This is a genomic window from Ruegeria sp. AD11(2025) (genome assembly GCF_056542405.1).
In genome coordinates this window covers 1-55298 of sequence record NZ_JBQFZU010000027.1, presented here as the reverse complement: position 1 = coordinate 55298, position 55298 = coordinate 1, and the positions used below count along the sequence as shown (strand labels likewise).

Here is a 55298-nt window from a genome sequence, read left to right as displayed (position 1 = left end):
CATCGCCGAACCAATGATACCAAACGCGTGTTCAATACCGTGAAGCTGCAGAACCTTAACAAAGGCCTCTTCCGTCGTCATTTTCATCTGTTTCTGTCCTTGTTTGAGACGTCAAAGCGTTGGTGAGTTAGAGAATTTCGTCCCTGAGGTAGTAGCCGACATAAGCCATGCGCTGGCCCAATCGTCGGAAGGGTGTGAGGATGCCGTGGCTTGGCAGCGGGGACGTGAAGATTGGCAGGTCAAATGCCTTATCTTTTTCACCGGCAACCAACTGCGCCATGCGTCGCCCGGCCTGTGCTGAATACATCACGCCATTGCCGCCATACCCCATCGCGTAGAACACGCTTTGATCAGGGTCTGGCTGGAAGATACGGGGCATCATGTCGTGGCTGACATCGACCCACCCCCACCACGAGTAGTCGAGGTTGATATCTTCCAGCGCCGGGAACTTGCGGGCAAGACCTTTTTTCAGCAGTTCCAAGTGCTTGTTGTTTTCGGCATCCCGCCCTGTCACGGCACTGCGGCTGCCGATCTGCATCCGATTGTCCGGCAAAAGGCGATAATAGTGCCGTAACGTGCGGGTATCGGTCAGGGGCGATTTGGTCTGGATGCCACACTCGTCCAGTTCGGACTGGGTCAAGGGCCGTGTGACCATCGAGTTTGACAGGATCGGCATCAAGCGGTGTTTGGTCCGGTTGTTCAAACCGGGCGGCGTGTAACCGGCGGTTGCCAGAGCCACGGTCTTTGCCCGAACGATACCCCCCGGCGTACGCAGATGATGAACGCCGTTTTTGGTCTCCCACCCCATTACCGGGCTGCCGGTGTGGATTTTCACGCTCAACCGGCGGGCCATGTTGACATAACCAAAGGCCAGTTTGCCAGCATGGATGCAGGTGCCATCAGGCTCCCACATGGCACCTGCTGCCTCCATTTCACGCACGTGGCTTTCGTGCAGCTCATCGCGGTAAATAATGCGCGATCCATAACCGAACACATCATTCAGCAGCTTGCTCTCTTTTTTGAGCGACGGCATCACCTTGTCCCGGTGGGCAATATAATAATGTCCCCCCGGCTGCGGATCGCAGTCGATATCGTCCGAAGCGATCAGATCATTGAAGAGCTCAAAGGCTTCGGTCACTTCTGCGTGCATGCCTTTGGCCACGTCTATGCCCCACCGCTCGATCCACTGCGAGCGTTTCAACCGCCCTGAGGAAATCTGGGCCTGCCCACCATTGCGGGTCGAACAGCCCCAAGCCACGGTGTTCGCCTCCAGAACCACGGCCTGAATGCCATGCTCCTTGGCCAGGTGAATGGCGGTCGACAATCCGGTATAGCCCGAGCCGATAACAACGACGTCGGCATCCATGTCACTGGACACCGGGCCATCATCCGCAGGCGGTGTGCCCGCAGTGCCAATCCAGTATGTTGGCGCGTGGTCACGATTGTGACCCGGACCCGCATCTATGATGGGGTCATACTTGGGGTCATAGCTGGCCTTGGGCCAGTGACGCGGGATGTTGTTGTCCACCATTCTTGTTACTCTCCGAAGCTACGCGCAGGGCGGCGGATCAGGCTTTGAACATTGGGCGCGTTTTGCGAAGCGCCTGTTTCACTATGATTTTCCCGTCACGCACGGTGAACAAATCGGCGCCCTCGGCCTCGATGCGCATGCCGTTGGCGTCGGTGCCGGAAAAAGTCCACTCCGATACAGCCCTATCACCGTGCACAAAGTGGCTGTGGTGATCCCAATGCGCGTCTTTCATACCAGCCCATACGCCCGAGAACGCAGCAGCGATGGCCTCTGCGCCTTCGACCTTGTTGCCGTATTTCTTGTCACCGGCGACGGTGTAGAACACGCAGTCATCGGCAAAATGGGTCATCACTCCGTCGATGTCGTGACGGTTGAACGCGTCGAACGTGTCGGCCAGGTCCTGCGCGGTCAGGGTCTTGCTCATATTGTGTTTCCTTTTCAGAGGGGTTGTTAGGTTTCGTTCGGGTTCGGAACGATCAGTGTCGGGATCTTGGACCGCCGCAAAACGCGTTTGGCGACGGTGCCGAGGAAGGTATGGGAAAAGCCGTGGTCGTGCGCGCCGAGCACGATCAGATCACAGCCCAACTCAACCGAACGGCGCAGGATCACTTCGGCGGGGTGACCGTCGGTGACCTCGACCGAGGTTACCTGTTCACGAATCCTGGCATCATCGCCTTCGAAGCGTGCCCAGAACTTTGCCTGCCGTTCTGCCAATACCTGTCGCACCATCTCGTGGCGGCGCGACAGCGCGGTTTTACGGGTTTCCGCGTTTAGGATGAACATTTCCATCGTGATTTTGGCGTCTTCTGAAAGCGGCTCGTTAACGTGCAGCACGTGAATCTGCGCCCCTGTGGCCTGCGCGATGCTGGCAGCATGGCGCAGGGCGTGGGGTGAGTTCGCCGACAGGTCGGTGGCAAACAGGATGTTGGTGATCAATTGTTTCATGTCGTCATCCTTTCCGGGTCAGTAGCCCAGCAGCCGTGGCAACCACAGCGACAGCTCAGGGAAGAAGGCGATGATGAAGATCGCGGCCGTATTAGCGGCTGCAAATGGCAGCGCCCGCAGTGAGATCTGTTCGATCGAGATGTTCGAAATTCCCGAGGCGATGAACAGGTTCTCACCCAGCGGCGGCGTCTGGAAGCCGATGCCCAGCGTACAGACCATCACCACGCCAAAGTGGATCGGGTCGATGCCCACCGAATAAGCCACCGGCAGCATCACCGGAACCAGGATCAGGATGGTGGCCAGCGTCTCCATGAACATGCCGACAAACAGCAGGAAGAAGATGATCAGCGCCCAGATCACATAGAGGTTGTCGGTAAAGCTGAGCATCGAGTCCGCGATGATCGCCGGGATCTGGTTCTCCACCAGCAGACGGCCAAACACAGTGGCGGTGAACAGGATCAACAGAACCCGGCCGGTCAACCATGTGGTGGCTTCCAGCGATTGGAAAAGCGTTTGCCACGTCAGTTCGCGGTAGATCACTACACCCACGACCAGCGTGTAGAAGATCGCAACAATTGCGGCCTCGGTCGGGGTGAAGAAACCGGTGTAAATGCCACCTAGGATCACCAGCGGTGCCATCAATGACCAGAATCCACGGTACATCTCACAGAAAACATTACGGATGGACCAACCTTCGGCCGATCCTTTGTAGCCGCGCTTTTTCGACATGAAAAAGTTCAGAATCAGCAGGCTGGTGGCGATCAGGAAGGCCGGAACGAAGCCTGCGATGAACAGTTTCGAGATTGAGACCGACTGGAAGGTACCGAATTTCTCGACCGCTTCGACCGGAGGTGCCATGCCGAGCGCGGCAATGCCGAAGATCACCATCGGGATGGAGGGAGGAATGATAATCCCGAGGCCGCCAGAGGACGCAGTGATCGCCGAGGCATAGCCGCGCTCATATCCGCGGTTGATCATCGCGGGGATCATCAGCATCCCCACCGCCGCGGTCGTTGCCGGGCCTGAGCCCGAAATGGCGCCAAAAAACAGACAGGCCATGACAGTTGCCGCCGAGATGCCACCGGTAAATGGACCGGCGAGACTTTCAGCGACGTTTATCAGCCGTTTTGAGATACCGGCGGCCTCCATCAAGGCTCCGGCCAGGATAAAGGCTGGCAGCGCCATCAGAGGGAAAGCGCCCACCGAGGTAAAGGCAATCTGCACGAATTTGATGGGATTTTCGCCCAGATACAGGAACGAAAACAGCGAAGCCACACCCAGAGCAACCGTGATCGGTGCGCCGATGAGCAGCAGAAGAAGAAACGATCCAAATAGGATTGTGACGATTTCGGATTCCATGACGTTTCCTCCCTGCCTTAGTCGTTCTTGGCTGCTTCAGTGGCAGCTTTGATTTCGTCGAGGTCGATCTGATCGGGGTCGTGGATTTCTTCACCCTTGACCAGGCGGCGGTAGTTCACCTGAATGACGCGGAAGGTCATCAGCGCAAAGGCGATGGGCAGCACCATGTAGATGTACTTCATCTCGATGCCCAAAGTCTGCGACTTCCAGAATTTGTTCATCTTGTTGAAGACAAAATCCGTTGACAGATACAAGAAGTAGACATTGAAGAAGAGCCAGAAGAGATCGGCAAAAGCCTCAATGTATTTGATCGCGCCGTCGGGCAGAAACTTGAACTGGAATGTCACCCGGTTATGTGCGCCTTTCAAAGCGGCGTAACTGGCGCCGAAATAGACGAACCAGACGAACATGTAGACCGAGAGTTCCTCAATCCAGCTGATCGAAAAGCCGAAGACTTCGCGCGCGACGATCTGTACGAACAAAAGGCAGACGAAACCGGATAATAAAACCCGGCATATGACGCTTTCTATATTGTCCAGAAATTTCCAGAACATGTGGGTTCCCTCCTCCCTGAGATGAGAAGAGCGCCGTAGCGCTCTTCCCTGTATCGCTCTACGGCGATTACTGTTGGACCGGGTCGCGGCCGATGGCTTCGAGAACAGCGTTCAGTTTGTCGACGCCACCGATGGAGTCGTAGAACTGCGGCCATACGGCACCGGTTGCCAGTTCAATGAACTCGGCTTCGTCGTTTTCTGGATCGATGATTTCCATGCCCTTGGCGGTCAGCTCTTCTTTGATGGCCGCTTCTGAATCACGAAGGAACTGAGCTGAGGCCAAAGTTGCCTCTTGTCCTGCTTCCAAGATCATCTGTTGTTCTTCTTCGGACAGATCCTGGAAGACAGCTTCGGAAATGATCAGCGGTTCGATCGAGAAAATATAACGCAGGTTGGTTACGTGGTCCTGTACCTCGTAGAACTTCATTGCGTTGATGGTCAGGTATGGGTTGTCCTGGCCGTCGACAACCTTGGTCTGAAGACCGGTGAAGGTCTCTGACCATGCCATCGGGGTCGGGTTGATGCCCCAGGACTTGTAGGTTTCGATCATGATCTCGTTTTTGGGAACGCGGATGATCAGATCCTGCAGGTCGGCAACCGAGCTGACCGGCTTTTTCGAGTTGGTCAGGCGGCGGAAACCGGTATAGGTCCAGCCGATGATGCGCACGCCCGCATCGCGGATCGTGTTTTCGACCAGTTCCTGACCGATCGGACCCTGAGTCAGCGTCTCAGCGTCTTCGAGGCTCAGGATAACGTAAGGCAGCGTGAATACGCCCACCGAAGGCGAGAAGGGTGTGATGTTGTTGATCGCCAGCAGCGACATGTCCAGCGTGCCGATGGCGGCTTCGTTGACGGTGTCCTGCTCAGAGCCTAACTGACCGTTCAGGAATAGGGTCGCAGTATGCCCGCCGCCCGATTTCTCTTCGAGCGCTTTGACAAATGCTATTCCAAGAGCTTCCTGTGCGCTACCTGCGCTGTCGCCAACCGCAATTTTGAAGTTTTTCGCGTCGGCTGCGCCTGCAGCCATCAGCGCCGCCACGGATACTGCAGCGGTGATGGTGCCAAGCTTTTTGATAAATGACATGGATTTCCTCCCATTTTCAGATTTCGAGGTGCGCGCTGACCTGGGGAGAGTTGGCCAGTCCGATTCTACCTCGGCGCGGAAACACTAGCTTGGACAAAGTGTTTCTTCGTTGCTAAACTTTGCGCGATAGGTTTCACATATATCGAACTTGAAAAATGAAACTCGACACGCTTTCCACTCGCATAGGCGACACCGACATACGGCTGTTGCGGATATTCAAAACCGTTGTTGAAAGCGGTGGGCTTTCGGCTGCCGAAGTTGAGTTGAACATTGGCAAATCGACCATCTCCAAGCATATTTCGGATCTTGAACTGCGCCTGGATTTGAAACTCTGCAACCGTGGGCCTTCTGGTTTCTCGCTGACCGAAGACGGCGAAAAAGTGCTGCGCGCCACCGAAGACCTATTGATATCCGTCTCGCAGTTTCGAACCGAAGTGAACGAAATCAAGGAACAACTGGCGGGTACAATTCGGGTGGCGCTGTTCGATCAATGCACCTCGAATCCAGAGGCGCGGCTGGCCCGCTCAATTCATAAATTCAACGAAGCCGCGCCCACAGTTCAAATCGAACTTTCGATGGAACCACCTAACGTGATCGAAACGATGGTCATTACCGGGCATCTGGATATCGGGATCATCGCGTTGCACCGTCCGTCCGCCAGCCTTGATTATGTTCCACTTTATGGTGAGGACATGTTTCTGTATTGTGGGAACGAACACCCTTTGTTTGACCGTTCAGAAATTGATCTAAGCACGGACGACCTGCGCAAGTACAACTATGCAGGCCTCAGCGTGAATTCCCCAAATCTTATCGTTGGTCAGCAATTGGGCTTAAGGCGCGCAGCAAAGGTTCAAAGCGAACAAGCTCTTGCTATTTTGATCCTTTCCGGCAGGTATCTTGGTTTTTTGCCAGGCCACCTTGCCCAGCAATTCGTTGACCAGAACCTGATGAAGAAGGTTTTGCCGAGCAAAACGCAGTATCGAACGCGTTTTGCGGCTGTAACCCGAAGGCAACCGGCACCAACACGCATCACCAAACTTTTTATGAGTGTTTTGAGCCAACAACACGACAACGGATCTGTTACATAGTTTTGACCATACGGAGTCTCGTCATCGGTCGGATCGGAACTAAACAGCCAGATCACAGAAATGACGCGTAGCATTCAATTCTTCACAACAGATTCCCTTAGAAAAGTTTGCGACAAAGTCGGCAAAACCTCAGATTAATTCCTGCTAGCCCAAATGGTGTCAGGCTATGCACCTTATTACGCAAAGCTTGTTTTTCCCCTTGGTCAGCGTCAAAAGAACAAAAAACTGGCGCCCAGCTCTGACCGGGGCCAGGCTGCGGGCAAGAACACGAGGCACATCAAATGGCATTTAAGTTGGTTTCCTGCGATGGCGGTGGGATACGGGGATACCTGACCTGCCTGATCCTGCAGAGCCTTCACGAAGAAACCGGATTTCTGGATAAGGCGGACGGCTTTGCGGGCACATCGACAGGCGGTCTGATTGCCGTGGCACTGGCGGATGGCCGGACGCAAGGCAAGGATATGAGCGTTCTGGTCGGTGAGTTGGCCGCCCATTACCGCGGCGACGCGGATCAGATTTTTCTGGAGAACGAACGCGGAGTTCTGGACAAAGCGCTCGACAAGGTCATGCGTCGCCTCAGGCTTGGGGGTGGTCCGGGAATTATGGCGTCGCAATACCATGCCTCGGGTCTTGAACGCATTGGAACTTCGCTCGTCGAAGACCGAACCATTGGATCGCTGTCGTCGGATCTGGTTCTGGCCGTCAACACAGTTTGCCTGCATCGCAGCGACAAAATCGGCTGGTCGCCTTTCACGATCACAAACCAGAACCTTGAACACGAGGCCTGGCTGGATATGACAGCGGTCAAACTGCTGGACGTGGCGATGGCAAGTTCTGCCGCACCGTCTTATTTCCCGCCGCATCTGATCGTGGCCGATGGTGTCGACTACGGCTATTTCGCAGATGGCGGGACCTTTGCGAACAACCCGGTGATGAATGGGATCAACGTTGCCATCGCCGCTGATCGGGCCAAGGGGGTTACGGATATCGAAGCGTTGTCCATCGGCACGGGTCAGCAGCCGACGGACATTTCCGAGGAAATGATCAAGAATCCCGATGATTGGGGCCTGTTGAAATGGTTCGGGGTGACATCGGGCGCGCCCAAAGGCGCATTGATCGAGTTGCTTCTGACCACCTCGGCGGAAAACCAGTATTGGATGGCGCGTATGGTTTTGAAAAACCGTCTGGTGCGGATAAATCCACCACTGCCAAAGATCGTTGGTTTGGCGACCCACAAACCTGAGTCCTACAGGTTGATGGACGAAGCTTTCCAGGCCAGCAAGCAGAGCAAATACTGGGCGAATGCCGTCGAAATGCTGCAAAAGTGGTGACTCTGTGTACCATTGGAAAACGTACTGCAGTTTCAATACCGCCATTGCGCTGTTTTTGTTGCCTTTGAAGGCTTAGCATTTATGGTTAACGCGAAATTTTCAGCGGGTTTCAACGACTGAAAAGGGGAGAGGTATGAGCGATCACGGCATTGCCGAAAAGCTGGTTGCGGTATTGCAGCGCCCGGATGGCGATACGGCTCTGCGCCCGGTGCACAGCATTGGAATCAGTGCGACGGGGAGTTTCGAACCCTCACCGATCGCCCGCAATTATTGTATCGCTGACCACTTCCGTGCGGAAAAGACGGATGTGATCGTACGGTTCTCGAACGGATCAGGTTGCGCTGCGGTACATGACGGCTGGTCCGACGTGCGCGGCATGGCGGTCCGGTTTCATCTGGATGATGGCACCGATACCGATCTGATCGCGATGACCCTGCCCGAGTTTTTCGCCCCAACTCCCGAGACCTTTCTGGACTTCGCAGAAGCCGCAAAACCAAGGTTGTATAAGGCGGAGTCTCCTTGGCGAAAGATTAGCAATTACCTGCAACTAATCCTGCCCAAACGCGATCCCTATCCGGGGGAAACCATAAGCCCGGATGATGGTGCCATCGAGTTCGCAGACCAGAACGCCTATTCCCAATTGGGTATCATGCAAGCCGCCCAGATCGGTGCGCCGACCAGCTATGTCAGGGCGGCGTATCATGCCGTGCATACATTCGTCGCCACCGGTTCTGACAACACACGCCGCTGGGTGCGGTTTTCGTGGCAACCGATTGCAGGAGTTCTTAGGACCGACCCCAACAAAGCACCGGTCGATGATTATCTGAGGGCCGAACTGAAAGACCGTCTTGCCAAAGAGCCCGCGCGGTTTTCGCTGATGATGATGATTGGCGAGGTAGGCGACGATTTCAACAACTCGTCCCGTCCCTGGCCACCGCATCGGAAACGGATCATGATGGGCACGCTGACACTGGACGCGGTGCCCGAGGACCAGATCGCCGACTGCGAAAAGCTCAGCTTTAATCCGGGCCTGCTAACCAACGGGATCGAAGCATCGGACGATCCGGTCCTGAAGGTGCGCATAGACTCCTACAGAATATCAAGCAATTGGCGTGGCGGATCGCCCTGCCCATTCTCGGAGAGTTAGGTCATGACAAGCCAGAACAGCTGGTTCAACAGCTACGTCAACAGCCTGCCCGAGCGCGGATGGTTCAAGTTCCTGTCGCGTTACATCGTGGTGCCTTATTGGCACTGGCGTGATCCAAAGCCGAAACTTCCCGGTGGTCCGCGCCCCTCGCCCCAGCCCAGCGAGAACGTACAGCGGATGATGAACCTGATCATGCCGCTGAAAGACCCGTCACCGGTTGGGCGTGCACGGGCGACTCTGGCAGTCGCTCAGAATGTTGATGAGATTTTTGCCGGGCTCGACAATGTCGGCACGGTACACTTCGCGCGATTTCTGCTGATCGACAACAATATCTGTATGATCTCGGTCTATGACGGGGATTTCAGCAATTATATCCGTGATTTCATCACCACCATCGGCAGTGTCTTCAATGACGTCATCTCGCTGGTCGACGGTGCCGAACACCTGATCCCGACCGAGCGCAACGTCGAAGAATTTATCGACTGGGTTCACGCGCATGACCTGTTTCAGGCGAATGACTTCCCGACCAACCTGTTTGGTCTGCAGGATGCGGCCAAGGGGCTGCCGCCGAACGAACCGCCGCACAGGCTGGAAACCCTGCCACGGGAATTTGTTCTACAACTGCACGCCAATCGCAATATCTCACTGGGGGGCGGCTATCGCGCTTATCCCGGAGTTTCTGCCGCGCAGGTGCGCCAAAAATTCGGACAGGGCTGGTGACTACAAAACTCGATCTCGCCGACATTCAGGGCAACATTTTGCGCGGATATCGCCGCGATCTGGTACGCCATCTGATCCTCGAAGTCACAGACCGCGCGGCCGCGCGTCGGTTTCTGGCCACCGCGGTCGATGGTGGCAGCGACACGGTGCCCGAAATCACCCGCGGCCTGTTGTGGGAGGTCAGGCCACCTTTTTGCTTTAACATCGGGATCACCTATGCGGGGCTGCGGGCTTTGGGCACGCCGCCCGAGCATTTGAGGACCTTTCCGACCGAATTCGTTCAAGGCATGACACAGCGGGCGATGAAACTCGGGGATTTTGGGGACAGCGGGCCCGAGAACTGGCCCACCCCTTTCGACCGTCCCGACCGCATACATCTGATAGCATCGGTGCATTCGGATGATCCCGAACACCTCGATACCGTCGAACAACAGGTTGCAGGAGCATTCAGCATTCTGGGCGTACGTAACGGGCGAAACCTACCCGAGGGTAAGGTGTTTTTTGGCTATGTCGACGGGATCTCTCAGCCACGTTTCGAACAGGTCTATGACCCCGACCAAGAAGGCGTGGACGAGCCCATCGACCCGCTCGGCACTGCGCTGCTTGGCTATCCAACGAAACAGGAGGGCGTTCTGTTCCGCGTCCCGTCGCCCCATGCGCTTGGGTTCAACGGATCGTTCAATGCGTTTCGAATTCTGGCGCAGGATGCCGCCGGATTCGAAGCGTATCTCGATCAGGCGGCCGAAGCCCTGATGCTGCACCCCAAACGCGACCAGTTGGCGGACCCCGATAACCTGGATCGCATCGGTGAAGGATTGGACATGCACGGTGCCCTGCGCGAAGTGGTCGCCGCGCAGATGTGTGGGCGCTGGCGCAATGGCGTACCCTACGAGCTGTCGCCAAATGCCCAGTGGCCCAAGAGCGAGGTGTCACTGACCAATTTTGACTACACGCACGGATCGCGCTGCCCGGCAGGCTCGCACCTGCGGCGCGGCAATCCTCGGGGCGGTCCGATCGTTCAGCGTATCGCAAATTATACGCGTCGACTGGTGCGGCGTGGCATGTCCTATGGCCCGGATTTTGACCCTCGAAACCCCGATACAGAAGAACGCGGCTTGCTTGGCAGTTTCATCGGCGCCAATATCGGTGCGCAGTTCGAGGCGGTGATGTGCGACTGGATTAATCTGGGCCTCCAGGACCCACGGATTACTGGTGCGAACGATCCCTTGCTGGGTGCCAACACACCGGAAACCAGCTGGTTCGACATGACAGTGCCGGACGGAGACACAATCCGTCTGAACGGTTTCCCTCGCCTGATCCAAACGCGCGGTGGTGCTTACACGTTCCTGCCCAGCCTGACTGCGATCAGATACCTGTCTGATTTGACGGATTAGGCAAGTTCCGCCAGCGCGGTATCAATCCGCGTCAGCATCGGTGACCGCCCGGCGGATTCGACAACAACACGCGCTTTGGTCAGGTAATCCCTGGCCTGTGGTTTCTTTTTCTTTGCCTTGTAGAGCAGTCCCATGATCATGTCACAGCGCGCGATGTAATGGCCATTTTTGTCGAACTGTGGATTACTGCGCACCTGTTCAATCATAGCAATCAACCGCTTTCTTCCAAACAGCATGACCCAGATGATCGAGCGAAAGTTCCTGATCAGAACACTGATTGAGCCGCCACCCTCACCGGTCAAAATGGCCAGATACATCTCGCACAGGAACAACCGTGCCCAGTCTGCCGAAACCTGAGTGCTCTCATCCGTACGTTTCTGAATGGCCCATTCGACCTGCCGCAGTCCAGCGGCGACCTGGCCGTTCAGCGCATAAGCCACGCCCAGCATTGTTGCAGGCCCGAAGGTGAACAAAGTCCAACCTTTCTCTTCGCAGTCCTTGATATGCTTTTGAACGGTTTCAATCGCACCGGGTTTCTCCAACGGTACCATCGCGGCAACCCGGGCCGCCTCGGCTATTGCATGCTCAAACTCAACCTTCGAGTCCTGTCGTGCCTTCTCGGCCATCGTTAGCGCCAGTTCATGGTCATCCGTGACCATTGCGATCAACGCTTTCATTGCGGTTCCATAACCCAGCGCCCGCGGATCGTTCTTGGATTTTCCAAGTGCAATCATCCGATCCGATGCCGCGTGCGCCTGGGCCACGCGGCCACGGGTCAGTTCGTTCCAGCCAACCGTCGCCAGAAAGAAATTGTGGATATAAGCATCGTCGATTCTTTCCAGAATGGTCTCGATTTCGCGCTTTCTGGTCTCAAACCGCTCATTCGGGATCGGAGAATGGTAGATCGAAACCGACAGTTCGTTGACCATGGCATAGGCACTGGAAGAAGGATCCCTCAGGCGTTGAGCCATTTCAGTCAATTCTTGCTGCACCCAATGTGCTTCGCGATACTTACCATTGCACACCAAACACGACACATAATGGTGCAGGAACAAGGCGTGGTGCTGACTGTCCCCTACCTTTTGCAGTATCGGCCGAACCGCGCCAGCCAGCTCGATAATCGTTTTGACCCGTAACGAGATGTTGGAGCAGAGTGCAAAACTGGCCATGAAGGCGGCAAACTGTTCATCCGATGCACAATCGGGGTCGCTTTGATACAGCTCCAGCGCCGCGACAAAGAACCGGTTGGCTTCGTCCAGAGAATACACCCCCAAGCTTTTGTCTCCGGCCATGGAACTATAGCGGAACGCCTGATCGGTACGGTTGGTTTGCCCATAATGGAAGGCCAGTGTTTCGGCCACCTCTTGCACCCGGTTTGCATTGCGCAAAGCCAGCGCATCGGCGATCGCCAAATGCAACTCGGACCGTCGTGACTGAATAAGACTCTGGTACACAGAGTCCCGCAGCAGAACATGTTTGAAGACATAGTCTGAGGAACTCGTCTCGCGATATAGGACATCCTGCGTTTGCAGTCGTTGCAGAGTTGTACCAACTTCATCGGAGTTCGTGACAACTTGGGCCAGCAGGCCGGGATCAAAGCGGCGCCCGATAACAGCGGCGGCCTGCAAGACTTCGCGATCCTCGGGAGCGAGACGTTCAATTCTGGTCGTCAACAGGCTGCGCATCGTAAGGGGCAACCCGCTGTCATTGATATCCGCATTGAAATAGGCGGTGCCGTCATCGACACGTAATGTGCCCTGATCCAGTAGAAAGCTCAGAATCTCTTCGCCAAACAGCGGGTTGCCGCCGGCGCGCTCGGTCAGCTGTTCCGCCAAACCGTTCGGGAGTTCAGGCACACCAAGACGGCTCTGAACCAGATCCTCAAAGTCCGCGACTGGCAATGGTCTCAGCGCGACGGTTGTCACGCCGCTTGTGCCAAGCCATTTCGGCGTATACTCCGGCCGCCGCGTTTGAATGACCAGCAGGTTCGAAATTTCCGGGTCTTCAAGCAGGATCGTTATCAGATCTTCCGAGGAGCTGTCGATCCAATGGCTATCTTCGATCACAAGAATGACCTGGTCGGTCGCGCATTTTTTCTTGAGCAAGTCTGTCAGCAATTCGCGGATGCGCAAGCCGATCAGAACACCATCGAGACCATCCAAAGACCCTTCGGGTGACTTGAGACCGAGAAGGTTCATCAGCAGGCCCAGATTTTGCCAGGAAAACAGCCCGTACTTAGCTAGACCGGTCTCTAGTTTCGCCTGAACGCGCAGCGGATTGTTTCTGTCGCTGATCTGAAAGGACTTTCGGACGATTTCCAAAATTGGCAGGAACGGAGTCTGTTGACCGTCTGCGTAGCAATTCCCCATCAGAGCGGTGACTTCGCCGGTCGGCATCTGGTGAACAAATTCGTAGATTAGGCGGGTTTTCCCCAAACCCGGTTCTGCCACCAAATCAACAACCGAACACTCGGATTTCGACCTTAGCAAAGCTGTGGACATTGCATCCAGTTCACCCATCCGACCGACATAACTGCTCAACCCTTGCGCGACTGACGCGTCAAAGCGCGTCGCGCCTTCGCGGACAGCTTTCAGTTGCCAGATTTTTTGCGGCGCGGACAGGCCCTTGATCGTGTGTTCACCGAAATAGCTGAGATCGGAGACCCATTCGACCAAATCGCGAGTGGTGTCGCACAGCAGGCTTCCCCCGGGTGGCGCAAGGTTTTCAAGTCGTGCGGCCAGATTCACCGTGCTGCCTACCGCCGTCGTCGGCCCGGTTTCCCCTTGAACCGTAGCCATCAGGACATTGCCTGAGCTGACACCAACGCGCATTTCCGGGCGCACTCCAAAGCGTTTGTCAAAGTCTGTTGCGGCAGAAGCGAAGGCAGCATGGATCGACAATGCGGCGCGGCAGGCTCGCAAGGCCGGGTCTTCAAGCGCGTCGGGGATACCAAACAATGCCATTATGCTGTCGCCGGCAAAATCGCGGACCGCGCCACCGTTTTCTTCGACTGCGCGGGACAGCGTGTCATAGACTTTGCGCACGAATTCGAGCGCTTTTTCTTCATCCAGACGGGCGACTATGGCGGTATAGCCGACCATATCTGCAAACAGGACAGACACCTGGCGTCGTTGTCCAGGATCCGTCGGTATTCGCGATGGTATTTCCGTCATATCCCCCATGTGAGCAAAGGGTTTACAACACCCGATCCCTCCCCGCCAGAGTTTGTGGGCGAAAAAGTATTTTAGTATACTCAAAAGGCAAGGAAAGTGTCATGCCAGACACAGGCCTATGTGTCTTTTCCTAAATCATTAGCGTGTCACGCGGTGAATGCCAGTTTCAGGCCAGGGCGGGGCCATCGGGCCTTGTATATTTTTCCGGTGCTCGACGCCGTAATCCACAAATCACGCATGTCTTTACCACCGAAGCACATATTTGTGGTGAACATATCGGGTATTTCCACATGCTCGGTGGTGCCATTCAGGTTGAACACCGTGATCCCGCCATTGAACAAGGTTCCGACGCAGACGCGGCCATCCTGCTCAACCTTGAGACTGTCCAGCCATTGATATCCCGGCAGCGTCTGTACAACATTGCCCGGCATGCCTGGGATGGGACCCGGTTCGACCTCACCGAGACCTGTGATTTTCATCGCCCAAAGCCGCCCGAAAACTGTGTCCGAGACATAAACGGTTTTGCCATCCGGTGACAAGCCGACTCCGTTGGGCATGGGAATCGTTGCGGCTTTGATCAGTGTCGTGCCATCTATCGAGGCATAATAAAGACCACCATAACGTGTGGAATCCTCATCTTCTATCCCCGTGTCAGTGAACCAGAAGCCGCCGGACTTATCGAACACCAAATCATCGGGCGCGATCAGCCGCTTGCCGTCATACGAGTCAAACAGTTGCGTCACGGCTCCGGTCTTCAGATCCACCCTGTGCACGGACCCGCCCTTGTAATTGGGCCGGATCGGGGCGGGTACGGTGATCTGTTCGGGACCAAACGGCACAAAACTGTAGACACCGCCGTTGTTGCAGACATAGGCTGCTCCGTCCGGGCCTATCGCTACCCCGTTAGGACCGCCGGGAATCTCCGCCACAACGCGGACATCACCATCGGGTGAAAGGCGTGCCAGGGTCTGATCCTTGATGTCGACGAAAAGAACCGACCCGTCGTTCATAGCAACCGGACCTTCGGGAAAACCCAAACCGTTGCACATCTCTTGCAGTTCTAAGGCCATTCCAAAGCTCCCTGGATGCGCTGAAGCTGTGAGTGCTTCGGCGTCTGCCGATGAAAACCCACTTGCCCGAGGCAAGACAAATTCGGCAAAGTCTCTGGCAATTTTTGGATGTACTGCCAGAGTTTTACAAGCCTCCGACGGCAGGTTTTGTGGCAAGGTTTCTTGCTCACCGAAAAGACCACTCTGTACCTGCGGGGCTAGCATCCAGTTCGGCAACAGTTTGAAAGGACAAGCTCCGGACGCGAGTTGCCCCTTGCGGATCATTGGTGCCACTTCGATGCCTTCTGATGTCGAAGCTGCAAAGGTGAGGGATTTGAAACCGAGGACTGGTCGAATCCTCTTCTTTATGGTGAAACGATGGTCCTGCTCAATCACCTTGTTATCCGGCATGAATGATCGCGAGGCACGGTCGGTAGATTATGGCACAGTCCAAAAATCTGGTCATGAGCTTTCGAGCACTTCACTAGCTTGCGATACCCCCTGCCGCCTGGCGATTGACCTCGATCATTACATTTACACGCTCGCCTTGCGCGTTCAGAAGCATGGCGACGAAGCCATAGTCGAACTGGCTTGCACAACCAGTGCGAAACCCGCTCAATTGTATGTCGTTCCTTACGTCGACTGCAACATGCACAACGCTTGCCTATAACATATGGTAGGAAACGGTATTGGGACGCTCATTGCCCTGTCGCGCGCGTACCCGCAAGAAGCTGCGTACCTTTGGGCCCGGCCAGAACTCGGCTTATCCAGCGCTGCGGCAGAGGCCGCTTGCGAGATGGAACAGGCATAAGTACCGCTCTAGCCCGTGCAGCGCTCATTGCCGCGATTGGAATCCCAGGCCCGGCACCCTATCCGGTCCGCCATCCGTTCATGGCGAATAATTGTGAGACGCCATTGACCAGCGACATTCTGGTTTTCAGGTCGGGGGCGACAATTAGAATCGAGACAAGGCGGTGACCGTCGAACCTCAGATGCTCGTGAATGTCTTCACATAAAAGCCAAACATGCGGATGCCTGCGCAACACATCGGGAAGGGCCGCGAGCGGCGCTTTAAAATAGGCTCCCCCTGTTGGGTCGTCCGGCAAATTCAACGTAAGCCATTTCATGCGGGACGAAATCGCCTTCTCGAGCCGCTCAGACATGAGCAGAAATCTATCTTCCTAAGGGCAAGAGTGCCATGCGCTATGGCGGGCGTGACGACCAATAGGGGGCTGAAAGGACACTTCATCGCCTTTCGAGAACAAGGCCATGAAGGCGTTGTAGATGACCTGCGTCACGCCGAAGGAGACGGTGATGCTTTCCGGCGCATTCCCAAGAGTGTTTTTCCGGCTGAGCTTAACACAAGCCGAAAACCTCAACGCTGGCGTGCCTGCATCGACCGTATGCCTCGCACTGTCCTTGTGAATTGCATTGATCGCGGTCGTCTTCACATGGCTTGGCGTTTAGAAGTCCGGCTCCCCGATCCCGAAATCGATGATCGGGTTCCCTTGAGCCTTCAGGGCAAGGGCTTTTTCCACCTGCCCCATGTTTGTTAAGGGGCCACCGCGGCCAGGCGTTTTGCACGCATTTCAGATCCGTCCATCATACGCCCCCCGATCAATCACGGCGGCGATGACCGTGAAACTGTCGGCGGCCTGTGCGGCAGCAAGAGCGGCCTTCAGCTCTACGGCAGAACCCACGGTGCGCCCGATACCACCTAAAGCTTCCGCCAAGCGTGCAAAGTCGTGCCTGCCAAAATCCACGCCCGCGTTCTTAAGCTGCCGCCCGCGCTGTTTGATCTCAATGAGGGCAAGGCTGGCGTCCACGAAAACCACGAAAATCGTTTTCAGACCGAGTTCCGCCGCCGTCGACAGTTCACCTGCCACCATAAGCATTCCGGCATCGCCAGAGAATGACACAACCGTACGGCCCGGTTCGATCAGCGAAGCGCCCATGGCAAGCGGGACGGCACAGCCCATAGTGCAGAGCGCCGACGATTGCAGCAGGCCCTTCGGGGCGTAGCAGTTCCACTTCTGCGACAGAAGAATGCGGTGCGCACCGGAATCGACCGTGGCGACGGTGTCCTTTGGCAACACTTCGCGGCAGATATCGATGACCGTTCCCGGTCCCCAATCCTCCGTCTCGGCAAAAGCCGAGGTCACGCTTTCCCGCACCGTGTTGATCTTGCCGTCCGACCAGCGGGATGTAGCCGCGACCACTTCCGAGATGGCATCCAACGTGCGCCCGACATGCGAGACGAACTGAAGACTCGACTGGTGCATATAATGGGTGTTGGGCTCGGCCGAGATATCAATCACTTTGACTATCTCCGCGTCCCAAGCATCGCGCCAGCCGACCCGCATTTCAATCGGGTCGTAGCCTGCGCAGATGATCAGATCAGCCTCGTGTATGAACGGCAGCAGGATACTATCGTTCTTAGGAGACAAACCGGCGCTGCCCATGCAAAGGGGATGGTCTTCAGGGATGATCCCTTTCGCCTTGTAGGTCGTGATGACCGGAACTTTCTGCGTTTCGCAAAAACGCAGAACGGCTGCGCTCGCATCGTCTTTGAGCGCATCCAGACCCACGATCAAGACAGGTCTCTTGGAAGTCGCCAACCAAGATCGGGCCAGCGTGAGATCATCTTCCGCAGGAACGACAGCACTCACCTTTGAGCGACGGCGCATCTCAACGGGGCCGGGACGCGCATCGGCTACAGAAATCGGTATATCGATATGGACGGGGCCGTCGCGGCCATCAGTTGCGATAGTAACCGCTTTGTCCGCAATCGTATCTGCTCCCTCAGCGGTCAGCATAAAGCTCACCTTGGTGATCGGGCGGAACACGGCCTGATGGTCCAGAACCTGATGTGTGTAGGTCAGAGCCTCGGTTGCATCGACACAACCGGTCAGGACGATGAGCGGCACACGATCTTGCTGTGCGTTGGCGACGACATTCACGCAGTTCAAAGCGCCCGGGCCAACTGTTGCCACGAGAATGCCTGGTGCGCCGGTCATGTGATGCGCCCCTTCGGCCATGAAGCCTGCGCTGTTTTCATGTTTGCACAGAACGAATGTGATCCCGGCCTTTTCAAACGCGTCGACAAGCGTCAACACTTCCCCGCCTGGCATGCCAAAAGCGTGCCGGCAGCCAGCCTCGTAGAGCCGCCGCGCGAGGAGGTCGGCGGCCCGAAGGTCTTTGTCAGTTTTCATGGGGTCTCCTATTCAGCCGCGTAGCGCGTGGTTTCCGTCAGGTGTGCATAACCGTCACGCGTCTGTGGTGTTTTGATGCCAAGAATGTTCCCGGCGACTTGGGTTCGAAGGATCTGTGCGGTCCCGCCACCGATGGTGAACATGCGCACATCGCGATACATCCGTTCCAGAGGTTCGCGATCGCAGTAGCCCCGTGCGCCGAACATTTGGAGCGCGTCGCTGACCACCTTTATGGCCATCTCAGACGCAAAGAGCTTGGCGCGGGCGGCCATCGTCATGTCAGGATACAGACTGCCGTTCGGACCACGCGAGCGCGCCGCTTCATGGAGAAGCAGCCGGGCTGCATGTACTTGCGTGTCCATATCGGCGAGCATCCATTGAAGCCCCTGGAATTCCGCGAGCAAGCGTCCGAATTGTTCGCGTTTGAGGAGATAGCGTTTGGCATGTCCGAGCGCCCCTGCCGCGACACCCATGGCAATGGTGCCCGCGCCTACGCGTTGCGTATTGTAGGCGTTCATAAGGTCGGCAAAACCGCGCTTGAGACCTGAAGGCGGTTCGACCAGCCATTTCTCGTCGATCTCGACATTCTCGAACCGCAATTCTGCTTCGGGCATACCGCAAAGGCCCATCGTATATTCGCGGCCCTCTACAGTGAAGCCCTTTGGCATGTTACCCGAGATCGGATCGGCAAACAGAATGAAGCCGCCAATCCCCTGTTCCACGCCTGCCTCATCGAGAACGCGGGCAAAAACCAGGTAGAGCTTCGAAACCCCACCGCCTGTAATCCAGTGCTTGGTCCCATTGACGACATATGTGTTGCCCCGTTTCCTCGCGGTGGTCCGCATTTCAGTCGCGGCACTACCCGCGTCAGGTTCCGTTATGCAGATCGCGGGTTTGTCTCCTGCCAAGACATGCGAAGCGCAAAAAGCCTTCTGCTCGTCATTGCCGTACCCCATGACCGCACTGATGCCGCCCATGTTGCCTTCGACAACGATGCGGGCCGTCAGGGTGCAGGCTTTCGCGATCTCTTCGACCACCATGGCCACATCCAGAAAGCTCGCGCCCTGCCCGCCATATTCCTTTGGAATGGACATACCCATTATGCCAGCATCGGCCAGCTCACCAACGTTTTGCCAGCAATAGACGCGCGATTTGTCCCACTCCGCGGCGCGTTTCTCAAATGCTGGGGCCAGTTCTCTTGCGACGTTCACAAGTGGATGTGTCATGGCGTATCCCTCACTTCCGTTTTAACCAGAATACGCTTGCTAAAATACTACACAATTAAATAAGATTGGTTATCTAATACAATATTGTTTAAGTTATGCAGACACGCTCTCTCAGAACCCTCGTGCGGATCTCGACGGTTGGCTCCTTTGCGAAGGCGGCCGAGCAACAGAACATGACATTGTCCGCCCTATCCATGCAGATGAAGGCGCTCGAGACGGAGCTTGGCGTCGACCTCTTTGACCGCTCCGTACGACCACCGCGACTTACGCCAATCGGTCGAACCATCGTCGAGGCAGCGATCCCGCTCCTGCAGCACGAAGATAACCTTCTCGAAATCTGTCGCCCGACGGACACGCTGGTCGGGCATTTCCGAATTGGATTTGTCACAACTGCTGCCGTTCGCCTGCTGCCGGGATTCCTGAAAAACGCAAAGCATCATGCGCCGCAAGCGACCTTCGCGTTTGAAACCGGTCTGTCCAAGACACTGCAGGAGAAGGTCGTGAACGGACAGCTTGATGCCGCCCTTGTCACGGATGCCGATGGTGTTCCCGACGCGCTTGCGGAATTGGTGCTACGAGAGGAACCCTTTGTCTTTGCGGCCCACAAGAGTTTGCTGAAAGACGGCCTCGCAGGTTTATTGAGTGCCCAGCCCTTCTTTCATTTCATGCCCGACACCGGAATTGGGAAACTCATTGCTGGCGAGATGCTGAAGCACAAAAGACCAAAGAGTTCCGAGACAATCGTCCTCGATAACCTTGAAGCGATCATGGGGTGTGTCTCGGCGGGTTTGGGTTTTACGCTTCTGCCCACCCCCGATGTTGCTCGGTATCGGTCTGCCGACGTCAATACCGTCCGTCATCCGCAGGCGTCGGTCAGAAAACTTGTTCTTGCCACCGTCCGCGAGGGAGCACTGGCTGGAAGGGAAGCTGCACTCGCAGCGTTGTTTTCGGCCGATGAGACTCAGCGAATAAGATAGGCCTTTTTTACGCTAGCTGCCTCAGTTGAACAGATGAGAATATAAAAGCAGCTTCGAAAGAAACCATGGATCAGCCTTCAACTGGATAACGCCCCTCGTCAGACAGGCCCCAAAGCTAAGAAAGTCCATGGTCTAAAGCTCTTCAAAAAATCTCATCCTTGGCTTGGCTCCTGAGATTTGGTGTGCCCAGAATTTGCCGGGCACACCTCGGGCAATTGGGGAAGCGTTCCTTTTAGACGCGTCCGGTGCCGTTGAAATCACAAGCGCCAGCCTGCATCACGTCCATAACGCAAGTCCCTGTGGTAGAGTTCCGGGTCCAGACCAATGTCATTCAGCATACGTTTATCAAGCTGAGACACATGCCGGAGATCCCGCTTCAAGCGGTATTTACGAATTGTAGAGCTGCGCAAACGCGAAAACAGGCTGGCGAATACCTCAAAAAGGGAATCGCCTCGCTTTCCTCTTCCAATTGGTGCACTAGCATCAATCGGTTGAAATAAGAGGCCGCGTCGGCAGGAAAATAAATTACGTTCCATCGTCATTTTAACTCCTATGTTCGGTGCGATAGCGCCGGATCTGCCGGGACCGTCAGGCCGCAAAATTCTGTGGAATCTTCGTCCAACCGCGATGACTGCGTGATTCTATGATCCGGCCTATTTGAACAAAAAAACCTGGTCAGACGGTTACGGCGGTTGGTTGCTGTGCTGCCTTGCAAACATGCTCGACATGGCGATGGTCAGTACCGCAACACCCGCCAATGACGGTCAAATTGGGAAGAAGTTGTGCAAGCTCCAGATGCAACTCGCCGAACTCTTGCGGGTTCCCGTCATCCAACTCCTCTGCTTCGTCCAGCTCAGCATGTGACAGGCGCGACGCGTTGGCCCGCACACCCATAATCCGCTTCGTCCAATCGCCGCCTTGTTCCAGAACGGAGCGGAAATGATCGGGATGCGCACAGTTGATCATGAAGTACGCCGCAGTGCTTCCCGTGGCTCTGTCGACCTGCTCAATGGCAGAGCGCAGGCCCAGACCTGAAGGCAGTCGGCCGTCGGTTTCGACGGTGAACGAGATCACTACCGGAATATTAGCAGATTGCGCGGCGCGCACGATGCCGATCGCCTCGTCGGCATAGGTCATCGTGATCGCTGAAACCATGTCTGCACCCATTACGGCGAACCAATTAACCTGAGTCTGATGATAGGCTTCAGCTTCAGGTACGCTCATTATTTCCGTCGGGGCGTAACCGTCGCTGTGCGGCCCGATCACTCCGTTGATTACAAAAGGAGAGTCCTGAGTTTCATGGTCCGCCCGCATCCTCACCAGCGTTGCGATAACCTCCCGGTGAACCTCTTTCAGCTGATCACGGTCCACTCCCAGTTCAGCCGCCCAGCGGGGACTGGCACGCCAGGTTGGGGTGTCCATTATGAACCCACGACGATGGTTGACGGCCAGCCGAGCGAACCCGCGCATATACCTGTCTATGGCGTCGATACCCTCCTGGCTTTCCAGCGCTTTGAAGGCTGCAAACAGCGGTAGATCGATCCCGTCGTGAAAGACCAGGGTGGTTTCAAGGCCACCATCAGCCACCATCCGAGTGCCGTTCAACTGCGGCAGCGCATTGCGATACTTCATTGCTATTCTCCTGTTTCGAGGCCCCTCACTGGGGCCGTTACGTATGAAACGGGAATAGCAACGGCCCGGGCTCGAACCTTGAACCGCATCTGAGCTTTTCCTGAGAAAGTATGAGGGGTAGGCTGTTTCAAACGAGAATTGTTTCAAACATGATCGGTTCCGGGGCATGAAATACGCGTTCAATGATTGTACGATTGATACCGATCTCTTTCAGATATCGCGTGGTGAGGTCTGTAAAAGTCTGACCCCTCAGACCCTGCAAATTCTGGAGTACCTCATTACGAACCGGGATCGGGTAGTGCTGAAGGACGAGCTGGTCGACCAGGTGTGGCAAGGCCGGTTTATCACTGACGCTACTTTGTCGACCGCTATGAAAGAATCCCGCCAGGCGGTTGGTGACACGGGGCGGGATCAGCACACAATCCGGACAGTGCATGGGAAAGGTTTCCGCTTTGTCGCTGAAATCGACACCGCCGCGACCAGCGCACAAGACACGCCGGCGCCGGACGGAATTGTTCTTGCGGTTCTTCCGTTCAGAAGTTTGGGCAGGAGTTTTAACGACGAGTTTCTGGCCGAAGGGTTGACCGAAGATGCGATCACCAACCTGTCGCGGTTTCGCGAACTCACACTGTTGTCACATCGCACAACCGCCCAATTGGCCACGGATAAGGTTTCAAACGCTGAGATGTCGGACAGATATGGGGTCACCCATGTCGTCGAAGGCAGCATCCGAAGGTCTCAAAGCCAGCTGCGGGTGACCGTGCAGGTGACCGAGGCCCGTAACGGCAGGCTGGTCGCCACCGAGCAATTCGATCGCGGTGGCGGACCCGAAGACCTGTTTGACATTCAGGAAGACATTGCCGCATTGATTGCAGGGCGCCTCGGTAGCCGCCACGGCCTCGTTGCGAAACAAGTCGCTCGATCCCTACCGGACGGACGTACGCATTCCTGGGACACGTATTTTCTCGTTGCGCAGTTTTATGAGTATTACCGGTCCTACGATCATTCCATACATGCAGACATTCGGGACAGGTTAAAGGACGCGCTCGAAACTGATCCCCAATCATCAGATGGGTGGGCGGCCTATGCCATGCTGTTACTGGAAGAGTACCGCTATCACGTCAACCAGCGCCCTGATGTAGATGCCTTGGCGCTATCAGCAGAAGCTGCGCGCAAGGCGGTGGAATGCGATGGGCTAAATGCCTTTGCGCAAATGACACTGGCGCTGACTATCTACTATCAGATGGACATTGCCGGATTCAGGGTCGCCGCCGAACGAGCGCTGGAACTGAATTCCGGCCACTGCGATGTTTTGGCCGAGATCGGGTCCTGCCATCTGTTTTTAGGTGAATATGATCGCGCCGTCGAATTGCTGGATAGGGCTATTGAACTAAGTCCGGTCCATCCCGGATGGTACCATTACGCACGATGCTGGCTCTATGCATCTCAAGGTTTTATCGAGGCGGCGCTGGTAGAGATCGAAAAAGTTCCCATGCCCGACTTCTTTTGGTATCAGGCGCACCTTGCTTGGCTTCATGGCGAATTGGGCAACACTGAAAAAGCACAAGCGTCAGTCGAAGTCATGCGAGAGATGTTTCCGATCTTCGAGGACGTCGTCTATGAAGAACTCGCTTTGACCGGAATAACTCCGGAACGCGGAGAGATGGCTGTGCGAGGATGGCGAAAGGCCGGGCTCAGAATTCCGGAATACCCGAATTAGACCGCAGACGCCTCATTGCGGGCACGGCGATCAAACCTGAGACCGCAACGGCGGCGGCCAAAGCCGGATAGCCCCCCACTGCGATTGCGAGGCTCCCGGTTACGCCACCCAATGCAAACCCCAGAAGGTAACGTGCCATACCCGCCGCCGGGGCGTCTGTCCGATCCAGGTACAGCGGAAAAAACAGGAACAAGCCGAATGCGTTGATCAGGATAGTGGCGCCAATCAGCAACTCGGTTTTAGATAAATAGGTAAGCCCGCCGGCAAAGGCGGCGAGTAACAGACCAATTATCCCAGCCTGCAGTCTCAGCCGGTTCGGCATGAGACCAGCAAGGTAAGAACCCAAACCGGACAGCAACAGGCTTCCGGCTAGCCAGGCGCTGAGGCTGCCAAGGTTTAGCTCAACCGAAAACACTTCGAGAAAGGCCCAATAAGCGCCCATACATGCAAAGAACGGCAGCAAGCTAACGTCCTTTTTCCAGTTTAAGTGCCTGATACTGCGCTTGCTTGGTACAGGCATTTTCCAAAACAGCAGGGCCACCTGCATCGCCGCTAGAAGGGCCAAAAAAGGCAGCAATGATAACTCGAATACATGGATACCAACCAGCAGAACAAAGGAAGCGGTACAGCCGATCGCCATTCCATTGCCTATCATTCGCAGAACCTTTGTCTCCGCGAAACTGCGCGACAGGGGCAGAGCTAAAACAATGCCTAACGACAGACCTGTACTGCTTGCCCCGGCAAACAAAATCGTCTTCGGAATAGCCTGTACCATCGCAGCACCAGCAATTCCGCAGAACGCAACAATCCCCGCGGCACGAGGCAATGCTCTATGTCGTGTGTCGGCTCCAATCGCGCATCCCGCCGCAGATGATAATAGGACGATGCTTGCCAACAAGCCTACCGTTATGTCGGAAATACCGCATTTATCAGCCAGTTCAGCCAGCCAAATTGGCATAGTGTTCAGAACGGTAACAGCCAAGGCGATTATGAATAAACTCGTCAATTTCCCATCCTCGCCAAGTCAGGTTGCTACTCTAGTTCGATGTTTGATCACACTAAGTTACTGGTCAACGTTTCCGAAAACGAACTTTTTGGCTAGCTTGGGTCCTTCAAAATAATCAGAAAACAACCTCTGGTGGCTTTGTCGCAGATTTTTAACCCTGTCTGTCCGAGGGGGGCACCTTTGTTAAATGCGTCTCGGATTTCGAACAAGGCGGGTAGTGGCAATCTCATTCAATGGCACACATTCTTCCACAGGACGCGGTATTTCCGTCGATCATGCATCTTTGAACCGCCGGGTGCTAGGTATTCACCGCTGGTCGCTGACCGAGCACGTCGCCAGAGACGTAGTCGCAATCAATCCTGGCGAATGGATAAGGCTCATGCTCTGACGCAACTTTTTTGTATCTGCATCCGCCACACTGAACTGCATCGAAGTTGCACAGATAATCCGTAAAGGCCGTTCGGGCTCGGAATATGCCCGTTCAAACAGTTTGCGAAGCTGGCCATCTGAACACAGCTTTTTCCGTCTTAAGCATATTTTCCGTCTTAATAGTTCTGCAAAGTATGCGTCACAGCTGCCCGACTGAAGTCCGGAACAAAATCAAGGGCATCACCAACCTCTACTCACAGGTTGCCTGAAAGAGGCATGCTACCCAATCCAGCAACTGATCCAGGCAATGCAACAGTGGCGAGCGAAGAGGTGCTGGTTTTAGGAGTTCAACAGCTTTGCGGAGTATCCTGATCGGCTTGCTAGCATCACCACGGTCGCCGAAAAATTCGTGAGATTATCAAATTTTTCCAGATGGAGCTGTTGTTCCCTTACGACTGGTCCAACCCCTTCAACCGAAGCATATGTTGACGGACACGGTTATTCGTCAGGAGCATACATGAACAACAAATACTTCGCGCCACATGGCGGGCATCCCGGACAAGACCAGTTGTTGACAGATCGCGCCGTTTTTACAGACGCCTATGCTGTGATTCCGAAAGGGACAATGCGGGACATTGTGACCAGTTTTCTTCCGTTTTGGGACCAGACCCGTTTGTGGGTTATTTCACGACCGCTAAGCGGCTTTGCCGAAACCTTTTCGCAATACATCATGGAGGTGCAGCCCGGTGGCGGTTCTAACCGGCCCGAGACCGACCCCGGGGCCGAAGGTGTGCTATTTGTCGTCGAAGGAACCGCGACGCTAAGTGTAGGAGGCCAGACGCACGAGCTAACACAAGGTGGCTATGCCTATTTGCCGCCCGCTATTGAATGGACCTTGCACAATCGGGCAGATGAGACACTGCGGTTTCACTGGATTCGAAAGGCTTACGAAGCTGTAGACGGGTTGGAAAAACCCGATGTTCTGATACTCAACGAAAACGACATAGCGCCGACACCAATGCCCGGGACCGATCGCAAATGGGCCACGACGCGATTTGTCGACCCAAGTGACCTGCGTCACGACATGCATGTCACGGTGGTGACCTTCGAGCCCGGCGCCGTCATCCCCTTCCTTGAAACCCATGTTATGGAACATGGCCTATATGTTCTGGAAGGAAAGGCTGTCTACCGGTTGAACAGTGACTGGGTCGAAGTCGAAGCCGGCGATTACATGTGGTTGCGCGCATTCTGCCCTCAGGCCTGTTATGCAGGTGGTCCGGGCAAGTTTCGCTACCTGCTCTACAAGGATGTGAACCGGCACATGGCGCTGCGACCGGCTTCGGTCGCCTGTCGGTAGCACCAACGGCTCAGGACGGCGGTGGAATAGCAGCCCCACCGATTGCATGGGTCAATTGATGTGCCGCCTCAATTACGGGGCGGCTCAGCTGTTCAATCTCGGCTTCGCCGATCCGGCTTGTCGGCCCAGAAACCGAGATCCCGGCAACCGCCTCGCGATTGATGTCGAAAACCGGGGCTGCAATACATCGCATGCCCGAGTTTTTTTCCTCGTTGTCCACCGAAAAGCCTTGCGCTCTGACAACTGCAAGGTCGGCTTTCAACGCCTCTGGATCGGTAATTGATCTGTCCGTGAAAGATTGCAAGTCCACGGTGCTCAACAGCCTGTTCAGCCGATCTTCATCCATGTGAGCCAGCAACGCTTTGCCAATCCCCGATGCGTGCATTGGCGAAAGTGTACCCGGCGGAAAGAATGCTCGAATGCTGGCATGCGTCTCAACCTGGCTCAGAAAAAGGACAGAGCCTTCCTTCTCGACACCAAGATTGGCGGTCTCACCCGTTACTTCCATCAGCTTGCGCATGATCGGTCTGGCCCGGTCGACAAGACTAGTGCGGCGCAGAAAGCGTGAACCAATGACAAACGCACGCGGGCCGATATGCCAGACCTGTTCGTCGTGATCGAATTCGACAAGCCCCCTGCCCTCCAACGTCACGAGGATACGGTACACTGTCGCCGGGGATTGGCGCATTTCGTCGGACAGCGTGGTCAACGCCTTGCCTTGCGCCTTGCTCAGGTATTCGAAAACCTCCATCGCACGATCCAGAGATTTGATCGTGTTCTGAGCGGTTTTGTCATCCCATCCCCGTGGTCTTCCCCGGGATTTGCGGCGGGATTTTGGGTCATTATCTTGAGAATTCATAAAAACCCTCTGATCATATGTGAAAGACGAATTCAACATATGAAAAATATAAGGCACTGACAACTATAAGTTAAATTTCTTAAACTGCATTTTGAAATGCGTTTTCAAAAAAATTTCGAACTGAATGGCTTGGCTCTATTGTGTCAGCAACGACCGAAGGAGACCATCCATGAGCTTTCAAAACCCCGTTTTCATCCCGGGCCCGACCAATATTCCTGAAAGCCTGCGCAAGGCCTGCGATATGCCGACGATCGACCATCGCTCGCCGCTGTTCGGGCAGATTCTGCATCCTGCGCGCACGGGCGTTCGTAAAATTCTGAAAAGCGAAAGCGCCGAAGTCTTTATTTTCCCCTCAACCGGGACCGGTGGTTGGGAGACGGCTTTGACCAATACCCTGTCAGCGGGTGACAAGGTTCTGGCTGCCCGTAACGGCATGTTCAGCCACCGCTGGATCGACATGTGCCAACGCCATGGGCTGAATGTCGAGATCGTCGAGACCCCTTGGGGCGACGGGCTGCCCGCCGACCGCTACGAAGAGATTCTGACCGCCGACACCAACCACGAAATCAAGGTCGTTCTCGCCACGCATAACGAAACGGCAACCGGCGTAAAGTCGGACATTGCCGCCGTACGCAAGGCACTGAATGCCGCCGGGCACCCTGCCATGCTGTTTGTCGATGGTGTCTCATCGATCGCTTCCATGGACTTCCGTTTTGACGAATGGGGCGTCGACGTCGCCGTCACGGGTTCGCAAAAAGGTTTCATGCTGACTGCGGGCCTTGCCATCGTTGGCTTTAGTCAGAAGGCGATGGAAGCGACCAAGACCGGTACCTTGCCCCGTACCTTCTTTGATGTGCATGACATGGCCAAAGGTTACGCCAATAATGCCTATCCCTACACGCCCGCTGTTGGCTTGATGAATGGCCTCAACCAGGCCTGCGACATGCTGCTGAGTGAAGGTCTGGAAAACGTTTTTGCCCGACATACCCGTATCGCCGAAGGTGTCCGCGCCGCCGTGGGTGCCTGGGGGCTGGAGCTGTGTGCAGCAAACCCGTCAGTGTATTCTGACACCGTAAGCGCGATCCGAACACCGAACGGGTTCAACGCGACGGATATCGTTACCCATGCCGCAGACAAATATGGCGTCGCCTTTGGCGTTGGCCTTGGCGAAGTTGCCGGCAAGGTGTTCCGCATCGGACACCTGGGCAGCCTGACGGATGTCATGGCTCTGTCCGGCATCGCCACCGCTGAAATGTGCATGGCTGATCTGGGCCTGAACATTGAGCTTGGCTCGGGCGTGGCGGCCGCACAGGAATACTACCGTGGTCATCCCGCTGCCGTTCAGAAGGACGCTGCATGATGAAGGATTGCAACATGTACATCCCAACTTATGAGGACATGCTGGCGGCGCATGATCGGATAGAACCTTTCATCCGCCGCACTCCGGTCCGCACTTCGGACCACCTGAACGAACTGACCGGGGCGCAGCTGTTCTTCAAATGTGAGAACTTTCAGGAACCGGGTGCGTTCAAGGTACGAGGCGCCACAAATGCGGTGTTCGGGCTGGATGAGGAGCAGGCGAAAAAGGGCGTTGCGACTCATTCCTCGGGCAACCACGCCTCATGCCTGTCCTATGCGGCGATGAAACGGGGTATTCCCTGTAACGTGGTAATGCCGCGTACGGCACCGCAGGCCAAGAAGGACACGGTTCGTCGCTATGGCGGGAAGATCACCGAATGTGAGCCATCCACCTCATCTCGAGAAGCGACATTTGCCGAGGTGCAGGCGGCCACGGGTGGGGATTTTGTTCATCCCTACAACGATCCGCGCGTAATCGCCGGGCAAGGTACCTGTTCACGTGAGTTTATTGAGCAGACCGACGGGCTGGACGCAGTCGTCGCCCCCATTGGTGGCGGTGGCATGGTGTCCGGCACGTGTCTGACTCTGTCCACTCTAGCCCCGGAAACAGCGATCATAGCGGCAGAGCCCGAACAGGCCGACGATGCTTATCGCAGCTTCAAGGCTGGCCACATCATCGCGGACGACGCGCCAAAGACGATTGCCGACGGGCTGCTGGTTCCGCTTAAAGACCTCACCTGGCATTTCGTGTCAAACCACGTCACCGAAATCTACACCGCATCTGAACAAGAGATTATCGATGCGATGAAGTTGACGTGGAAACACCTGCGGATCGTGATGGAGCCATCCTCGGCCGTACCGCTGGCCACGATCCTGAAAAACCCGGACGCTTTCAAGGGTAAGCGTGTCGGTCTGATCATCACCGGGGGCAATGTCGATCTGGACAAGCTGCCTTGGCTGAATGCCTGACCGCAATCCAACAGACATCAATCCCGACATAGGAAGACGGAAATGAAAGATATGACCAATCTCGACCAATTCGAAGTAGGCTATGACATTCCGGCCAAGCCCGGAATGGATGAAGCAGATATCCAGACCCCCAGCCTGATATTGGATCTCGACGCGCTTGAGCGCAACATCAAGAAAATGGGCGATTACGCCAAGGCCCATGGCATGCGTCACCGCGTGCACGGGAAAATGCACAAGTCGGTCGATGTGGCCAAGCTGCAAGAGAAAATCGGCGGTGCGGTCGGTGTTTGCTGTCAGAAAGTCTCGGAGGCTGAGGTGTTCGCTCGCGGCGGCATAAAAGACGTCTTGGTGTCGAACCAGGTGCGAGACCCAGCCAAGATCGACCGTCTTGCCAGCCTGCCAAAACTGGGCAGCCGCATCATCGTATGTGTTGATGATCTGGACAATGTCGCGGATCTTTCGGGCGCGGCGGTGGATCACGGGACACAGCTTGAGGTCTTCGTCGAAATCGACTGCGGCGCCGGGCGCTGCGGCGTAACCACGACGCCCGAAGTAATCGAGATCGCCAAAGCGGTAGAAGCCGCCGACAACCTGAAATTCACCGGTATTCAGGCCTATCAGGGAGCCATGCAGCACCTCGACAGCTACGAGGCGCGCAAGGAAAAGCTCGACACCGCCATCGCGATGGTAAAAGACGCCGTTGAGGGACTTAAGGCCGAAGGCATCGAATGTGAGCTGGTCTCGGGTGGTGGCACCGGTTCCTACTACTTCGAGTCCAATTCGGGCGTGTACAACGAACTGCAGTGCGGGTCCTACGCATTCATGGATGCAGACTATGGCCGCATCCTCGACAAGGACGGCAACCGCATCGACCGAGGCGAATGGGAAAACGCGTTCTTCATCCTGACCAGCGTCATGAGCCACGCCAAGGTCGACAAGGCCATCGTCGATGCAGGTCTTAAGGCCCAGTCGGTTGACAGCGGTCTGCCGGTTGTCTTCGGGCGCGACGATGTCGAATACATCAAATGCTCGGACGAGCATGGGGTTGTGATGGATCCGAACGGGGTGCTGAACGTCAACGATAAGCTCAAGCTGGTTCCCGGTCACTGCGACCCGACCGCAAACGTGCACGATTGGTATGTTGGCGTCCGGAACGGCAAGGTTGAATGCGTTTGGCCCGTCTCCGCCCGTGGTCACGCTTATTGAGCCAGAGCCTATTTAAAACAGGAAAGTCCGGCTCGGACGTAGCCGGATAGCCGCCCGTGTGCACTCCCTCCCTTCGGGAAAAGCACGCGGGCGCACGAATTCTGAACGGAGAAAGACATGTTGATCGTACCCGAGCGTGAAATCGCTGACCTCATGACCCGTGACGCGGCCTTTGATGCCGTGGAAAAGGTCTTTGCTGCCATGGCGTCGGGTGACGCCTATAACTTTCCGGTCGTGCGCGAAGCCATCGGACATGAAGATGCACTTTATGGGTTCAAGGGCGGGTTTGACCGCGCGGGGCTAACACTTGGTCTTAAGGCGGGAGGCTACTGGCCGAACAATCTGGAAAAGCGCGGGTTGATCAACCACCAGTCCACCGTGTTTCTGTTCGACCCCGACACTGGCAAACCCTCGGCAATGGTCGGCGGCAATCTACTGACAGCTCTGCGCACTGCGGCGGCATCTTCCGTGTCAATCAAACACCTTGCCCGCCCAAACGCCAAGGTCATCGGCATGATTGGCGCCGGTCACCAAGCCGCATTTCAGCTTCGCGCGGCGCTGGAACAGCGCGCATTTGAAAAGGTTATTGGCTGGAATTACCATCCCGAGATGCTGCCGAATATCGAAAAAGTCGCCAACGAAGCCGGCATTCCCTTTGAAGCCGTCGAACTGAACGGCATGACAGAGGCGGATGTGATCATCTCAATCACCTCGGCATTTGCTCCGTCGCTGATGGCGGATCATGTCAGCCCCGGAACTCACGTTGCATGCATGGGGACGGACACCAAGGGAAAGCAAGAGGTGGAAGCGGCGCTGTTGGCCAAAGCAAAAGTCTTCACGGACGAGGTCGCGCAATCCGTCACCATCGGCGAAGCACAGCACGCCGTTGCCCAAGGCCTGATCGAAGAAAGCGACGTTGCCCAGCTTGGTGCGGTCATCAACGGCACAAATCCCGGTCGGACATCCGATGATCAGATCACACTGTTCGATGGTACCGGGGTGGGTCTTCAGGATCTAGCCGTTGCGGCGTCAGTGGTCGATCTCGCTGTTCAGAAAGGGATCGCGATCCAAGTAGAATTCTAAAGAAAACCGGGTGCGGCCCGTCTTTGCTGACAGGCTACACCCGCTTTGTGATTTCCTGTCTGGCGAACACTTGAAGCCGCCAGCCACCTTGTCATTTCCGCCATTCGACATTGGTGGAATGATACGGCTTGAGCGCCTTGAAGCTGTATTTCGTGATGGCCGGCCCGGCGCATCCGCGAAACAGTTTTTACCAGGTGGATACTGCCTCGGCTTTGGGCGTGTCAAAAAAGGGTATCGGACGAAACCCGCAACCTCTTGAAAAGCGAGGCAGAGTGTCTTGATGTTGGACTAATCCTACTGGGGGGAAAAAAATCTCGCCCACATTGTGACGCTGCGCGTGACACTGCGTGGATTGTTCAAAACTGAAGCGTTTTTTGGCACTGACGTGCCGACCTTCGGTTAAGAAATAGCCAGGCCAATTTCGAATTCATCGGTCAGGCTGGTAGCCTTGCCTCGGCGGTTGGGTATCTCGAAAAAAAGCGGCGAGCCCAGGCACGCCGCTTTTTTGTTGCAGTGACGCTCAGAGATTCACCTTCACCTCATCAGACGTGATCGTCATGGCCAATAGACCCCAGACCGTGGCCAGCCATACCGCCTGAAACTTCTTCTGTCGCTTCGTCCGATAGCTCCTCGGGAAGAACCAAGTTCAGTATAATTGCGATGACCGCAGCAGGCAGGATACCCGAAGTGGCCAGAACCTTGAGTGTGCCGGGCAGGTACTGAAGCGCGCCGGGCTCCAATTGCAATCCCAAACCAAGGCTTAGGGAAATCGCAAAGATCACCATATTGCGCCGGTTCCAGTTCACATCCGACAGCATCGAAACACCCGCCGCGACCACCATGCCGAACATCACGATCACACCGCCGCCCAGAACTTCGATCGGGATCGACGAGATGATCGCACCGATTTTCGGAATAAGCCCGCATACAATCAGGAAAAGAGCCCCGATGGTAACCACCATGCGGCTCATGACGCCGGTCATGGCAATCAAACCGACATTCTGACTGAACGAGGTGTTCGGCAATGCGCCGAAGAGACCGGAGATCGCGGTGCCGATACCATCGGCGTAGGTTGCGCCCTGAATCTCCTTGTCGGTTGCCTCACGTCCGGCGCCGCCTTTGGTGATGCCGGACACGTCCCCTACCGTTTCAACGGCCGAAACAAAGGACATCGCACAGAAACCGATGATGGCTGCGACCGAGAATTCGAGACCGAAATGCAGCGGGTTTGGCAGAGCGAACGGTGCTGCACTACCGACACTACCCAAATTTACTTGGCCAAGTACAAATGCCAATGCGTAACCGACCAACAAGCCGATCAATACCGCTGACACGGACAGCATGCCTCGCGCAAAGAACTTCAGGCCGAGCGTCACCACAATTACGCTTCCAGCCATGAACCAGTTAAGGCCCGAACCATACTCCTCGGTACCAATGGCAGGCACACCGCCGGCAGCATACTGAACCCCAACCTTTACAAGCGCCAAACCGATCATGGTCACCACGAGGCCTGTGACCAAGGGTGGAAGTGCAAATCGAAGACGGCCTATGAACAGCCCAAGGAAGGCATGGAACAGACCGCCGACGACCACGCCGCCCATCAAGACGGCAATGGCATCGACACCCTTTCCGACCACCAGTGGGATCATGATTGGGATGAAGGCAAACGACGTTCCCTGAACAATTGGTAACCGGGCGCCAACCGGGCCAACACCAATGGATTGGAACAAAGTCGCGATGCCTGCAAAGAACATCGACATCTGGATCATGTAGATCATTTGAGGAAAGTCGGGGCTGTTCGAACCAAATCCGAACCCGGCCGCGCCGCACACGATAATGGCTGGCGTGACGTTGGAAACGAACATCGCCAGCACGTGCTGAATTCCCAGTGGTACCGCTTTCAGAAGCGGCGGCGAGTAATTCGGATCGCGGAGCTGTTCCGGCGTTCCGATGGATGCATCTGACATTGTGTCTTTCCTCCCTTGAGGAACATTGTCCGGCTCCTCTTCCGGCAAGGTCCCTCATTCCGTGATTGTAAAGGCCTCCTCGAACCAATGCTCTTCGAGGTTGGGCCCGGTTCCTATTCGATCCACCACCGCAAAAAGGCCAGGCGCATAAAGTGGGGTCAGCACCCCGTGCCAAGTATTGCGGAAGTAGTTCACGCCCTGCCCCGGAGCTGTTTTGAATGCGATCGGTTGACCCGGTGCCCCGCCTTCGTCGGGGGCTACAACCACAACGAAGGGTTTGTCTGACATGGGCAGGAACGCTTGGCTGCCATCCGGGTGACGTTCAACCATCTCCAGTTTGATAGGAAAGCTGAAAGTTTCGGATTTAAAAACGCTGATCCCCGGACGTCCATCGTGAAAATCGAGCACGGCACGGTCATGATATCGTGCGCATCTTCCTTGGTTGATGTATTTGTCAACGTCGCCTGACACTTCGATGATATCGCCAAACGACGCAAAAGCCTCCGCAGTCAGAGGTTGAGTTTTCAAGACCGTCGTCATGCCCCGAACTTCTCAATCAGGCGCAATTCGGCGATCCGTTCAACCTGGCGGCAGGCCTCAGCAAATTCGGTGTCGCGGTCGCTGTCGATCCGGCGTTTGAAAGCTTCCAGGATGCTGGCCTTTGTGTTGTCTTTAACCGCAATGATGAAAGGAAAGCCGAACTTGGTTGTGTAGGCCTCGTTCAGCGCTGTGAATGTTGCGCGTTCTTCATCGGTCAGCATATCCAGACCGGCTCCGGCCTGTTCAGCGGTGCTTTCCTTTGTCAGGCGACCAGCCGCGGCAAGCTTACCCGCCAAGTCCGGGTGGGCGGTCAGGACACCGAGGCGTTGGTCCCCAGTTGCAGACCGGAACACCCTCGCCAACGCGTTGTGAACACCGGCGGCATTATCGTGCGTCGGCCCAAGCTCCAGATCATACGCGCCTTCAGCAATCCACGGGCTGTGTTCGAATACACCACCGAACTCAGTAACAAAGGTTGACTGATCCATTTCGGACGGGGTCAGACGTTGCATTGGTGGGTGCTCCATTGTCCAGTGATCAGCAATCTGTTCGCGCGTAGCGAACCAGACACCGTCGTGTTTTTTGAAGTGTTCCAGCACGCGCTTCAGCGCCATCGCGCGACCCGGGCGACCAATCAACCTGCAGTGCAGGCCAATCGACATCATTTTGGGCGCACCGGCCTCACCCTCGGCGTACAGCATGTCGAAACTGTCTTTCAGGTAACTCTCGAACTGATCGCCATTGGTGTAGCCCGCCTGAATCGCAAAGCGCATGTCGTTACAGTCCAGCGTGTACGGCACAATCAACTGATCCTTGCCGCCAGCCTTTACCCAATAGGGCAAATCGTCGGCATAGCTGTCCGCGATGTAGGCGAAGTCACCTTCCCCAGCCGCAAGGTCGATGGTGTTCATCGAACAGCGCCCCGTGTACCAGCCACGTGGTGGCTGCCCCGTGACTTCGGTGTGCAGTCGGATGGCTTCACGGATCTGAGCACGCTCTTCTTCGGCGCCCATGTCCTTGTGCTCAATCCATTTCAGGCCATGGCTTGCGATTTCCCATCCGGCGCGTTTCATCGCGGCCACCTGTTGTGGCGCGCGCGCCAGGGCGGTAGCGACGCCGTAAACGGTGACAGGCACGTCCTGCAAAAGGTGGAGCACCCGCCAGAATCCGGCCCGGCTGCCGTATTCGTAGATGGATTCCATGTTCCAATGCCGTTGCCCCGGCCATGGGGCAGCACCCGTGATTTCGGACAAGAACGCCTCAGAAGCGGCATCGCCGTGCAAGATATTGTTTTCGCCACCTTCTTCGTAGTTCAGCACGATCTGAACCGCGATCTTCGCCCCGTTTGGCCAGTTCGCCACTGGCATTTGACAACCATAGCCAGTCATGTCTCTTGGATAACGCGTCACATCACTTTCCTTCTTCTTGAGGTGATGAATAACCCGAATAATCGGAGATGTTTTTCAAAAAGAATGCGAAGGAGCCTTCGGGCAGACTACCTTTGCTTCTCGCGAAGTAATCGGAATATTAAAACCCAAATTTGAGGAGAGGTGCAAATGACCGGTTATCTTACAACGCACGTACTGGATACGGCTCGAGGGTGCCCTGCCGAGGGTTTAAAAATCGAGTTGTTCCGCATTGACGGCGCGGATCGCACATTGCTGAAAACTCTGGTCACAAATGATGATGGCCGCACCGATGAGCAGATTTTGCCAACGGCAGAGTTTTCTACAGGCGAATACGAATTGGTTTTTTATGCCGGAGAATACCTCGATGCCTCGGGCACGCCTCCCGAGACTCCGCGTTTCTTGGATGTGATCCCAATCCGTTTCGGGATGTCAGAACACTCGCATTACCATGTCCCTTTGCTTCTGTCGCCTTTCGGCTTTTCGACATATCGAGGTAGCTGAGCGACCTAAGAGGACGTGTTAGTCGCCGCAATCGTTGACCCTATGCGCTCGATTATGAACTCCATAAAGAGGCGCGTTTTGGGGTCCTGCATTCGGCGGTGCGTAAATAAACATGCCATCTGAATCGGTTCAGGTGGCGTTTCCTTTGCCACCGGAACCAAAGTTCCGGCTTTCAGATGCTGAGCAATCTCAAATATTGGCTTCATCGCAATACCATGGCCAGCAAGCGCCCAGTCCGTCAGGACGTCGCCATCGTCCGACTCATAACGCCCGGAAACGCGAAATCGCTTGGGTCCCAGTTGGGTTTTTAGAAGCCACTGAAACTCGGTGGCGCCTGGAAAGCGCAGACTTAAACACTCATGCGCATCGGCGATAATATCGTCTCCGCTTTCAGGCATCCCACGTTTTTTTATATATTTGGGGGATGCACAAAGAACCCTCTCGACATCGGCAATCTTGCGAATTCGCAAGTTACTGTCTTCCGGTTGGCCTAAGAAAAACGCGAGATCGAGACCTTCGGTCGTCAGGTCGACCTTTCGATCAGTCAGCCTCAATCTAACGTTCACTTCAGGGTACTCTGCAAGGAACTTTGGCACCTGCGGTGCTATCAAACGTCTGCCAACTCCTAAAGGCGCTGCAACATATAGTGAGCCCTTCAGGTTCTCAGTGATATTGGCGATTTGGGCTTCAGCATTCTGGACAGCTTCCAGAATATCTGTCGCTCCGCGATAGAAGGATTTCCCCTGTTCTGTCGGGGCGAGACTGCGCGTGGTGCGCTGAAACAATCGTACGCCAAGGTGTTCTTCCAGTTGGGAAATTCTTGCAGACGTGACCGCTGGCGAGACGCGCAGATCGCGGCCTGCTGCGGACATGCTTCCCAATTCGTAGACACGGACAAAAGTGCGGATGTTATCTAAGTAGGACATTTTTTTGCATTTTTTGATACTGCTTGGTCTTTCGTAGCAATACCAGAGGAAAACTCTATCGCATAGAGTGCCCGGGAACTTAGATTCTTAGGAGCAATGCCATGTACGACTTGGCCGTAATGTGGGAGTGGATCGCCTTTTCTATCCGCTGGCTGCATGTGATCACCGCGATGGCGTGGATTGGTGCGTCATTCTACTTTATCGCACTCGATCTTATGCTGAAGCCGAACCCTGCCCTGCCAGAAGGGGCCTACGGCGAAGAATGGGAGGTGCATGGGGGCGGATTCTATCACACCGTCAAATACCTGGTGGCGCCTGCACGGATGCCTGAACACCTGACCTGGCATAAATGGCAAAGCTACACGACGTGGCTTTCGGGTGCGGCTTTGTTGATGATCATCTACTGGGTCGGCGGCGAGCTGTTCCTGCTCGACCCAACCAAAGTGGACCTCTCGCTGTGGCAGGGTATCCTGATCTCTGGCGGATCACTGACCATCGGCTGGCTGCTTTACGATCAGATGTGCAAATCGAAGCTGAGCGATCACCCGACCGTACTGATGCTGCTGCTGTTCGTGATCCTTGTGATCATGTCCTGGGGCTACAACCAGATATTCACCGGTCGAGCCGCGCTTTTGCATCTTGGTGCGTTTACCGCGACGATCATGACCGCCAACGTTTTCTTCCAGATCATGCCAAACCAGCGGATCGTGGTCGAAGACCTCAAGGCCGGTCGAACACCCGACGCCAAATATGGAAAAATCGCCAAGGTGCGTTCCACGCATAACAATTATCTGACCCTGCCGGTCGTGTTCCTGATGCTGTCGAACCACTACCCGCTAGCCTTCGGAACAGAGTACTCGTGGATCATCGCCAGCCTGATCTTTCTGACAGGCGTGACCATCCGGCACTATTTCAACACGATGCACGCAACCGGAAAAGGTCCGCACTGGACCTGGGGGGTCACCGTTATTCTCATGGTTGTTATCGCCTGGCTGTCTTCGGTCAGAACCGGTGAGACATGGGAAGACGCAGAAGCACGGGAGCTGACGCCATACGAGCAAAAATATGCGTCGGCTGCCGGATTCGAGGAAGCGTATGACACGGTCCTTGGCAATTGTTCCATGTGCCACGCGCGTGAGCCGGTTTATGGCACAATGAAGTGGGCCCCCAAGGAGGTGTATCTTGAAACACCCGGTGATGTAGCCCGTCAGGCCGACCAGATATATCTGCAGGCCGGGATCAGCCACGCAATGCCGCCACCATCGGCGGTTCAAATGGATGAAGAATCGCGCCAGACAATCATTGCGTGGGTACGTGAAGTCAGGGATCAATAGACGCGAGACGCTCGTTTAATTGGCGGGATAGGTAAACTGGGCTAGTACGCCCAGTTTTTTTGCCCTTTTTCACTAAGCAAAAAAGCGTTTGCTGTGCTGCGCAACATGCTCGACGAACAGACGCACCTTGGGGTCCTGCAGCTTTTTGTGCGGGTAAAGACAGCCGAAAATCGTCGGCACAGGGGGCGTCTCAGGTAGAACTTCGATCAGTCGGCCATTCTCGAGATACTCGCGCACGTCGAAACGCGGTTTGTTTACGATACCCGTGCCCGCCAAGGCCCAGTCGGTCAACACATCACCATCATCAGCGTCGTATTTACCACGCACTTCAAGTTTCCGCGGTCCCATGTCGGTCCGGAGAGTCCAGAAGTATTCGGGAGATCTGGGATAGCGCAGCAACAGACAATTGTGTGGCGTGTGCAGCAAGTCATCCGGTGTTTTGGGCACCCCAGATTTCGACAAGTATTCCGGCGATGCGCACAGCACACGATCACAATCGGCGAACTTCCGTAGCTTCATGGTTGAATCACCGGGCTCGCCGACGAAAAACGCGATGTCCAAGCCGTCGGCCAGAATATCCACCTTGCGATCGGACAGACGCATGCGAATCTCTGTTTCCGGGTAGCGATCCGAAAACTCAGGGACCAACGGAGCAACGATTCGCCGCCCAACACCCAGCGGCGCGGTGATACGGATTGCACCTCTGGGGGCGTCGGAAAAGCTGGCGACACGCGCTTCGGCATGATCGAGCGCCAACAGAACAGCCTTGGCCTCATCGTAAAAAACCGATCCGACTTCGGTTGGTGTCATCGACCTAGTTGTTCTGTTGAACAACCGCACGCCCAAATGGTTCTCAAGCTCTTTCAACCGTTTGCTGGCCACCGCCGGGGTTAACCGAAGGTCGCGCCCGCCGGATGTAATGCTGCCCAACTCCATTACTCTGACAAAAACACGCAGGCTTTCGATGTATGACATTCGATCCTCTCCTTGCGGAAAGACTGCGCCACGGCATTTTCTTTTTCAACGCTGTGTTGAAAGTATTTGCCGTTTCCGACGATTTTAAGACTCAATCGTTGCGCCTATGGTCCCCCCGATCACCCACCTGAAAGGCAGGGGCATAGGGAGAATACCATGACGCATCGCACCGACATCCAATTTGTCCTGAATGGCAAGGATGTGTCCGTTCCAAACGTATCAGCAGACCAGACGCTTCTGGACTTCCTGCGGTTGGAACGTCGGCTGACAGGCACAAAAGAAGGTTGCGCCGAAGGTGACTGCGGCGCGTGCACCGTGCTTGTCGGTCGGCTTGGCAATGCGGGGCTGGCCTATGTTCCCGTGAACGCCTGCATCCGGTTTCTCGCCTCGGTCGATGGCTGTCATGTCGTAACGGTCGAACACCTGTCCGGCCCTGACGGTCGCCTCCACCCGGTTCAACAGGCGATGATCGATCATCACGGCAGCCAGTGCGGGTTCTGCACGCCGGGCTTCGTCATGGCGCTTTATGCGCTGTGGATGCAAACACCCGAACCAACCGAAACACAGGTTGAAACAGCACTGCAGGGCAATCTATGCCGCTGCACCGGATATGAGCCGATCATCCGCGCCGCCGTTGCCGTCAGCCGCTATGGCACTCCAGCGTCGGATTATCTGAATACCGAGCGTGAAACCATGACCGCGCGTTTGGCCGCCCTCAAAGACGGACGGCGCGTTGTGTCCGGGCCCGAAGACAACTTGAGCATTCTTCCATCCAGCGTTGATGATCTTGCTGCGTGTCTGCATACCTACCCCAGCGCCACAATCGTGGCGGGGGCGACAGATGTGGGTCTTTGGGTCACCAAATTCCTGCGCAACATCGGGCCTGCCATCTTCACCGGTCATCTCGAAGACCTGAAAACAGTCGAAAGACAGGGTTCCCTCCTCCTGATCGGTGCTGGCGCCAGCTACACCGATTGCCAGGAACTTCTGTCTGAACACCTGCCACACCTGTCCTCCTACTGGGATCGCATCGCAGGGTGGCAGGTGCGGAATATGGGAACCGTCGGCGGCAACATCGCCAATGGCTCGCCCATCGGGGACACACCGCCGGTTCTGATCGCGCTTGGCGCAGAAATCACGCTGCGGCGCGGTTCCGAGAGCCGGACGCTGCTTCTGGAAGACTTCTTCATCGACTATGGCAAACAGGATCGCCAGCCCGACGAATTCGTCGAAAGCATCCGCGTCCCCTTGCCCGGTGCCAACGATCTGAACGCGGCCTACAAGATTTCCAAGCGCCGCGACGAGGATATCTCTTCCGTCGCCGCCGGCATCCATATGACAGTCGCAGACGGGGTCATCAGCAATACACGCATCGCGTTCGGCGGCATGGCCGCCACGCCCAAACGTGCCGCTGCTGCCGAGGCCGCGTTAAACGGTCAACCCTGGACGCGCGAAAGCTTTGAAGCCGCCGCCATAGCGCTGGCAGAGGATTTCAGCCCTCTCACCGATTGGCGTGCATCGTCCGACTACCGAATGCTGTCCGCCCAGAACCTTCTGCGTCGGTTCTTCCTTGAAATGGACGCCCAAACCGACACTCCCGTTCAACTGGCTTGTGCTTAAAAAGGAGACGAGACAATGAAAGATAACGTTTCCATCACCGGGGCGGCCCACACCAACGTCAAACATGACAGTGCGATCAAGCATGTCACCGGGCGGGCCGATTATACCGACGATATAGCCCAGCCCGAAGGCACGCTGCACGCGTATCTCGGCGTCTCTGACGTCGCGCACGCCAAGCTATTGGGCGTCGACTTCACCGACGTTCTGGCCGCGCCCGGCGTTGTCGGCGTGTTGACCGCGGATGATGTGCCGGGGGTCAATGATATCAGCCCGACACATCTGAACGACGAACCGGTTTTCCCGACCGATGCCATTCAGTTTCATGGGCAGCCTTTGTTTGCTGTTGTTGCCGAAACCCGCGACATCGCGCGCCGGGCCGCCGAACTGGCAAAGATCGACTACGAAACCCTGCCCCACGCGCTGGACCCGATTGCGGCGCAGGAAGCTGGATATCCCCATGTCACGGCACCGCTCAAGCTGGAGCGCGGCGATGTCGCCCAAGCTCAGGCCGCTGCACCAAACCGAATTAAAGGCCGTATGAACGTTGGCGGACAGGATCACATGTATCTTGAAGGTCACATCGCGTTTGCCGTTCCAGGTGAAGACGATGATGTGGTCGTGCATTGTTCGACGCAGCACCCGTCCGAGGCGCAGCATATGGTGGCGCATGTCCTAGGCGTGCCGTCCAACGCAGTCGTGGTCAATGTGCGCCGCATGGGTGGTGGATTTGGCGGCAAGGAAAGCCAGATGAACCTGTTCTGCGCGGTCGCAGCCATAGCCGCCAAAAAGTGGAACCGCGCTGTCAAAATCCGCCCCGACCGGGATCAGGACATGACAGCGACCGGCAAACGCCATGACTTCGTGATCGACTATGACGTCGCCTTTGACAACGATGGCCGCATTCAGGCGGTGGAAGGCAGCTTTGCCGCGCGGTGTGGGTTCTCGGCAGACCTGTCGGGCCCAGTGACCGACCGGGCGCTTTTCCACGCGGACAACGCCTATTTCTATCCGAATGTGCGCCTGAACAGCCATCCGATGAAAACCAACACGGTGTCCAACACCGCGTTCCGTGGGTTTGGCGGCCCGCAAGGTGTAATCGCCGCTGAGCGGATGATCGAAGAGATTGCCTATGCTACCGGGCAGGATCCACTGGATGTGCGCAAGGTCAATTTCTACGGCACTGAGGAGCGCAACATAACCCCGTATCATCAGGAGGTGGAAGACAGCATCCTCGACCGGTTGATCGGCGAGCTGGAAGAGACATCGGAATACCGCCAGCGCCGTCAGGCCATCACCGAGTTCAATAAGACATCACCGATCCTGAAAAAGGGCATCGCGCTGACACCGGTTAAGTTCGGTATTTCTTTCACCGCGACTTGGTACAATCAGGCTGGCGCTTTGGTGCATGTCTACAATGACGGCTCGATCCATCTGAACCATGGCGGCACCGAAATGGGGCAGGGCCTCAACACCAAGGTCGCGCAGGTTGTGGCCGAAGCGTTTCAGGTCGATTTCAGCCGGATCAAGATTACCAAGACAACGACGGAGAAGGTTCCAAATACCTCGGCCACCGCAGCCTCCAGCGGAACAGATTTGAACGGCATGGCGGCGTTGAACGCGGTTGAGCAGATCAAAGCGCGTCTGGTGAAATTCGCCGCTGAAAAATGGGATGTCACACCTGAGGATGTGGCCTTCCACGCCAATCAGGTACATATCGGGCAAGAGGTTCTGCCCTTCGATGCGTTCATCAAGCAAGCCTATCTGGCGCGTGTGCAACTGTCGGCAGCCGGGTTCTACAAAACGCCGAAAATCCACTGGGACCGGACCAAGGGACAAGGTCGCCCGTTCTACTATTACGCCTATGGTGCGTCCTGTTCGGAAGTGACGATTGACACTCTGACCGGCGAGTACCGCGTAGAGCGCACGGACATTTTGCATGATGTTGGGCGCTCGCTGAACCCGGTTCTCGACAAAGGTCAGGTTGAAGGCGCGTTTATTCAGGGCATGGGGTGGCTGACCACCGAAGAGCTCTGGTGGGATGATGCCGGTCGTCTGCGCACGCATGCGCCGTCGACATACAAGATCCCGCTCGCGTCGGACAGACCGCGCACCTTCAACGTCAACCTTGCCGATTGGTCGGAAAACCGCGAGTTGACGATCAAACGTTCCAAGGCTGTTGGCGAACCGCCATTCATGCTGGGGATTTCGGTGTTCGAGGCGCTGTCGATGGCCGTGGCCTCTGTTGCTGACTACCGCAAATGCCCACGTCTGGACGCCCCAGCGACGCCCGAGCGCGTCCTGATGGCTGTAGCGCGTTTACAAGCGGGTTCTTGATCGATGGCACGGTCCCCGCATTCTCTGACCGAATTTCTTGCCGCACAGCGTTGCGTGATCCGCGTTTCGCTAACCCGCGTGCGCGGATCCTCTCCACGCGATGAGGGGACAGAGATGTTCGTGGCTCCAAAGGCACTTTGGGGAACCATCGGCGGTGGTCAGTTGGAATTCTTGGCCATCAACGCCGCGCGGGACATGCTGCATGATGGCACGTTGCAACAGGTTTTGGATGTACCGCTTGGCCCTGAAATCGGTCAATGCTGCGGTGGACGCGTCGAGATGAACCTGACTCGCATGCGGGTGTCAGACAAATGGGCCGCAACAGAACGCGCAACCAAACGCGAAGAGGCTTTGCCCCATGTCTATGTCATGGGCGCGGGCCACGTGGGGCGCGCTCTGGCCAATCAGTTTCAGCACTTGCCGGTACGTTGCATCCTCGTCGACACACGGGCAGACGAAGTCGATCTGTGCACGGCAAATGTCGAAACCCGGGTAAGCGCTATCCCGGAAGCCGATATCTGGGGTGCTCCAGCTGGCAGCGCATTTATTGTTCTGACCCATGATCACGGGCTGGATTTCCTCCTGACGTCTGCAGCATTGGAACGTCAGGACGCTGTTTATGTGGGGATGATCGGATCTGCCACCAAGCGCGCAAAACTTAAAAACTGGGCACACAAAAACTGTGATGGACAGTCTATCGAACATTTGAATTGCCCCATTGGGGCAAGCGGTAGCCGCGACAAGCGGCCCAGCGTCATCGCCGCCTTCGTGGTGGCCGAGGTGATGGCTGAATTGACCTCTGAAACTGCCGCGACAGCCCTGACCGGGGCAACCCAAGCGCCCCAAGGGGGCCACCATCACGACCGGAAAGGGAGAACGGCCTGACATCAGTCTGGCAAATCCGGTCACATCAGAGGAGGAGACCGTCATGGACGGGAGGACCTACGAATACAAGCTGTTTACCCGCAGCGATTTCAGCGCTTTCTGGGCGCTGTTTACCGACAACCTGGTGAACCTGCTGATCCTTTCCGGGGTCTGCCAGTTCGTGTTTCAGATGCCCGCGGAAATCGTCTTTGGCCGCATCGTTCCCGGTGCCGCTATCGCGATTTTGGCAGGTGTAGCTGTTTACACATACCTCGCCAAATGGGCGGCAACCACTCAGGGTAAAGATGTAACCGCCCTGCCCTACGGCATCTCGACGCCGGTCATGTTCGTCTACCTGTTCGGCGTGATCGGACCCATCTATTGGGCGACCAATGATCCTATGCTCGCGTGGCAAGTAGGTATTGGTGCAGGCTTCATGGGCGGCATAGTGGCCGCTCTGGGCGCGGTGGTCGGACCGTACCTCAAGCGGATAACCCCACGCGCCGGGATGCTTGGCACGCTTTGCGGTATAGCTTTGGTTTTCATTGGCTCCGTACCGCTGGCCGAAGTATTCGAGAATCCAATCATCGGCTTTACGTCGCTGCTGTTTATCCTCTGGGGCCTGATCGGTCGTTTCCGCCTTCCGGGCAACATCCCCGCCGGTCTTGTAGCGATTGCGGCCGGTACTGTAATTGCCCTTGTCCTTGGTGAATCCAAAATCGACGTGAGCGGTATCGGTTTCTACCCCCCGATCCCCTATTTCGGCGACCTGATCGCCGGCGTGCAGTACCTGTTCGCGAACCCCGAACTGTTCTTGGTGCTGATCCCGGTACAGATATACAACTTCATCGAAACGATGAACAACGTGGAGTCGGCTGAAGCGGCAGGTGATCATTACCCGGTTGGATTGTGCCAGGTGACAGATGGCGCTGGCACCATGCTGGGTGCGCTGTTTGGATCACCCTTCCCAACCACGGTTTACATCGGTCATCCGGCCTACAAGCGGCTTGATGCGCATGCAGGATACATTGTTGGTGTGGCCGTTGTGATCGCTGCAGCTGCCTTTCTCGGATTCTTGTCCTTCCTTGCGGGCCTGATCCCGATTGCCGCCGCGGCACCGGTGCTGGTCTTTGTCTCGGTAAGCCTGATCACCAATACCGCATGGGCTGTGAAGCCGATGCACATGGCTGCGGTTTCATTTGCGATCCTGCCCCATATCTCGGCCTTCCTGATGGTCAAATGGGGTTCGCTTATGAATGCGTTGCGCAGCACCGGAGTCGAAGGTTTGCCGTCTCTCGGTGACGAAGGCCTGACTGCGGCTCTTCTGATGGAGGGTGCGCATTACGAAGGTCACCTTGCGCTGAGTCAGGGCGCGATCCTCACGGGTCTGATCTGGGGTGCCATTGTGGCAGATGTGATCGATGGCCGTTTCCGGATGGCAGGGGCGTTTGCGGTGGCTGGCGGGTTGATGTCTTCCTTCGGGATCATTCACTCTTACACGCTGCAGATGCCTCAGTTCGACGGGATCACAATCGGTTATCTGATTGTCGGCGCATTCCTCTATATCTACCCGATGCTCGCGCCCAAAGAGGATCTGGAGCATCGTGTGATCGTACCGGATGAGCCGGATCTCATCGACGACGACTCACCTGCACAACAGGCTTGATCCACAGTGGGGCAGTCACAAGGCTGCCCCACCATTTCCCTACCGTAAAAACGAGATCTTTCATGACTCAGAGATTGCTCCGCGGTCGTCTGCTGACCTTTCACCGCGAACCGCAGAACGGCGAAGATTCCGGCGCCTACACCTATCTCGAAGACGGCGCACTGCTGATCCGGGACGGGATCATCCAGGATACCGGACCTTTCGCAGAGGTGAGCGCAAAAGCCGGGAGCACGCCGGTGACAGACCATCGTCCCAATCTGATGATGGCTGGGTTTATCGACACGCATATTCACTTCCCGCAAGTACAGGTGATCGCCTCGTGGGGCGCGCAGCTTTTGGACTGGCTTAACAATTATACCTTCCCGGAAGAAACCCGTTTTGCCTCGGACGAGCACAGCGCGCTCATGGCGCGGGCGTTCTTTGATCAGCTCGTCACCCATGGCACGACAACTGCAGTTGCCTATTGCTCGGTCCATAAGACATCGGCTGACGCGTTCTTCACAGAGGCAACCAGACGAAACATGCGAATGCTCGGTGGCAAGGTTCTGATGGACCGCAACGCGCCCGAAGGTCTGCGGGACACGCCCCAAACCGGATACGACGACACCAAGGCGTTGATCTCGGACTGGCATGGCAAAGGCCGGAACGGCTATGTCATCACACCTCGTTTTGCCATCACGTCCACGCCCGAACAAATGGCGATGGCGCAAGCCTTGGCGCAGGAACACCCGGACTGTCACATCCAGACCCACCTGTCCGAGAACAAGGATGAGATCGCCTATACCAAGCAACTATATCCGCAGGCGCGCGACTATCTGGACGTCTACCAGTCTTATGGCCTTCTCGACCAAAAGACGCTGCTGGGTCACTCTATCCACCTTGAAGCGCGCGAGATCGACGCCCTTGCGGAAACCGGAGCGCATCCGGTGTTCTGCCCGACCTCGAACCTGTTTCTCGGCAGTGGCCTCTTTGACCACGCCGGTCTGAGCGCACGCGGTATTTCCAGCGGCATCGCGACGGATGTCGGTGCGGGCACCAGCTATTCGATGCTCCAGACCCTCAACGAGGGCTACAAGATCCTGCAATTGCAGGGGGCCGCACTGCATCCGCTACAAGCATTCCATTGGGCGACACGCGGCAATGCCTGTGTTCTTGGACTGGAAGACAAGATCGGAAATCTCGACCCCGGTACTGAAGCAGACGTTGTCGTTCTGAATGCACGCAGCACACCGGCCATGGCTCTGCGTATGGATCGCGTGGGCAGCCTTGCAGATGAACTGTTCGTCCTGCAGATGATGGGGGATGATCGCGCTATTGAGGAGGTTTATGTTTCAGGAGCGCCGTGTAAATCAACGGCTTCTTCGCGGTCTGACGTAAGCCGGTTTTGTCGGGAGTTTTCCGATAGACCGGAAACACCCGCTCGCTAGACCCAGTTATCCCGCGATTTCGGCAAATTGGCGAGAACCCAGAGGTTCTGAGCGAATCAAATTGCTGCTTTCGGATCTTGGTGACAACTGCGATACCAACCAGGATAGCGGACACAGATACGAAGGATTTTGACCCAGACCCCTGATCCGGGCCATTTGGATGGAGAACCCGTTCCTGTTTCATTCTTGTGATTTGGTTGCGGTCAAGGCCTGCTGAGCGGCGCCCTTGCGTTGCTCAAGCAAGGCAGACCGGGCGGCACGCTTGAAGTTGGCGTAAACGAAAAAACTGCTTTTTGCGAAGTGTTATCCAAGGAAGACACAGTTTTTGGTTCTTTCTAAACCGCTAAAGGGCTGACGCGGAGAAATGGGTTTGATCGACGGTGAAACGCCGCATCTGAACTGGACCACTGTTGTGTTTAGGAAACAGGGAACAGAGAATGGCAAACAAACGACACAAGCCAGAGGAGATAGTTCAGAAGCTTGAGCAGGTTTAGCTCTCCGAAAGGAGCGGCGACGCCTTGGTAACTGCCGACCGTGGAGGAGACATAGCAGGACACCTGACCACAGCCACGGCGGTCGTCGCACAGCTTTTCCCATCTCGCTTCCGTCATCCGTCTCGCCCTGGGTCGCTCGGATTGCTGGAAAACAATGCTATCTTGTTGCCTTCAGGATCGCGAAGGTATCCAACGAAAAAGCTCGGCCCATAGGCCTGTCGAAATCCTGGCTGGCCCTCGTCGGACCCGCCCGCTGCGAGTGCGGCGGCGTGAAGGTCACGGACCTGTTGTTGACTGCGTGCCTCAAATGCAACCATTGTTCCGTTCCCGGCCGAGGCAGACTGACCGTCAAAAGGGGATTTGACATAGAACTCGGGCAAGTTCGGTGATCGCCCGGGTTTAGAAGGCAACGCGTAGCTCAAATCACCGTGATACTTTTCCAAGTGGTAGCCAAGGTCTGGTAGGAATGCGGAGTAAAATCGCTCTGCACGCTTTATATCATCAGCGCCGAATGTGACGTATGCAATCAATGTTTGGGCTCCTTTCCGGTTTACTGGTTACTCTAGCCCGAGACTCATCATGCCTTGTTTGGCGGCCCCCAGGCACCCGCCTAGTGCAGTCAGTACCGATACGCGTGTTCAGCAGCCGTGGCTGCTTCGATCGTCATTCCTCTGCCTACGGTAAGAAACATTGTTTCTTGGTCCATTCCTTTCCAGCTCTTTCTCTTGCCTTTAATTGGGTAGCTTAGCAGTGGGTTCGTTGCCGTTTCGCGGTGACTTGCAGGGGCATCTGACACTTAGAATCGCGGCACTACCTGCGAGTGCGGCGGCCATGCCAAACATGGCACTCCAAGAAATGGCCGCAGCCATCCCGGCCAGAACCGCTCCAAACGCACCGACACCATCCAAAAGGGTAAACGCAAAGCCCAACGTGGTGCTTTCGCGGTGCCCGGAGTGATCGACAGCCGCTGCAAGCATTGCCGCACGGATCGCGTCCAGCGCCGCAACCCCAAGCGCCATCATGGCAATCATGATCCAAAACGGCGGGTCGAATACCAGTGTCGCGATTGCCAAGGCAGCAATCCCGTTTCCGGCTGCGACTACCGGCCTGCGACCGAGCGTGTCGGAAATCAATCCAACCCATGGCTGAGCAAGCGCGCCGGTTATGAGAATGGCCGCGAAAACGATCCCAATGGTTAAGGGGGCAAGGTTGTGAGCCGTTGCCAGATAGAGTGGGATCATGCTCAGCAACGCGATCAGAGACATGTTGTACAGGGAAATCGTTGCGACGATGCGCAACCCGTTTCGACCGCACCACGCGCGCACCAGATCCATCAGCTTACTTCGATCAACAAGCGGTTTTTCGAAGGCAGGGACCGCCGGCAACACCCGTAAGAAACAAAGCCCCATCAAAACCGCGGGAAACACCGAGACCACCAGCACCCCACGCCAGTCAAGGACCGAAAGAAGCAGTCCGACCGACAGCGGGGCTAGAACCTCGGCGAACGAGCCACCCACGGCATGAACACCCAAGGCATGGGCACGAGTGTTCTTGTTGGCGCACGCAAGTACTCCCGTCGCAATCGGATGCCAAGCCGCGTTTCCCATCCCCGCAATTGCCAAAAGACATGCCAGGCTCCAAAACCCCGGAGCTGAAGCAGCCAGCGCGTAGCCGAGAGCAACCCAGAAAAACGTGCCGACGAGAAGGCGGCCTGGGTTCGAGACACGATCCGCCAAGAGCCCAGCCGGAACATATGCGAGCGCACCTCCAACAGTAAACAGCGTGACTAGCAGCCCAACCTCGGCAGGCGAGAGGTTCATTGCAAGACCCGCCGCAGGCACGATCAGCCACAGGGCGGCAATCGGCCAGTCATTGGCGAAGTGGCCCAAAGCGAACCAGGCCATTAAACTTCGGTCGGTCATGGTGGTATCACCGTCAGATGCAACAATACGGACCCAATGCCCGTTTGACTGGAAAAACCTACTCAGCGCCGATATGTCTGTCTGTCGAAAGAAAGGCAATTATCATCGAGGATTCGTCATTGAAGGGCACGCAACCAAACCAGGCAGATCGCCCTCGATATCTTGGAGAGACGATCAAGCCGGAGCTGGGAGAAAGCTACGATTGGCATACGCACGATTTTGGTCAACTCATCTCAGCGGCCTCAGGCTCGATGTATGTAGGAACTCCCGACCGCGTCCTGCTTCTCAGCCCGGCGATGGCGATCTGGATTCCACCAGATACCCAGCACTGGATGCGATACGGGGCCAACAATGTCATGCTCTACGTAGACGTAAACCGTGCCGAGGCTGAAAAACTTGGCAGTGACTGCCGGGTCATGAAGATGACGCCACTGCTTGGGGCATTATTTGATGCAACAATGCCGGCACGTAGGAATGCGCGCAGGAAGAAGCATAATATGGCGCTGCACACATTGCTTCGACATGAGCTGATCTCGGCAAAGGATGTGCCGCTGATCCTGATCCTGCCTAAGGACGCCCGCCTCCGCGGGGCCGCTCAAGCTGCGCTGGATGATCCCGGCAACGCGCGTTCTGTGGAGGCTTGGCTTTCAGATGTGCCAGCGAGCCGAAAAACGATTGAACGGCATTTCGTTGCAGAAACGGGCCTGCCGCCGTCCAGGTGGTTACGGCATGTGCGGGTCATGCACGCCGTCTCGCTCCTTGCTTCTGGCCAGAGCGTGACATCGGTCGCGTTTGATATGGGGTACGAATCTTCCAGCGCATTCAGCTACATGTTCCGACAAACCCTCGGTGTCAGCCCGAGTGAGTTTCTGAAGAACTGATCGGTTGCCCCAAGATGACAGTGAGATCGAGCAGCGGCATGCTGACTTTGAACGCATTCAATCGCTCAGAGGTGTATTCTCGAAGACGGGCCTTCATGCTTCTTGCAGCCCTTAAATCTCTCGCTGGGCAGGTCAAGCTGTCGCGAGGAAATCACAGGCGGGTTTGCTTTAACGCCTTGGTTCACACTATTGCTTGTGTATCATGCAAAAAGCTGTGCTGCCGCGCAGAGTTATTCAACTCTTGACGGCACTTTTGCGGAGTGTTGCCAATGCCCGCCATAGATGACCTTTCTTGGCCTGAAGCGTATATCGAGTTTCTGCCGCTAATAACTGACAAGTGGTCAGTAAAAGATGAAGTCTACTTTCACCGTCAGCTAAGTGCCGGCAAGTCCGGTGCCCTTGTCTATATTGTCGACATTACTTGCGACGATTTCAGCGGTCAGGCCATTCTCAAATTTGACGCCCTTCCCGATCCGGATTGGAAGGAAAAGACCGAAAACCAAAGACATCTGGAGGCGTTTGAGGCGGTTCCCGCATTTGGATCAAAGCATCTGGCACGCATAGTTCACTCTTTGGAACACGACGGCAAGATCGCGATCCTTTCAACAGTTGTGGCGCAAGGGCTGGAATACTCTCTTCCTTGGAACGACTGCGGCTACGAGTTGGCCTTGAATGTTCTTCAGCGGCTGTCGAGAAGCCTTCTTGATGATTGGAACGTCGATTATGAAATGGCGCCCGGATTGCACTCGCCCAGGGAACTGCTTTCCGGATGGCTTGGCTACAGACTAAATCCTGAGTCAGGTCGGCTCCACCATTTCCTTTCGGATGTTTGCGGTCATGACCCCAGCGAACGTTGCCTAATGTTTGAAGGGCATTGGTACCCGAACCCGCTGGCCTTTGCCTACGACGAGAACCTGCCAAGCCGATTGAGCATAAGAGCGGCAAAAGGACGGGTGCATGGGGATCTCCATGGGTACAATGTATTGGTTCGATCGCACCAAAGCCGTGATCCCGATTACTATCTAATTGATCTGGCGCTGTACGAAGACAAGCAGTTCTTGTTTTACGACCACGCGTATTTTGAGTTGGCATACCTTCTGGCGCGGCGCGGAAACTGCATACCTGCGCAATGGGATGCCATCCTTGATGATCTTGGCCTCTTTCATTCAAAACACCACACATTGGGGCTTTGGCAGGATGATGTAGGGATCGTCGAGTTTGTCAGAACTCTGCGGCGTGGGGCGATGAGTTGGGTTGAACGTCACGAAAGTCATCGGCTCAGCTTTATGGAAAGCCAATACTTGCTGGCCCGGGTCGCAGTGGGCCTAAATTTCGCAAATAAGCAACTCAACGTCGGCGCTCGCAGCCACGCATTCTTGTATGCAGCTCACAATCTCAAAGACTACATGACGCTCAACAATGTTGACTGGCCCAGACATGGGCCGGTGTTCCAAATACCGACAACACATGAACCTTTGCCCGACTCTCAACCTGAAACCGTAACACTTGCACCAAAAACAGAGCCACCAGCCGAAAAAGACCGTCTGTTTGATAGGATAGTGACCCAGCTTCCAACGCCACAAAAGCCAGTAATCGCAGTGCTGCCTTTTGACTGTCTCAGCGGACAAAACGACAACAATGGGTTTGTGGCTGGCATCAACCATGAACTTGTGACTGAACTTGCAAAAGTGGATTGGCTGTCGGTGGTCTCACCTACTTCCACCAAGCTCCTCAAGGATGCTTCTTTAGCCGGCGAGGAGATCGCACAACGTCTCGGCGCCCACTATTTGGTAGAGGGCAGTGTGCGTTATGACGATCAGCGTGTTCGCGTAACCGCCCATCTTGTAGACACATCAAATGGGCATGATCTTTGGGCTGATCGCCTGGACCACAAAACAGAAGATGTTTTTTCCTTGCAGGAGGAAATCGCGTCAGCCGTAGTCGGACACATAGACTGGGAATTGCGGTTCGATGTGCGCGAACAAGCCCGACTAAAACGAGGTGAGGTCAACGTTTGGGACAGAGTTCAAAAAGCACTGTGGCATCTATATAAGTTCACCGATGATGACACACAAAAGGCCAAAGATATTCTAATCAGAACCATTGAGATTACGCCAGACTATGCACTTGCGCACGCAGTGATGGCAAACGCTGAGCTTAGGAAACTGTTCTTTGTCCAGGTTAAGGATCGGGAAGAGGCCAAACGACGCGCACTCTACCACGCAGAGCGCGCCGTGGCCCTGGATGAGCAAAGCAGTTTCGCGCATGCCAGTCTCGCCCGTGCCTACACCCAGTTCAACAAGCACGATGCCGCGATTGCAGAGGCACAACTTGCAGTCAGTCTCAACCCAAGTGCGGCAAACGCTCATTTGGTTCTTGGATATGCGCATCTCGCAAATGGGCAGGCCAAGCTTGCGCTACCGCATTTTGACACCGCAACTCGGTTTGGGCCATCAGGTCCATATTTCAAGGTGAAATTGTTGGCCAAAGCCTTTTGCCTTTATGTTCTCGACAAGCATGAACAGGCCGAAACCTGCGCAAGAACAGCATTGGAGGGAAAATCGGTTGATCCATTCGGTCGCTTTGTGTTGGCGGTCATTCTGATACGGCAGAAAGCCACAAACGAGGCGATACAAGTAATCCGTCAGAGCAAAGAAAAACGGCCCGACATGACATGTTCGCGCGTCCGTCTGGCATTCGAAAACCTGCAACAACTCGATCTTGACAGATTTGTCGGAGATCTTCGGAAAGCTGGTTTGCCGGATTGAACTTCGTCTCATACGGATTGGTCAGTGCGGCAAAGGGGCTCTATTCTGTTTGTTTGCGAACCCACAATGGCACGTTGAGGCCAACGGGGCGTCTACACCTTCATACCCATCTCCACTGATCTGCTCCATTCCGCGAGAGATACCATAGTACTTTGGTGCTTAGCTTGAATTCACCGCTAAACATGAAGTGTTCGGCCCCACCCAAGTGGTCCAGCTTGAATGCCAGTGCATGACTGGCCTTTGGTCCGTTGGTGCGACGGTTTCCGGCGCAAGTGGGCGATAGCGCAGAACATTATGCGGTCGTTTCCCTCACATCGAAACGCAGAAAATGACGGCGATAGCTGCGAGATATCGTCCTTTGCTTCAGGGTGGGACGCCAGGAATTCGTGGCTGCAGATGGGAAACACCTCGAGTTTGATCAGAGGAATGAACGGCCGGTCCGGCAATCCGTCAGTGTCCCAGACCATGGCCGCATCCAACCGGCTTAAATCAATATCGCTCAAATGGTCAGTGGTCACCACTCGGACTTTTGACTCATCAAGATGCTCACGAAGGCTCGAAAAGCGCGGCATCAACCGTTGGTCGGCGAAACCGAATGAGCGAGCCAGCGGCACTTCCTGCCGATCAGGCCGCCCCGAAATCTTGGTCCAAACCTGATCCAGATGACCGACACCCAGAGCCACTACATCGGACAGCCGCACAGCAGCGGGTGAAGAAACGATCTGGTTGTTGTTGCGTTCAAACAGCGCCTGTCACAGCCGGTTTTCCAGCGTTGAGATACACCTGGAAACAGCGGGTTGGCTCAGCCCCGTTTCCTCGGCGGCGCGGGACAAGCAGGCATGGCGCACCGCGACCTCAAGAACCAGCAAGGCGTTCAGAGAACCAAAGATGAGGCGTGTCACTCTGACCAAAACAATTTGCTATACGGTGCATCATATTTTGGCCGGTGTACCTTTATCTAGTTTGCCGTTCCTCTGTGTTGGAGCTTCAAGCCCCTAACGAATAGTCTGTGTAAAGTTCTCATGACCTATCGTCCCCTGTCTCATATTCGTGTCCTTGATTTCGGGCAATACCTGGCCGCACCTCTTGTCGGCATGATGCTTGCCGACATGGGGGCCGAGGTCATCCGGATCGATCAGCCAAATGGCCCCACCTTTGACGATCCGGCCTTTCGGATGATCTCACGCGGAAAGAAAGCTCTGACGCTGAATCTGAAAACGGATCAGGGGGACCGCGTTGCACGAATAGCGCTTGAGCCGCATTTTCCCCTTTCCCCGGTTCGCTATGCGACACGTTCATAGGCCGCACGACCGAGATGGG

The 55298-nt window shown here is 55.8% G+C and carries 47 protein-coding genes and 1 pseudogene; 23 read left to right on the top strand and 25 right to left on the bottom strand.

Features of this window, described 5'->3' with window-relative positions; genetic code table 11:
* Positions 1-127 precede the first annotated feature (127 nt).
* The 6 genes from ACR1XY_RS19780 to ACR1XY_RS19755 all read right to left on the bottom strand — a co-directional run bounded on the left by ACR1XY_RS19780 (position 128) and on the right by ACR1XY_RS19755 (position 5473).
* The gene (locus tag ACR1XY_RS19780; RefSeq protein WP_480595689.1) at positions 128-1531 is read right to left on the bottom strand and encodes an NAD(P)/FAD-dependent oxidoreductase; all 1404 of its coding nucleotides are present in this window, start codon (positions 1529-1531) and stop codon (positions 128-130) included.
* Positions 1532-1568: 37 nt separating this feature from the next.
* Positions 1569-1955: a nuclear transport factor 2 family protein gene (locus ACR1XY_RS19775; RefSeq protein WP_480595686.1), complete on the bottom strand. Its 387-nt coding sequence runs from the start codon at positions 1953-1955 to the stop codon at positions 1569-1571.
* 26 nt (positions 1956-1981) lie between these two features.
* Positions 1982-2476 (bottom strand): universal stress protein, encoded by a 495-nt coding sequence (locus ACR1XY_RS19770; RefSeq protein ID WP_480595684.1) that lies wholly within the window; start codon positions 2474-2476, stop codon positions 1982-1984.
* Positions 2477-2494: 18 nt separating this feature from the next.
* The gene (locus ACR1XY_RS19765; RefSeq protein WP_480595682.1) at positions 2495-3835 is read right to left on the bottom strand and encodes a TRAP transporter large permease; all 1341 of its coding nucleotides are present in this window, start codon (positions 3833-3835) and stop codon (positions 2495-2497) included.
* Positions 3836-3852: 17 nt separating this feature from the next.
* Positions 3853-4389 carry a TRAP transporter small permease gene (locus ACR1XY_RS19760; protein WP_480595680.1) on the bottom strand — a complete coding sequence of 179 codons (537 nt, stop codon included), beginning with the start codon at positions 4387-4389 and terminating at the stop codon, positions 3853-3855.
* 67 nt (positions 4390-4456) lie between these two features.
* Entirely contained in the window at positions 4457-5473 is a 1017-nt protein-coding gene (locus ACR1XY_RS19755; RefSeq protein WP_480595678.1) for a TRAP transporter substrate-binding protein, read from the bottom strand.
* A gap of 155 nt (positions 5474-5628) precedes the next feature.
* On the opposite strand from ACR1XY_RS19755, the gene ACR1XY_RS19750 reads away from it, so the two are divergent.
* From ACR1XY_RS19750 to ACR1XY_RS19730, 5 genes are all read left to right on the top strand, one after another.
* Positions 5629-6561 carry a LysR family transcriptional regulator gene (locus ACR1XY_RS19750; protein ID WP_480595676.1) on the top strand — a complete coding sequence of 311 codons (933 nt, stop codon included), beginning with the start codon at positions 5629-5631 and terminating at the stop codon, positions 6559-6561.
* Between the two features lie 281 nt (positions 6562-6842).
* The gene (locus ACR1XY_RS19745; protein WP_480595674.1) at positions 6843-7892 is read left to right on the top strand and encodes a patatin-like phospholipase family protein; all 1050 of its coding nucleotides are present in this window, start codon (positions 6843-6845) and stop codon (positions 7890-7892) included.
* A 133-nt stretch (positions 7893-8025) separates the two neighbouring features.
* Positions 8026-9039 carry a catalase gene (locus ACR1XY_RS19740; RefSeq protein WP_480595672.1) on the top strand — a complete coding sequence of 338 codons (1014 nt, stop codon included), beginning with the start codon at positions 8026-8028 and terminating at the stop codon, positions 9037-9039.
* Positions 9040-9042: 3 nt separating this feature from the next.
* Positions 9043-9759, top strand: a complete 717-nt coding sequence (locus ACR1XY_RS19735) for a hypothetical protein (protein WP_480595670.1) — start codon at positions 9043-9045, stop codon at positions 9757-9759.
* Complete coding sequence (locus tag ACR1XY_RS19730) at positions 9756-11153, top strand: Dyp-type peroxidase (RefSeq protein WP_480595668.1); 1398 nt, start codon at positions 9756-9758, stop codon at positions 11151-11153. Before ACR1XY_RS19735 ends, ACR1XY_RS19730 begins: the two co-directional genes overlap by 4 nt.
* Here ACR1XY_RS19730 and ACR1XY_RS19725 read toward each other — a convergent pair.
* The 5 genes and pseudogenes from ACR1XY_RS19725 to ACR1XY_RS19705 all read right to left on the bottom strand — a co-directional run bounded on the left by ACR1XY_RS19725 (position 11150) and on the right by ACR1XY_RS19705 (position 16538).
* Positions 11150-14275 (bottom strand): ATP-binding protein, encoded by a 3126-nt coding sequence (locus tag ACR1XY_RS19725; RefSeq protein ID WP_480595666.1) that lies wholly within the window; start codon positions 14273-14275, stop codon positions 11150-11152. The two genes, ACR1XY_RS19730 and ACR1XY_RS19725, sit on opposite strands and share 4 nt — an antisense overlap.
* Before the next feature lie 197 nt (positions 14276-14472).
* Positions 14473-15396 carry an SMP-30/gluconolactonase/LRE family protein gene (locus ACR1XY_RS19720; RefSeq protein ID WP_480595695.1) on the bottom strand — a complete coding sequence of 308 codons (924 nt, stop codon included), beginning with the start codon at positions 15394-15396 and terminating at the stop codon, positions 14473-14475.
* A gap of 219 nt (positions 15397-15615) precedes the next feature.
* Positions 15616-15777: pseudogene (locus ACR1XY_RS19715) on the bottom strand (IS6 family transposase); the annotation flags it as partial.
* Between the two features lie 82 nt (positions 15778-15859).
* Positions 15860-15994 carry a hypothetical protein gene (locus tag ACR1XY_RS19710; protein ID WP_480595664.1) on the bottom strand — a complete coding sequence of 45 codons (135 nt, stop codon included), beginning with the start codon at positions 15992-15994 and terminating at the stop codon, positions 15860-15862.
* 250 nt (positions 15995-16244) lie between these two features.
* The gene (locus ACR1XY_RS19705) at positions 16245-16538 is read right to left on the bottom strand and encodes an aminotransferase class I/II-fold pyridoxal phosphate-dependent enzyme (RefSeq protein ID WP_480595662.1); all 294 of its coding nucleotides are present in this window, start codon (positions 16536-16538) and stop codon (positions 16245-16247) included.
* Positions 16539-16580: 42 nt separating this feature from the next.
* On the opposite strand from ACR1XY_RS19705, the gene ACR1XY_RS19700 reads away from it, so the two are divergent.
* Positions 16581-16931 (top strand): hypothetical protein, encoded by a 351-nt coding sequence (locus tag ACR1XY_RS19700; protein WP_480595660.1) that lies wholly within the window; start codon positions 16581-16583, stop codon positions 16929-16931.
* Positions 16932-16964: 33 nt separating this feature from the next.
* On the opposite strand, the gene ACR1XY_RS19695 is transcribed toward ACR1XY_RS19700, so the two are convergent.
* A complete protein-coding gene (locus ACR1XY_RS19695) occupies positions 16965-18587 on the bottom strand; it encodes a thiamine pyrophosphate-binding protein (RefSeq protein ID WP_480595658.1) in 1623 nt (540 codons plus the stop codon).
* 8 nt (positions 18588-18595) lie between these two features.
* The gene (gene acdA / locus ACR1XY_RS19690; protein ID WP_480595655.1) at positions 18596-19813 is read right to left on the bottom strand and encodes a 3-sulfinopropanoyl-CoA desulfinase; all 1218 of its coding nucleotides are present in this window, start codon (positions 19811-19813) and stop codon (positions 18596-18598) included.
* 95 nt (positions 19814-19908) lie between these two features.
* On the opposite strand from acdA, the gene ACR1XY_RS19685 reads away from it, so the two are divergent.
* Positions 19909-20790 carry a LysR family transcriptional regulator gene (locus ACR1XY_RS19685; RefSeq protein ID WP_480595652.1) on the top strand — a complete coding sequence of 294 codons (882 nt, stop codon included), beginning with the start codon at positions 19909-19911 and terminating at the stop codon, positions 20788-20790.
* 257 nt (positions 20791-21047) lie between these two features.
* Here the strand turns inward: ACR1XY_RS19685 and ACR1XY_RS19680 are convergent, their stop codons facing one another.
* On the bottom strand, positions 21048-21332 hold the full coding sequence (locus tag ACR1XY_RS19680; RefSeq protein ID WP_480595650.1) for a hypothetical protein: 285 nt from the start codon (positions 21330-21332) through the stop codon (positions 21048-21050).
* Between the two features lie 133 nt (positions 21333-21465).
* The gene (locus ACR1XY_RS19675; RefSeq protein ID WP_480595648.1) at positions 21466-22422 is read right to left on the bottom strand and encodes a homocysteine S-methyltransferase family protein; all 957 of its coding nucleotides are present in this window, start codon (positions 22420-22422) and stop codon (positions 21466-21468) included.
* A 166-nt stretch (positions 22423-22588) separates the two neighbouring features.
* On the opposite strand from ACR1XY_RS19675, the gene ACR1XY_RS19670 reads away from it, so the two are divergent.
* Positions 22589-24142: a winged helix-turn-helix domain-containing tetratricopeptide repeat protein gene (locus ACR1XY_RS19670; protein ID WP_480595646.1), complete on the top strand. Its 1554-nt coding sequence runs from the start codon at positions 22589-22591 to the stop codon at positions 24140-24142.
* Here ACR1XY_RS19670 and ACR1XY_RS19665 read toward each other — a convergent pair.
* Complete coding sequence (locus tag ACR1XY_RS19665) at positions 24117-25148, bottom strand: hypothetical protein (RefSeq protein WP_480595644.1); 1032 nt, start codon at positions 25146-25148, stop codon at positions 24117-24119. The genes ACR1XY_RS19670 and ACR1XY_RS19665 overlap by 26 nt on opposite strands.
* Positions 25149-26034: 886 nt before the next feature.
* Here ACR1XY_RS19665 and ACR1XY_RS19660 point away from each other — a divergent pair.
* Positions 26035-26874, top strand: a complete 840-nt coding sequence (locus tag ACR1XY_RS19660) for a bifunctional allantoicase/(S)-ureidoglycine aminohydrolase (protein WP_480595642.1) — start codon at positions 26035-26037, stop codon at positions 26872-26874.
* A gap of 10 nt (positions 26875-26884) precedes the next feature.
* On the opposite strand, the gene bhcR is transcribed toward ACR1XY_RS19660, so the two are convergent.
* Positions 26885-27733: an HTH-type transcriptional regulator BhcR gene (gene bhcR, locus ACR1XY_RS19655; protein ID WP_480595640.1), complete on the bottom strand. Its 849-nt coding sequence runs from the start codon at positions 27731-27733 to the stop codon at positions 26885-26887.
* Between the two features lie 169 nt (positions 27734-27902).
* On the opposite strand from bhcR, the gene bhcA reads away from it, so the two are divergent.
* The 4 genes from bhcA (at position 27903) to bhcD (ending at position 32350) form a co-directional block, all read left to right on the top strand.
* Positions 27903-29093, top strand: coding sequence for an L-aspartate--glyoxylate aminotransferase BhcA (gene bhcA / locus ACR1XY_RS19650; protein ID WP_480595638.1), 1191 nt, complete (start codon positions 27903-27905; stop codon positions 29091-29093).
* Entirely contained in the window at positions 29093-30061 is a 969-nt protein-coding gene (gene bhcB / locus ACR1XY_RS19645; protein ID WP_480595693.1) for a beta-hydroxyaspartate dehydratase BhcB, read from the top strand. The genes bhcA and bhcB overlap by 1 nt, the downstream gene beginning before the upstream one ends.
* A gap of 42 nt (positions 30062-30103) precedes the next feature.
* On the top strand, positions 30104-31267 hold the full coding sequence (bhcC, locus tag ACR1XY_RS19640; RefSeq protein ID WP_480595636.1) for a 3-hydroxy-D-aspartate aldolase BhcC: 1164 nt from the start codon (positions 30104-30106) through the stop codon (positions 31265-31267).
* Between the two features lie 117 nt (positions 31268-31384).
* Positions 31385-32350, top strand: a complete 966-nt coding sequence (bhcD, locus tag ACR1XY_RS19635) for an iminosuccinate reductase BhcD (RefSeq protein ID WP_480595634.1) — start codon at positions 31385-31387, stop codon at positions 32348-32350.
* A 542-nt stretch (positions 32351-32892) separates the two neighbouring features.
* On the opposite strand, the gene ACR1XY_RS19630 is transcribed toward bhcD, so the two are convergent.
* From ACR1XY_RS19630 to puuE, 3 genes are read right to left on the bottom strand one after another with little or no spacing between them, the layout of a single operon-like run.
* Positions 32893-34317, bottom strand: coding sequence for a uracil-xanthine permease family protein (locus tag ACR1XY_RS19630; protein WP_480595632.1), 1425 nt, complete (start codon positions 34315-34317; stop codon positions 32893-32895).
* 54 nt (positions 34318-34371) lie between these two features.
* Entirely contained in the window at positions 34372-34857 is a 486-nt protein-coding gene (locus tag ACR1XY_RS19625; RefSeq protein ID WP_480595630.1) for an ureidoglycolate lyase, read from the bottom strand.
* Positions 34854-36266: an allantoinase PuuE gene (gene puuE / locus ACR1XY_RS19620; protein WP_480595627.1), complete on the bottom strand. Its 1413-nt coding sequence runs from the start codon at positions 36264-36266 to the stop codon at positions 34854-34856. Before puuE ends, ACR1XY_RS19625 begins: the two co-directional genes overlap by 4 nt.
* A gap of 147 nt (positions 36267-36413) precedes the next feature.
* Between puuE and uraH the strand changes: the two genes are divergently transcribed.
* Positions 36414-36767 (top strand): hydroxyisourate hydrolase, encoded by a 354-nt coding sequence (gene uraH / locus ACR1XY_RS19615; RefSeq protein ID WP_480595623.1) that lies wholly within the window; start codon positions 36414-36416, stop codon positions 36765-36767.
* A 5-nt stretch (positions 36768-36772) separates the two neighbouring features.
* Here uraH and ACR1XY_RS19610 read toward each other — a convergent pair whose 3' ends face one another.
* A complete protein-coding gene (locus ACR1XY_RS19610; protein WP_480595621.1) occupies positions 36773-37693 on the bottom strand; it encodes a LysR family transcriptional regulator in 921 nt (306 codons plus the stop codon).
* Positions 37694-37794: 101 nt separating this feature from the next.
* Here ACR1XY_RS19610 and ACR1XY_RS19605 point away from each other — a divergent pair, with 101 nt between their 5' ends.
* Positions 37795-39027, top strand: a complete 1233-nt coding sequence (locus ACR1XY_RS19605; RefSeq protein WP_480595619.1) for a urate hydroxylase PuuD — start codon at positions 37795-37797, stop codon at positions 39025-39027.
* Positions 39028-39099: 72 nt separating this feature from the next.
* Here the strand turns inward: ACR1XY_RS19605 and ACR1XY_RS19600 are convergent, their stop codons facing one another.
* Positions 39100-40002, bottom strand: coding sequence for a LysR family transcriptional regulator (locus ACR1XY_RS19600; RefSeq protein ID WP_480595616.1), 903 nt, complete (start codon positions 40000-40002; stop codon positions 39100-39102).
* Positions 40003-40158: 156 nt separating this feature from the next.
* Here ACR1XY_RS19600 and xdhA point away from each other — a divergent pair, with 156 nt between their 5' ends.
* The 5 genes from xdhA (at position 40159) to guaD (ending at position 47913) form a co-directional block, all read left to right on the top strand.
* Complete coding sequence (xdhA, locus tag ACR1XY_RS19595; protein WP_480595612.1) at positions 40159-41622, top strand: xanthine dehydrogenase small subunit; 1464 nt, start codon at positions 40159-40161, stop codon at positions 41620-41622.
* A 15-nt stretch (positions 41623-41637) separates the two neighbouring features.
* Positions 41638-43956: a xanthine dehydrogenase molybdopterin binding subunit gene (gene xdhB / locus ACR1XY_RS19590; protein ID WP_480595609.1), complete on the top strand. Its 2319-nt coding sequence runs from the start codon at positions 41638-41640 to the stop codon at positions 43954-43956.
* Positions 43957-43959: 3 nt separating this feature from the next.
* Positions 43960-44841 carry a xanthine dehydrogenase accessory protein XdhC gene (xdhC, locus tag ACR1XY_RS19585; RefSeq protein ID WP_480595607.1) on the top strand — a complete coding sequence of 294 codons (882 nt, stop codon included), beginning with the start codon at positions 43960-43962 and terminating at the stop codon, positions 44839-44841.
* Between the two features lie 43 nt (positions 44842-44884).
* Positions 44885-46486: a xanthine/uracil/vitamin C permease gene (locus ACR1XY_RS19580; RefSeq protein ID WP_480595605.1), complete on the top strand. Its 1602-nt coding sequence runs from the start codon at positions 44885-44887 to the stop codon at positions 46484-46486.
* Positions 46487-46548: 62 nt separating this feature from the next.
* On the top strand, positions 46549-47913 hold the full coding sequence (gene guaD, locus ACR1XY_RS19575; protein ID WP_480595603.1) for a guanine deaminase: 1365 nt from the start codon (positions 46549-46551) through the stop codon (positions 47911-47913).
* A 607-nt stretch (positions 47914-48520) separates the two neighbouring features.
* Here the strand turns inward: guaD and ACR1XY_RS19570 are convergent.
* Together ACR1XY_RS19570 and ACR1XY_RS19565 are read right to left on the bottom strand one after the other, a co-directional pair.
* Positions 48521-48937, bottom strand: a complete 417-nt coding sequence (locus ACR1XY_RS19570; protein WP_480595601.1) for a VOC family protein — start codon at positions 48935-48937, stop codon at positions 48521-48523.
* Between the two features lie 201 nt (positions 48938-49138).
* Complete coding sequence (locus tag ACR1XY_RS19565; protein WP_480595599.1) at positions 49139-50329, bottom strand: MFS transporter; 1191 nt, start codon at positions 50327-50329, stop codon at positions 49139-49141.
* 17 nt (positions 50330-50346) lie between these two features.
* Between ACR1XY_RS19565 and ACR1XY_RS19560 the strand changes: the two genes are divergently transcribed.
* Both ACR1XY_RS19560 and ACR1XY_RS19555 read left to right on the top strand, forming a co-directional pair.
* A complete protein-coding gene (locus ACR1XY_RS19560; RefSeq protein WP_480595597.1) occupies positions 50347-51210 on the top strand; it encodes a helix-turn-helix domain-containing protein in 864 nt (287 codons plus the stop codon).
* Between the two features lie 269 nt (positions 51211-51479).
* Positions 51480-53978: a tetratricopeptide repeat protein gene (locus ACR1XY_RS19555; RefSeq protein ID WP_480595595.1), complete on the top strand. Its 2499-nt coding sequence runs from the start codon at positions 51480-51482 to the stop codon at positions 53976-53978.
* Positions 53979-54730: 752 nt separating this feature from the next.
* On the opposite strand, the gene ACR1XY_RS19550 is transcribed toward ACR1XY_RS19555, so the two are convergent.
* On the bottom strand, positions 54731-54880 hold the full coding sequence (locus ACR1XY_RS19550) for a helix-turn-helix domain-containing protein (protein ID WP_480595592.1): 150 nt from the start codon (positions 54878-54880) through the stop codon (positions 54731-54733).
* A gap of 120 nt (positions 54881-55000) precedes the next feature.
* Here ACR1XY_RS19550 and ACR1XY_RS19545 point away from each other — a divergent pair, with 120 nt between their 5' ends.
* Entirely contained in the window at positions 55001-55279 is a 279-nt protein-coding gene (locus ACR1XY_RS19545) for a CoA transferase (protein WP_480595589.1), read from the top strand.
* Positions 55280-55298 lie beyond the last annotated feature (19 nt).

Coding starts and splice junctions, on each gene's coding strand:
- ACR1XY_RS19780 (WP_480595689.1), bottom strand. CDS start 1,531: ATGGTGGACAACAACATCCCGCGTCACTGGCCCAAGGCCAGCTATGAC.
- ACR1XY_RS19775 (WP_480595686.1), bottom strand. CDS start 1,955: ATGAGCAAGACCCTGACCGCGCAGGACCTGGCCGACACGTTCGACGCG.
- ACR1XY_RS19770 (WP_480595684.1), bottom strand. CDS start 2,476: ATGAAACAATTGATCACCAACATCCTGTTTGCCACCGACCTGTCGGCG.
- ACR1XY_RS19765 (WP_480595682.1), bottom strand. CDS start 3,835: ATGGAATCCGAAATCGTCACAATCCTATTTGGATCGTTTCTTCTTCTG.
- ACR1XY_RS19760 (WP_480595680.1), bottom strand. CDS start 4,389: ATGTTCTGGAAATTTCTGGACAATATAGAAAGCGTCATATGCCGGGTT.
- ACR1XY_RS19755 (WP_480595678.1), bottom strand. CDS start 5,473: ATGTCATTTATCAAAAAGCTTGGCACCATCACCGCTGCAGTATCCGTG.
- ACR1XY_RS19750 (WP_480595676.1), top strand. CDS start 5,629: ATGAAACTCGACACGCTTTCCACTCGCATAGGCGACACCGACATACGG.
- ACR1XY_RS19745 (WP_480595674.1), top strand. CDS start 6,843: ATGGCATTTAAGTTGGTTTCCTGCGATGGCGGTGGGATACGGGGATAC.
- ACR1XY_RS19740 (WP_480595672.1), top strand. CDS start 8,026: ATGAGCGATCACGGCATTGCCGAAAAGCTGGTTGCGGTATTGCAGCGC.
- ACR1XY_RS19735 (WP_480595670.1), top strand. CDS start 9,043: ATGACAAGCCAGAACAGCTGGTTCAACAGCTACGTCAACAGCCTGCCC.
- ACR1XY_RS19720 (WP_480595695.1), bottom strand. CDS start 15,396: ATGGCCTTAGAACTGCAAGAGATGTGCAACGGTTTGGGTTTTCCCGAA.
- ACR1XY_RS19705 (WP_480595662.1), bottom strand. CDS start 16,538: ATGTCTGAGCGGCTCGAGAAGGCGATTTCGTCCCGCATGAAATGGCTT.
- ACR1XY_RS19700 (WP_480595660.1), top strand. CDS start 16,581: ATGGCGGGCGTGACGACCAATAGGGGGCTGAAAGGACACTTCATCGCC.
- ACR1XY_RS19695 (WP_480595658.1), bottom strand. CDS start 18,587: ATGAAAACTGACAAAGACCTTCGGGCCGCCGACCTCCTCGCGCGGCGG.
- acdA (WP_480595655.1), bottom strand. CDS start 19,813: ATGACACATCCACTTGTGAACGTCGCAAGAGAACTGGCCCCAGCATTT.
- ACR1XY_RS19685 (WP_480595652.1), top strand. CDS start 19,909: ATGCAGACACGCTCTCTCAGAACCCTCGTGCGGATCTCGACGGTTGGC.
- ACR1XY_RS19680 (WP_480595650.1), bottom strand. CDS start 21,332: ATGACGATGGAACGTAATTTATTTTCCTGCCGACGCGGCCTCTTATTT.
- ACR1XY_RS19675 (WP_480595648.1), bottom strand. CDS start 22,422: ATGAAGTATCGCAATGCGCTGCCGCAGTTGAACGGCACTCGGATGGTG.
- ACR1XY_RS19670 (WP_480595646.1), top strand. CDS start 22,589: ATGAAATACGCGTTCAATGATTGTACGATTGATACCGATCTCTTTCAG.
- ACR1XY_RS19660 (WP_480595642.1), top strand. CDS start 26,035: ATGAACAACAAATACTTCGCGCCACATGGCGGGCATCCCGGACAAGAC.
- bhcR (WP_480595640.1), bottom strand. CDS start 27,733: ATGAATTCTCAAGATAATGACCCAAAATCCCGCCGCAAATCCCGGGGA.
- bhcA (WP_480595638.1), top strand. CDS start 27,903: ATGAGCTTTCAAAACCCCGTTTTCATCCCGGGCCCGACCAATATTCCT.
- bhcB (WP_480595693.1), top strand. CDS start 29,093: ATGAAGGATTGCAACATGTACATCCCAACTTATGAGGACATGCTGGCG.
- bhcC (WP_480595636.1), top strand. CDS start 30,104: ATGAAAGATATGACCAATCTCGACCAATTCGAAGTAGGCTATGACATT.
- bhcD (WP_480595634.1), top strand. CDS start 31,385: ATGTTGATCGTACCCGAGCGTGAAATCGCTGACCTCATGACCCGTGAC.
- ACR1XY_RS19630 (WP_480595632.1), bottom strand. CDS start 34,317: ATGTCAGATGCATCCATCGGAACGCCGGAACAGCTCCGCGATCCGAAT.
- ACR1XY_RS19625 (WP_480595630.1), bottom strand. CDS start 34,857: ATGACGACGGTCTTGAAAACTCAACCTCTGACTGCGGAGGCTTTTGCG.
- uraH (WP_480595623.1), top strand. CDS start 36,414: ATGACCGGTTATCTTACAACGCACGTACTGGATACGGCTCGAGGGTGC.
- ACR1XY_RS19610 (WP_480595621.1), bottom strand. CDS start 37,693: ATGTCCTACTTAGATAACATCCGCACTTTTGTCCGTGTCTACGAATTG.
- ACR1XY_RS19605 (WP_480595619.1), top strand. CDS start 37,795: ATGTACGACTTGGCCGTAATGTGGGAGTGGATCGCCTTTTCTATCCGC.
- ACR1XY_RS19600 (WP_480595616.1), bottom strand. CDS start 40,002: ATGTCATACATCGAAAGCCTGCGTGTTTTTGTCAGAGTAATGGAGTTG.
- xdhA (WP_480595612.1), top strand. CDS start 40,159: ATGACGCATCGCACCGACATCCAATTTGTCCTGAATGGCAAGGATGTG.
- xdhB (WP_480595609.1), top strand. CDS start 41,638: ATGAAAGATAACGTTTCCATCACCGGGGCGGCCCACACCAACGTCAAA.
- xdhC (WP_480595607.1), top strand. CDS start 43,960: ATGGCACGGTCCCCGCATTCTCTGACCGAATTTCTTGCCGCACAGCGT.
- ACR1XY_RS19580 (WP_480595605.1), top strand. CDS start 44,885: ATGGACGGGAGGACCTACGAATACAAGCTGTTTACCCGCAGCGATTTC.
- guaD (WP_480595603.1), top strand. CDS start 46,549: ATGACTCAGAGATTGCTCCGCGGTCGTCTGCTGACCTTTCACCGCGAA.
- ACR1XY_RS19565 (WP_480595599.1), bottom strand. CDS start 50,329: ATGACCGACCGAAGTTTAATGGCCTGGTTCGCTTTGGGCCACTTCGCC.
- ACR1XY_RS19560 (WP_480595597.1), top strand. CDS start 50,347: ATGCAACAATACGGACCCAATGCCCGTTTGACTGGAAAAACCTACTCA.
- ACR1XY_RS19555 (WP_480595595.1), top strand. CDS start 51,480: ATGCCCGCCATAGATGACCTTTCTTGGCCTGAAGCGTATATCGAGTTT.
- ACR1XY_RS19545 (WP_480595589.1), top strand. CDS start 55,001: ATGACCTATCGTCCCCTGTCTCATATTCGTGTCCTTGATTTCGGGCAA.